The organism is Limimaricola sp. AA108-03, from assembly GCF_050847355.1.
GTDB lineage: Bacteria > Pseudomonadota > Alphaproteobacteria > Rhodobacterales > Rhodobacteraceae > Limimaricola.
This window is the reverse complement of the sequence record NZ_CP193755.1, coordinates 217,966-260,000: the sequence shown is the minus strand read 5'-3', so window position 1 is coordinate 260,000 and position 42,035 is coordinate 217,966. Positions and strand designations below refer to the sequence as shown.

General features: G+C 68.0%; 40 protein-coding genes and 1 tRNA gene (2 of these 41 only partly in view). 18 read left to right on the top strand and 23 right to left on the bottom strand.

What is annotated here, in order from left to right; all coding sequences use genetic code 11:
- The 9 genes from ACRAQ3_RS01365 to glpD all read right to left on the bottom strand — a co-directional run.
- Window positions 1-833: the 5' portion of an iron-containing alcohol dehydrogenase gene (locus ACRAQ3_RS01365; protein WP_432255394.1), read on the bottom strand. It extends 307 nt beyond the left edge of the window; the window shows 833 of its 1,140 coding nt (coding positions 1-833); the start codon lies at window positions 831-833; its stop codon lies off the left edge, out of view.
- A complete protein-coding gene (glpK, locus tag ACRAQ3_RS01360; protein ID WP_432255393.1) occupies window positions 830-2,311 on the bottom strand; it encodes a glycerol kinase GlpK in 1,482 nt (493 codons plus the stop codon). Before glpK ends, ACRAQ3_RS01365 begins: the two co-directional genes overlap by 4 nt.
- Before the next feature lie 88 nt (window positions 2,312-2,399).
- Complete coding sequence (locus ACRAQ3_RS01355) at window positions 2,400-4,121, bottom strand: ABC transporter substrate-binding protein (RefSeq protein WP_269395623.1); 1,722 nt, start codon at window positions 4,119-4,121, stop codon at window positions 2,400-2,402.
- Window positions 4,122-4,185: 64 nt separating this feature from the next.
- Window positions 4,186-4,458: a DUF2160 domain-containing protein gene (locus ACRAQ3_RS01350; RefSeq protein ID WP_269395622.1), complete on the bottom strand. Its 273-nt coding sequence runs from the start codon at window positions 4,456-4,458 to the stop codon at window positions 4,186-4,188.
- Between the two features lie 15 nt (window positions 4,459-4,473).
- Window positions 4,474-5,367, bottom strand: coding sequence for a carbohydrate ABC transporter permease (locus tag ACRAQ3_RS01345; protein WP_269395621.1), 894 nt, complete (start codon window positions 5,365-5,367; stop codon window positions 4,474-4,476).
- A complete protein-coding gene (locus ACRAQ3_RS01340; RefSeq protein ID WP_085894925.1) occupies window positions 5,367-6,239 on the bottom strand; it encodes a carbohydrate ABC transporter permease in 873 nt (290 codons plus the stop codon). Before ACRAQ3_RS01340 ends, ACRAQ3_RS01345 begins: the two co-directional genes overlap by 1 nt.
- Window positions 6,239-7,333, bottom strand: a complete 1,095-nt coding sequence (locus tag ACRAQ3_RS01335; protein ID WP_432255392.1) for an ABC transporter ATP-binding protein — start codon at window positions 7,331-7,333, stop codon at window positions 6,239-6,241. Before ACRAQ3_RS01335 ends, ACRAQ3_RS01340 begins: the two co-directional genes overlap by 1 nt.
- Before the next feature lies 1 nt (window position 7,334).
- Window positions 7,335-8,423, bottom strand: coding sequence for an ABC transporter ATP-binding protein (locus tag ACRAQ3_RS01330; protein WP_432255391.1), 1,089 nt, complete (start codon window positions 8,421-8,423; stop codon window positions 7,335-7,337).
- A gap of 29 nt (window positions 8,424-8,452) precedes the next feature.
- A complete protein-coding gene (gene glpD, locus ACRAQ3_RS01325; RefSeq protein WP_432255390.1) occupies window positions 8,453-10,045 on the bottom strand; it encodes a glycerol-3-phosphate dehydrogenase in 1,593 nt (530 codons plus the stop codon).
- A 271-nt stretch (window positions 10,046-10,316) separates the two neighbouring features.
- Between glpD and ACRAQ3_RS01320 the strand changes: the two genes are divergently transcribed.
- From ACRAQ3_RS01320 to ACRAQ3_RS01300, 5 genes are all read left to right on the top strand, one after another.
- Window positions 10,317-11,084, top strand: a complete 768-nt coding sequence (locus tag ACRAQ3_RS01320; RefSeq protein WP_432255389.1) for a DeoR/GlpR family DNA-binding transcription regulator — start codon at window positions 10,317-10,319, stop codon at window positions 11,082-11,084.
- A gap of 74 nt (window positions 11,085-11,158) precedes the next feature.
- The gene (locus tag ACRAQ3_RS01315) at window positions 11,159-11,812 is read left to right on the top strand and encodes a hypothetical protein (protein WP_432255388.1); all 654 of its coding nucleotides are present in this window, start codon (window positions 11,159-11,161) and stop codon (window positions 11,810-11,812) included.
- Between the two features lie 72 nt (window positions 11,813-11,884).
- Window positions 11,885-12,814 carry a LysR family transcriptional regulator gene (locus ACRAQ3_RS01310; protein WP_432255387.1) on the top strand — a complete coding sequence of 310 codons (930 nt, stop codon included), beginning with the start codon at window positions 11,885-11,887 and terminating at the stop codon, window positions 12,812-12,814.
- Window positions 12,815-12,921: 107 nt separating this feature from the next.
- Window positions 12,922-13,317: an antitoxin Xre/MbcA/ParS toxin-binding domain-containing protein gene (locus tag ACRAQ3_RS01305; RefSeq protein WP_432255386.1), complete on the top strand. Its 396-nt coding sequence runs from the start codon at window positions 12,922-12,924 to the stop codon at window positions 13,315-13,317.
- Between the two features lie 95 nt (window positions 13,318-13,412).
- Window positions 13,413-14,063: a trimeric intracellular cation channel family protein gene (locus ACRAQ3_RS01300; protein ID WP_432255385.1), complete on the top strand. Its 651-nt coding sequence runs from the start codon at window positions 13,413-13,415 to the stop codon at window positions 14,061-14,063.
- 61 nt (window positions 14,064-14,124) lie between these two features.
- On the opposite strand, the gene ACRAQ3_RS01295 is transcribed toward ACRAQ3_RS01300, so the two are convergent.
- From ACRAQ3_RS01295 to ACRAQ3_RS01280, 4 genes are all read right to left on the bottom strand, one after another.
- A complete protein-coding gene (locus ACRAQ3_RS01295; RefSeq protein WP_432255384.1) occupies window positions 14,125-15,561 on the bottom strand; it encodes an alanine/glycine:cation symporter family protein in 1,437 nt (478 codons plus the stop codon).
- A gap of 94 nt (window positions 15,562-15,655) precedes the next feature.
- Window positions 15,656-16,681, bottom strand: a complete 1,026-nt coding sequence (locus ACRAQ3_RS01290) for a sodium:calcium antiporter (RefSeq protein ID WP_432255383.1) — start codon at window positions 16,679-16,681, stop codon at window positions 15,656-15,658.
- Between the two features lie 20 nt (window positions 16,682-16,701).
- A complete protein-coding gene (locus ACRAQ3_RS01285; protein WP_432255382.1) occupies window positions 16,702-18,381 on the bottom strand; it encodes a hypothetical protein in 1,680 nt (559 codons plus the stop codon).
- 103 nt (window positions 18,382-18,484) lie between these two features.
- Window positions 18,485-19,276, bottom strand: coding sequence for a sulfotransferase (locus tag ACRAQ3_RS01280; RefSeq protein ID WP_432255381.1), 792 nt, complete (start codon window positions 19,274-19,276; stop codon window positions 18,485-18,487).
- A gap of 150 nt (window positions 19,277-19,426) precedes the next feature.
- Between ACRAQ3_RS01280 and ACRAQ3_RS01275 the strand changes: the two genes are divergently transcribed.
- From ACRAQ3_RS01275 to ACRAQ3_RS01265, 3 genes are read left to right on the top strand one after another with little or no spacing between them, the layout of a single operon-like run.
- Window positions 19,427-21,481: an HAD-IIB family hydrolase gene (locus ACRAQ3_RS01275; protein WP_432255380.1), complete on the top strand. Its 2,055-nt coding sequence runs from the start codon at window positions 19,427-19,429 to the stop codon at window positions 21,479-21,481.
- Window positions 21,478-22,599, top strand: a complete 1,122-nt coding sequence (locus tag ACRAQ3_RS01270; RefSeq protein WP_432255379.1) for a glycosyltransferase — start codon at window positions 21,478-21,480, stop codon at window positions 22,597-22,599. The genes ACRAQ3_RS01275 and ACRAQ3_RS01270 overlap by 4 nt, the downstream gene beginning before the upstream one ends.
- Before the next feature lie 16 nt (window positions 22,600-22,615).
- Complete coding sequence (locus tag ACRAQ3_RS01265; protein ID WP_432255378.1) at window positions 22,616-23,542, top strand: galactosyltransferase-related protein; 927 nt, start codon at window positions 22,616-22,618, stop codon at window positions 23,540-23,542.
- Between the two features lie 6 nt (window positions 23,543-23,548).
- Here the strand turns inward: ACRAQ3_RS01265 and ACRAQ3_RS01260 are convergent, their stop codons facing one another.
- Window positions 23,549-24,685, bottom strand: a complete 1,137-nt coding sequence (locus ACRAQ3_RS01260; protein ID WP_432255377.1) for a glycosyltransferase — start codon at window positions 24,683-24,685, stop codon at window positions 23,549-23,551.
- A gap of 154 nt (window positions 24,686-24,839) precedes the next feature.
- Here ACRAQ3_RS01260 and ACRAQ3_RS01255 point away from each other — a divergent pair, with 154 nt between their 5' ends.
- Window positions 24,840-25,523: a tellurite resistance TerB family protein gene (locus tag ACRAQ3_RS01255; protein ID WP_269395605.1), complete on the top strand. Its 684-nt coding sequence runs from the start codon at window positions 24,840-24,842 to the stop codon at window positions 25,521-25,523.
- A gap of 79 nt (window positions 25,524-25,602) precedes the next feature.
- Here the strand turns inward: ACRAQ3_RS01255 and ACRAQ3_RS01250 are convergent, their stop codons facing one another.
- The 5 genes from ACRAQ3_RS01250 to ACRAQ3_RS01230 form a co-directional block, all read right to left on the bottom strand.
- Window positions 25,603-26,121, bottom strand: a complete 519-nt coding sequence (locus tag ACRAQ3_RS01250; protein WP_432255376.1) for a DUF2934 domain-containing protein — start codon at window positions 26,119-26,121, stop codon at window positions 25,603-25,605.
- Between the two features lie 147 nt (window positions 26,122-26,268).
- Window positions 26,269-26,345, bottom strand: a tRNA-Arg gene (locus ACRAQ3_RS01245).
- 106 nt (window positions 26,346-26,451) lie between these two features.
- Entirely contained in the window at window positions 26,452-27,849 is a 1,398-nt protein-coding gene (locus ACRAQ3_RS01240; RefSeq protein ID WP_269395603.1) for a sensor histidine kinase, read from the bottom strand.
- 34 nt (window positions 27,850-27,883) lie between these two features.
- Entirely contained in the window at window positions 27,884-29,302 is a 1,419-nt protein-coding gene (locus ACRAQ3_RS01235) for a dihydrolipoyl dehydrogenase family protein (RefSeq protein WP_432255375.1), read from the bottom strand.
- Window positions 29,299-30,045, bottom strand: a complete 747-nt coding sequence (locus tag ACRAQ3_RS01230; RefSeq protein ID WP_432255374.1) for a TVP38/TMEM64 family protein — start codon at window positions 30,043-30,045, stop codon at window positions 29,299-29,301. Before ACRAQ3_RS01230 ends, ACRAQ3_RS01235 begins: the two co-directional genes overlap by 4 nt.
- Window positions 30,046-30,287: 242 nt before the next feature.
- Here ACRAQ3_RS01230 and rpmH point away from each other — a divergent pair, with 242 nt between their 5' ends.
- From rpmH to ACRAQ3_RS01185, 9 genes are all read left to right on the top strand, one after another.
- Complete coding sequence (rpmH, locus tag ACRAQ3_RS01225) at window positions 30,288-30,422, top strand: 50S ribosomal protein L34 (protein WP_017928060.1); 135 nt, start codon at window positions 30,288-30,290, stop codon at window positions 30,420-30,422.
- A gap of 32 nt (window positions 30,423-30,454) precedes the next feature.
- On the top strand, window positions 30,455-30,835 hold the full coding sequence (rnpA, locus tag ACRAQ3_RS01220) for a ribonuclease P protein component (protein ID WP_269395600.1): 381 nt from the start codon (window positions 30,455-30,457) through the stop codon (window positions 30,833-30,835).
- Window positions 30,832-31,053: a membrane protein insertion efficiency factor YidD gene (gene yidD / locus ACRAQ3_RS01215; protein ID WP_432255373.1), complete on the top strand. Its 222-nt coding sequence runs from the start codon at window positions 30,832-30,834 to the stop codon at window positions 31,051-31,053. Before rnpA ends, yidD begins: the two co-directional genes overlap by 4 nt.
- Window positions 31,054-31,285: 232 nt before the next feature.
- On the top strand, window positions 31,286-32,149 hold the full coding sequence (ttcA, locus tag ACRAQ3_RS01210; RefSeq protein WP_269395598.1) for a tRNA 2-thiocytidine(32) synthetase TtcA: 864 nt from the start codon (window positions 31,286-31,288) through the stop codon (window positions 32,147-32,149).
- Between the two features lie 131 nt (window positions 32,150-32,280).
- Window positions 32,281-33,819, top strand: a complete 1,539-nt coding sequence (locus ACRAQ3_RS01205) for a putative bifunctional diguanylate cyclase/phosphodiesterase (RefSeq protein WP_432255372.1) — start codon at window positions 32,281-32,283, stop codon at window positions 33,817-33,819.
- 138 nt (window positions 33,820-33,957) lie between these two features.
- Complete coding sequence (gene yidC, locus ACRAQ3_RS01200; RefSeq protein ID WP_432255371.1) at window positions 33,958-35,793, top strand: membrane protein insertase YidC; 1,836 nt, start codon at window positions 33,958-33,960, stop codon at window positions 35,791-35,793.
- Between the two features lie 5 nt (window positions 35,794-35,798).
- On the top strand, window positions 35,799-36,449 hold the full coding sequence (yihA, locus tag ACRAQ3_RS01195) for a ribosome biogenesis GTP-binding protein YihA/YsxC (RefSeq protein WP_085894951.1): 651 nt from the start codon (window positions 35,799-35,801) through the stop codon (window positions 36,447-36,449).
- A 33-nt stretch (window positions 36,450-36,482) separates the two neighbouring features.
- Entirely contained in the window at window positions 36,483-37,379 is an 897-nt protein-coding gene (gene argB / locus ACRAQ3_RS01190) for an acetylglutamate kinase (RefSeq protein WP_432255370.1), read from the top strand.
- Window positions 37,376-37,870 (top strand): SixA phosphatase family protein, encoded by a 495-nt coding sequence (locus ACRAQ3_RS01185; protein ID WP_432255369.1) that lies wholly within the window; start codon window positions 37,376-37,378, stop codon window positions 37,868-37,870. Before argB ends, ACRAQ3_RS01185 begins: the two co-directional genes overlap by 4 nt.
- A gap of 87 nt (window positions 37,871-37,957) precedes the next feature.
- On the opposite strand, the gene ACRAQ3_RS01180 is transcribed toward ACRAQ3_RS01185, so the two are convergent.
- From ACRAQ3_RS01180 to ACRAQ3_RS01165, 4 genes are all read right to left on the bottom strand, one after another.
- Window positions 37,958-38,749: an amino acid ABC transporter ATP-binding protein gene (locus ACRAQ3_RS01180; RefSeq protein ID WP_269395593.1), complete on the bottom strand. Its 792-nt coding sequence runs from the start codon at window positions 38,747-38,749 to the stop codon at window positions 37,958-37,960.
- 10 nt (window positions 38,750-38,759) lie between these two features.
- Window positions 38,760-40,076, bottom strand: coding sequence for an amino acid ABC transporter permease (locus ACRAQ3_RS01175; RefSeq protein ID WP_432255368.1), 1,317 nt, complete (start codon window positions 40,074-40,076; stop codon window positions 38,760-38,762).
- A 1-nt stretch (window position 40,077) separates the two neighbouring features.
- Entirely contained in the window at window positions 40,078-41,604 is a 1,527-nt protein-coding gene (locus tag ACRAQ3_RS01170; protein ID WP_432255367.1) for an amino acid ABC transporter permease, read from the bottom strand.
- Between the two features lie 135 nt (window positions 41,605-41,739).
- A protein-coding gene (locus ACRAQ3_RS01165) for an amino acid ABC transporter substrate-binding protein (protein ID WP_085894957.1) crosses the window boundary here: on the bottom strand, window positions 41,740-42,035 show its 3' end. The gene runs 724 nt beyond the window's last position; only the last 296 of its 1,020 coding nucleotides appear in the window; its start codon lies beyond the right edge, outside the window; the stop codon is at window positions 41,740-41,742.

Below are 42,035 nucleotides of genomic sequence, written 5' to 3'. Positions count from 1 at the left end.
CAAAGTGCACCGTGCGGCGCACCAGTCCGTCCTCCCAGCACGCCCGCAAAGCCATGCACCGCGCCCAAGCCAGCATTGGCGAGCGCCAGCCCGCCGAACAGGCTTGTAAGCGCGAGATCGTTGCGCGCGCCTTCGTCCTCGGCCTGCATGAGCCGTGTCAGCGCGGCAAGGCCGCGCGGGATCGCGTCGCGGCACAGCGCATCGGTAAAGGGGGTGGCGCGGCACGACAGGTAAGGCTCGATCACCTGCGTCACCGCGTCGAGCCCCGAGGCCAGCGTGACGGAGCGCGGCGCATCATCGGTCAGGCTCGGGTCGATGATCGCCAGATCGGCCAGCATCCGGTCGTCCCGCAGGGACACCTTGCGACCATGCGCGGGCACGCCGATCACTGCGTTCTTGGTGACCTCGGCCCCGGTGCCGGCGGTGGTCGGCAGGGCCATGAACGGCAAGGGCGCGGCATCGAGCGGCCGCCCCTCCCCCACCACTTCGAGATAGCTCATCGCGGGACGGGCGGCGGGGATCAGCGCCGCGACCGCCTTGCCCATGTCGATCGCCGATCCGCCGCCCAGCGCCACCACGGCCTCGGCCCGAAGCGCACGTCCCCGCGCCACGGCCGTGTCGAGATCGTCGATCAGGGGCTCGCCCTTCTGGCGGATCTCCTCGACCGCGACCCCCTCGGCACGCAATTCGGCGGCGAGCCGATCGGCGGCCGGGTGGGAGCCCCGCAGCAGGATCACGCGCGTGCCCCAGGCACGAATCGCCGCGCCTGCGTCCTCGGCGCGCCCCCGACCGAAGACGACGCGGCCCGCGGTCAGGATCTCGAAGCCGTTCATGCCGAACGCGTCGCGGCGACGGCGCGGCGCCAGGCGGCATAGCCCGCTTCGCGCTTTTCCTCGTCCATCCTGGGGGCAAAGCTGCGCTCCAGCTTCCAACCCTGCGCGAAGCTTGCCATGTCGGGATAGATGCCGGCGCGCATCCCCGCGAGCCAGGCCGCGCCCAGCGCCGTGGTTTCGGTGATCTCGGGCCGATCCACCGGTGCGCCGGTGATGTCGGCGAGGAACTGCATGGTCCAGTCGCTGGCGCTCATGCCGCCATCCACGCGCAGCGTCGCGCGTTCGGAGGCGTCCTGCCAGTCGGCGCGCATGGCCTCGAGCAGGTCGCGGGTCTGGTAGCCCACGCTTTCCAGCGCGGCGCGCGCCATCTCGCGCGGGCCGGTGTTGCGGGTGAGCCCAAATACCGCGCCGCGGCAGTCGGGGTCCCAATAGGGCGCGCCGAGACCGGTGAAGGCGGGGACCATGATCACCCGCTGCTGCGGGTCCGAGGCCTCGGCCATCGCCTGCGTCTCGGAGGCCTTGTCGATCAGGCCCAGCCCGTCGCGCAGCCATTGAACCACCGCGCCGGCGATGAAGATCGAGCCTTCGAGCGCGTAGGTCGGCTTGCCGTCGAGCTGATAGGCCACGGTGGTCAGCAGGCGGTGGGTCGAGCGCACCGGCGTCTCGCCGGTGTTCAGGAGCGCGAAACAACCGGTGCCATAGGTGGATTTCAGCATGCCCGGCGCGAAGCAGGCCTGACCCAGCGTCGCCGCCTGCTGGTCGCCCGCGACGCCGAGGATCGGGATTTCGCCGCCCAGGAGATCGGTCGCGCCGAAATCGGCGGCGCAGTCGCGCACCTCGGGCAGCATCTCCATCGGAATGTCGAGCATGCCGCAGATGGTGCTGCTCCAGCCGCCTTTGTGGATGTCGTAGAGCATGGTGCGGCAGGCATTGGTGGCGTCGGTGGCGTGCACACGCCCGCCGGTAAGGTTCCAGATCAGCCACGTATCCACGGTGCCGAACATCAGCTCGCCCTTGCGCGCCCGATCGCGCGCGCCGTCGACGTGATCGAGGACCCATTTGAGCTTGGTGCCCGAGAAATACGGATCGATGATCAGCCCGGTCTTGGCGGTGACGGTTTCCTCCTCGCCCCGCTCGCGCCAGTCGCGGCAGAACTGGGCGGTGCGGCGATCCTGCCAGACGATGGCGTTGTGGATGGGGCGGCCGGTCTCGCGCTCCCAGACCAGCGTCGTCTCGCGCTGGTTGGTGATGCCGATGCCGGCGATGTCGGCGGCGGCGATGCCGGTCTTGTCCAGCACGGCGCGGCAGACGCGCAGCGTGCTCTGCCACAGGTCGTCCGGGTCGTGTTCGACCCAGCCGCTGTCGGGGTAGTGCTGCGGAAATTCCTCCTGCGCCATCTCCACGATCTTCATCTGCGCGTCGAAGAGAATGGCGCGGCTCGAGGTGGTGCCCTGATCGATGGCGAGGATGTGGGTCATCGGATGCTCTTGTCTGAAAGGAACGCGCCGCGGCGGGAGGCTCCGCGGCGCGGGATGCCGGGGCCAGACGGCCCCGGCGGTTCGGCATTTACTGCCAGGACTTGATCAGCTCTTCATAGCTGATGGTTTCGGGCTCCTCGTCCTCGTTCTCCAGCTTCGGCTTCGGCGCGCCGGGCTGGTCGAGCCAGTACTGCGGATCCTGCTCCTCGTTCATGACCGGGCCGAGATCGCCCTGGATGCCCGCGCGCTCGAGCCGCTCGAGCACCTGCTCCTGCTGCTCGCAGAGGCTGTCGAGGGCCTCCTGCGCGGTCTTGGCGCCCGAGGAGGCGTCACCGATGTTCTGCCACCAGAGCTGCGCCAGCTTGGGATAGTCGGGGATGTTGGTGCCGGTGGGCGACCAGCGCACCCGATCGGGCGAGCGGTAGAACTCGACGAGACCGCCAAGCTCGGGCGCGCGCTCGGTGAAGCTTTCGTGCTGGATCGTCGATTCGCGGATGAAGGTCAGGCCCGCATGCGACTTCTCGACGTCCACGGTCTGCGAGGTGACGAACTGGGCGTAGAGCCAGGCCGCCTTGGCGCGATCGACCGGGGTCGATTCCATCAGCGTCCAGGAGCCCGCGTCCTGGTAGCCGACCTTCATGCCCTCTTCCCAGTAGACGCCGTGCGGGCTGGGGGCCATGCGCCATTTGGGGCTGCCATCCTCGTTCAGCACGGCCGCCGCGCCGTCGCCGACCATGTCGGCGGTGAAGGCGGTGTACCAGAACATCTGCTGCGCGATCTGGCCCTGCGCCGGCACCGGGCCGGATTCCGAGAAGGTCATGCCGGCAGCCGCGGGCGGGGCGTAGTTCTGCAGCCAGTCGGTGTACTTCTCGATCGCGTAGACGGCCGCGGGCGAGTTGGTCGCGCCGCCGCGCGCCACGCAGGAGCCCACGGGCTGGCTGTTCTCGTTGACGCGGACGCCCCATTCGTCGACCGGCAGGCCGTTGGGCTCGCCCTTGTCGCCCATCCCGGCCATCGACATCCACGCATCGGTGAAGCGCCAGCCGAGGCTCGGGTCCTTCTTGCCGTAATCCATGTGGCCGAAGACCTCGCCCGACACACCCATGTGACTCAGGTCGCGGCCGGTGAAGAAGGCGGCGATGTCCTCATAGGCCGACCAGTTGACCGGCACGCCGAGCGGATAGCCGTACTCGGCCTCGAAATCCGCCATGTTCTTCTCGTCGGTGAACCAGTCGTGGCGGAACCAGTAGAGGTTCGCGAATTGCTGGTCGGGCAGCTGGTAGAGCTTGCCATCCGGACCGGTGGTGAACTGCAGCCCGATGAAGTCGTCGAGGTTGAGGTTGGGGTTGGTGACGTCGGCGCCCTCGCCCGCCATCCAGTCGGTCAGGTTGCGCGCCTGCTGGTAGCGCCAATGCGTGCCGATCAGGTCGCTGTCGTTGATGTAGGCGTCGTAGATGTTCTCGCCCGACTGCATCTGGGTCTGCAGCTTCTCGACCACGTCGCCCTCGCCGATCAGGTCGTGGGTGACGTTGATGCCGGTGATCGCGGTAAAGGCCGGGGCCAGCACGTTGGCCTCGTATTCATGCGTGGTGATGGTTTCGGAGACCACGTTGATCGACATGCCCGAGAACGGCTCGGCGGCATCGACGAACCACTGCATCTCGGCTTCTTGCTCCTCGCGGGTGAGGGCGGATCGCTCGATCTCCTCGTCGAGGAAGCTGATCGCGGCCTCCATGTCGGCCATGGCGGGCCCCGCCATGAGACCGAGCGCGAGGCCCAACGCGGTGGTGGATTTCAGAAGCGGGTTCATATGGTTTCCTCCCATTTGTCGAACCATCACGCCGTCCTCCCCGAACGGCGCTTCGTGAAACTCGTCAGACCCAGCGGAACACCGCGGCGGCGTAAACGAGGCAGACCAGCATCGCCCAAGGCTGCGGCGCATCGACAAGCCCCAGCCAGGCGAGATTGATGAAGGCGGAGCCCAGAAGCGTGATGAAGAGCCGGTCGCCGCGCGTCGTCTCGATTCCCAGAACGCCGGTGCGCGGCGTTTCGGGATAACGGATCGCCAGCACCGTGAAGATGATCAGCAGCGCCGCGATCGAGCCGAAGAAGATCGCCGTGGGGACCGTCCATGCCATCCATGCCATGTCGTCTCTCCTCTCTCAGACGCGGCCCAGGGCAAAGCCCTTGGCGATGTAGTTGCGCACGAACCAGATCACGAGCGCGCCGGGCAGGATCGTCAGCACCCCCGCCGCCGCGAGCACGCCCCAGTCGAGGCCCGAGGCCGAGACGGTGCGGGTCATCGTCGCCGCGATCGGCTTGGCATCGACGCTCGTCAGGGTGCGCGACAGCAGCAGTTCCACCCAGGAGAACATGAAGCAGAAGAAGGCGGCGACGCCTATGCCGCTCGCGATCAGCGGCATGAATATCTTCACGAAGAACTTCGGAAAGGAATAGCCGTCGATATAGGCGGTCTCGTCGATCTCGCGCGGCACGCCGCGCATGAAGCCCTCGAGAATCCACACCGCCAGCGGCACGTTGAACAGCGTATGCGCCAGCGCCACCGCGATATGGGTGTCGAACAGCCCGACCGAGGAGTAGAGCTGGAAGAACGGCAGCGCGAAGACCGCGGGCGGCGCCATGCGGTTGGTCAACAGCCAGAAGAACAGGTGCTTGTCGCCCATGAAGCTGTAGCGCGAGAAGGCATAGGCCGCCGGCAGCGCCACCGAGATCGAGATGACGGTGTTCATCGTCACGTAGATGATCGAGTTGACGTAGCCCATGTACCAGGACGGATCGGTGAGGATCTTCTCGTAATTGGCCAGCGTCAGGTTGCGCGGCCAGAGCGAGAAGCCCGACAGGATCTCGGCATTGGTCTTCAGGCTCATGTTCAAGAGCCAGTAGATCGGCAGCATCAGGAACAGCAGGTAGAGCGCCATCACGATCATCGAGCCGTTCGGCCGGAAACGGCGGCGGGTGCGGGCGCGCGGTTCGGCGGCGCTGACATCGCCGGGGATCGAGGCCGCGCCGGGGGCGGAGGTCGTCGCATCGGACATCAGACACCATCCCTTTTGTCGAGGTTGGTCATCACGGTGTAGAACACCCAGGAGATCAGCAGGATGACGAGGAAGTACATCAGGCTGAAGGCCGCCGCCGGGCCGAGGTCGAACTGTCCCAGCGCCATCTTCACGAGATCGATCGACAGGAAGGTGGTGGCGTTGCCGGGACCGCCCCCGGTGACGACGAAGGGCTCGGTATAGATCATGAAACTGTCCATGAACCGCAGCAGGATCGCGATCATCAGCACGCCCGCCATCTTCGGCAGTTCGATGAAGCGGAACACCTTCCAGCGCGAGGCCTGATCGATCTTGGCGGCCTGGTAATAGGCGTCGGGGATCGATTGCAGGCCGGCATAGGCCAAGAGCGCCACCAGCGAGGTCCAGTGCCAGACATCCATGATGATGACCGTGGCCCAGGCGTCGATCACGTTCTGGGTGTAGTTGTAGTTCACGCCCAGCTTGGCCAGCACGTAGCCCAGGAGCCCGATATCGACCCGGCCAAAGATCTGCCAGATCGTGCCGACCACGTTCCACGGGATCAGCAGCGGCAGCGACATCAGCACGAGGCAGAACGAAGCCCAGAAGCCTTTCTTCGGCATGTTGAGCGCGACGAAGATGCCCAGCGGCACCTCGATCGCGAGGATGATGCTCGAGAAGACCAGTTGGCGGCCCAGCGCGTTCCACATCCGCTCGCTTTCGAGCATGTCGCGGAACCAGTCGAGACCGGCCCAGAAGAAGACGTTGTTGCCGAAGGTGTCCTGCACGGAATAGTTCACCACGGTCATCAGCGGGATCACCGCCGAAAACCCGACGAGGATCAGCACCGGCAGCACCAGGAACCAGGCTTTCTGATTGACGGTCTTGTTCATCACGCGGCCCTCCCCTGCGCGGTCCCCGGAGCGACGCGCCACTCGTCGGCATAGACGTTGATAGCCTCCGTATCGAAGCTCACCCGGTCCGCCCCTGCCGGCACCGGCGTGCCCTCGTCGAGGATCGCGTTGGCGGCGGTGCCGCCGACATCGAGCCGGACGATCTTGTGACGGCCCACATCCTCGACGCGCAGGATGCGCGCGGGCAGCCCTTCGCCGCCCGCATGCAGCCGGACGAATTCGGGCCGGACGCCGATCTGCACCTGACCCGCGACGGGGGCGTAGCTGTCGCCCAGCGGCACCGCCACGCCCTGCACGATGGCGGTCGCGCCGGATACCTGGGCGTCGAACAGGTTCATGCCGGGCGAACCGATGAAGAAGCCCACGAAGGTATGCGCGGGCCGCTCGAACAGCTCCTGCGGCGTGCCGATCTGCACCACGCGCCCATCATACATCACCACCACCTTGTCGGCGAAGGTCAGCGCCTCGGTCTGGTCATGGGTGACGTAGATCATCGTGTGGCCGAAGTCGTGGTGCAGCTGCTTGAGCTGGGTCCTGAGTTCCCACTTCATGTGGGGGTCGATCACGGTCAGCGGCTCGTCGAAGAGAAGCGCGTTCACGTCCTCGCGCACCATGCCGCGACCAAGGCTGATCTTCTGCTTGGCGTCGGCCGTCAGCCCGCGCGCCTTGCGCCTGAGCTGATCCTCCATGCCGATCATCGCCGCGATGCTGTTCACTCGCTCGGCGATGTATTTCGGATCGGCGCCGCGGTTCTTGAGAGGAAAGGCGAGGTTCTCGCCCACCGTCATGGTGTCGTAGACCACCGGGAACTGGAACACCTGCGCGATGTTGCGCTCGGCCGTCGGCGCGTCGGTCACGTCGCGCCCGTCGAACAGGATTCGCCCCCGGCTCGGCCGCAGCAGCCCCGAGATGATGTTGAGCAGCGTGGACTTGCCGCAGCCCGAGGAGCCCAGGAGCGCGTAGGCCTCGCCATCGGCCCAGTCGTGGTTCAGCTCCTTGAGCGCCCAGTCATCGTCGGATTTCGGCTGCTTGAGGTAGGAATGCGCGAGGTTGTCGAGCGTGATCTTGGCCATGTCAGGCGGCCTCCACGTAGGATGCAGGGGCGACGAGCGGGCCGTCCTCGGCGAAGACGTAGACATGCGCCGGGTCGAGATAGGCGGTGAGCGCCTGCCCGGGGCGCAGGTTGCGCACGCCATGGATCAGCCCGACCCAGCGGGTGCCGTGATGGTCGAGATGCACGAAGGTCTCGGAGCCGGTGATCTCGGTCACCGCGAGCCGCGTCTCGAAGGCGATGTCGCCCTCGTGGCGGCGCTCCAGCTCCATGTGGTTGGGGCGAAAGCCCCCCTGATAGCGACCGTCGCGCAAGCTGCCCAGCGCGCCCGCCGCCGGCACCTCGCGGCCGCCATCGAGATGCAGGACCGCCCCGCGCTTCTCGAAGGGCAGGAAATTCATTGGCGGATCGGAGAAGACCCGTGCCGTGGTCGCGTCCACCGGATGGCGGTAGACCTGTGGCGTCGGGCCGAACTGCGTCACTCGCCCCTCCCAGAGCGTCGCGACATGGCCGCCCAGCAGCAGCGCCTCCTCCGGCTCAGTGGTGGCATAGACGAAGATCGAGCCCGCCTCTTCGAAGATCTTGGGGATTTCGGCGCGCAACTCCTCGCGCAGCTTGTAGTCGAGATTGGCCAGCGGCTCGTCCAAGAGCACCAGACCCGCATCCTTGACCAGCGCCCGGGCCAGCGCGCAGCGCTGTTGCTGACCGCCCGACAGCTCCAGCGGCTTGCGATCGAGAAGCGGGGTCAGCTTCATCATCTCGGCCGATTTTCGAACGGCGGCGTCGATCTCGTCCTTCGACTTGCCCGAGATCCGCATCGGCGAGGCGATGTTGTCGTAGACCGTCATCGACGGGTAGTTGATGAACTGCTGGTAGACCATCGCCACCTTGCGGTCCTGCACCCGCACGCCGGTCACGTCCTCGCCGTTCCACAGGATGCGGCCGGTCGTCGGTGCGTCGAGCCCCGCCATCAGCCGCATCAACGAGGTCTTGCCCGACAGGGTCGGGCCCAGCAGCACGTTCATCGTGCCGTTTTGCAACGTGAGGTCGGTGCGGTGGATATGGGTCTGCCCCTCCACCCGCTTCGACACGCCCTCCAGCGTCAGCGTCATGATCGTCCTCCCCGGTCGCGCGGCCCTCCTCAGCCGTGCCGCGCGGCCCTCTCTCCCTGCATCCAGTCCTCGAGGGCGGCGGCCTGATCTCCCGTCAGGCGCAGCCCCAGCTTCGATCTCCTCCACAGCACGTCATCCGCGCTGCGAGCGTATTCCTTTTCGACGAGCCACGCGACCTCGGCCTCGGTCAGCGTCGCCCCGAAATCGCGACCGAGATCCTGCGCGCTCCGGGCCTTGCCGAGGATCGATCGCGCCTCGGTGCCATAGGCGCGCACCAGCCGCCGCGCCCAGCGCCGGTCGAGGAACGGGTAATCCGCCTCGAGCCCCGCGATCAGCGCCTCGACGCCATCGACCGGGAAATCCCCGCCCGGCAGCGCGACGCCAGCGGTCCAGCGACCCTTCGTCGTCTCGAAATAGGGCGCGATCTTCTCCATCGCGCTCTCGGCGAGACGGCGATAGGTGGTGATCTTGCCGCCGAAGACGTTGAGCACCGGCGCGCCGCCTTCGGCATCGACCTTGAGCGTGTAGTCCCGCGTCGCCGCCGTGGCGCTCGAGGCGCCGTCGTCATAGAGCGGACGCACCCCCGAATAGGTCCAGACGATGTCGTCGCGCGTCACCTCGCGTTCGAAATAGCGGCTCGCGAAGCGGCACAGATAGTCCTGCTCCTCGGGCGTGCAGACCGCCGGCTCGGAGGGATCGGGGTGGTCGGCATCGGTGGTGCCGATCAGCGTGAAATCGGTCTCGTAGGGGATCGCGAAGATGATCCGCCCGTCGGTGCCCTGGAAGAAATAGCACTTGTCGTGATCGTAGAGCCGCTCGGTGACGATGTGGCTGCCGCGCACGAGGCGCACGCCCTCGCGGGTTTCCACGTCGATCGCGCCCTTCAGCAGCTTGCCGACCCAGGGCCCGCCCGCATTGACCAGCATCCGGGCCCGGTGCGTGCGCCGCGCGCCGGTGTCGCGGTCCTCGACCTCGATGGCCCAGAGGTCGCCCTCCCGCGTCGCATGCAGCACCTTGGTCCGGGTCATGATCCGCGCGCCGCGCGCCTCGGCGTCGCGGGCGTTCAGGACCACGAGCCGCGAATCCTCGATCCAGCAGTCGGAGTATTCGTAGGCGGTCTCGAACTTGGGATCGAGCGGCCCGCCGGCCGGGTCGCGCCTGAGATCGAGCGTGCGGGTGCCGGGCAGGATCTTCCGCCCGCCCAGATGGTCGTACATGAAAAGCCCCAGCCGGATCAGCCAGGCCGGGCGCCGCCCCTTCATCCATGGCATCACCGTGCCCAGAAGCTTCGAGGTCGGGGTATCGCTCTCGAATCGCATCGACGGGTGATAGGGCAGCACGAAGCGCATCGGCCAGGAGATGTGCGGCATGGCGCGCAGCAGCGTCTCGCGCTCGATCAGCGCCTCGCGCACCAGCCGGAACTCGAAATATTCGAGGTAGCGCAACCCGCCATGGAACAGCTTGGTCGAGGAGGAGGAGGTCGCCTGCGCGAGATCGTCCATCTCGGCCAGAACCACCGACAACCCGCGCCCGGCAGCGTCGCGGGCGATGCCGCAGCCATTGATGCCGCCACCGATCACGAAGAGATCGCTGACATCTTCGGTTGTCTCGACTGCCGACAAGTGGATGCCCCCCGCCCCGTGTTCGGTTCGCCCGTGATCCTGACTCCGAGAAGCGCGCCAAGCAAGAGGAATTTTTCGTTTAGGTTCGCTTTCTCCGATCCGAACCTGTACCCTTCGCGACCGTAGAGAGGGAAGTTTTCAGCACTTTTCGGGAGCTTTCGAGGGAAAGACGGGCTATAGGTTTCCATTCACATAGGGAAGCAATCCCGCGTTTGCGTTGCATTCTGCCGGATTCCGCGCATTATGGAACATCCATAACGGGATCCGCGCGATGTCACAGAGCTTTCGGCAGCCAGAAATCCTCGAGATCGCCCGCCGCGAAGGGCGGGTCACGGTCGAGGGGCTGGCCGAACATTTCGGGGTGACCCTGCAGACGATCCGCCGCGACCTGACCGATCTGGCCGAGGCCGGACGGCTCGAGCGGGTGCATGGCGGTGCGGTGCTGCCATCGGGCACCGTCAATATCGGCTACGAACATCGCCGCAGCCTCAACCCCGGGCCCAAATCCGCGATTGCCGCGGCCTGTGCTGCCGAGATCTCGGACGATGCCTCGATCTTTCTCAACATCGGCACCTCGACCGAAGCGGTGGCGCGGGCGCTGCTGCGCCATCGCGGGCTGATGGTGGTGACCAACAACATGAACGTCGCCACCATCCTCGCCGAGAACGCCGAGGCGCAGGTGATCGTCACCGGCGGCGCGCTCAGGCGCTCGGATGGCGGGCTCGTTGGTTCGCTCACCACCCAGACGATCCAGCAGTTCAAGTTCGATCTCGCGGTGATCGGCTGCTCGGCGCTCGACGAGACCGGCGACCTGCTCGATTTCGACATCGAGGAGGTCGGGGTGAACCAGAGCCTGCTGCGCCGTTCGCGCCGCACCGTTCTGGTGGCCGACCGCTCCAAGTTCTCGCGCTCCGCGCCCGCGCGCATCGCCTCGCTGCGCGAGATCGACGTCTTCTATACCGATGCACCGCCGCCCGCCGCGCTGGCGCAGCGCTGCGCCGAATGGGGCACCCGCATCGTCATCGCCCGACCGGACTAGCCCTGCACTGGCGATTCACCCCTTCGAGGCATAAAGGGGGATGCGCCTTTCCTGCCCGCGCGCCCGGAGTGCCGATGCGTACCACCCTGCCCCGACTGGCCCTGCGCCTCGTGCTGGTCGCGATCCTGATCGCGGTCAACCTCTGGCTGGCCTTCTGGCTGCGCGACTTCGCCGCCGAGATGGCCGCGCAAGGCCGGATGGAACTGCTCGGCCTCACGGTCGCGGGTCTGCTGCTGCTCTACGCGGTGGTGCTGGCGATTCCCTTCGTGCCTGGAGCCGAGATCGGGCTGGCGCTGCTGATGGCGCATGGTGCCGCCGCCGCACCCATCGTCTGGGGCGCGACGGCGGTGGGGCTGATGCTGGCCTTCGGGGCCGGCCGGGCGCTCGCCGCGCCGCGGGTCTGTCTGGCGCTGGACCGGCTGGGCTTCAACAGGGCCGCCGCGGCATTGGCGCGGCTGCGCGAAACCGATCCAGAGGCACGGATGCGCAAGCTCGAGGACAGCGTGCCGCGCTGGGCCCGGCGCTGGGTGCTGCGACGGCGCTATCTCGTTCTGGCACTGCTGGTGAACCTGCCGGGCAACTCTCTGATCGGCGGCGGCGGCGGCATCCTGCTGGCCGCCGGGCTGAGCCGGTTGTTCCAGCCGGTTGCCGTGGCGCTGACCATGCTGCTGGCCACAGCGCCGCTGCCGCTCGCGGTGATGCTGATCGGCCCCGGTATACTGGGCTAGCTCCGGCTGCCACTGGCCGAACCCCGCGAGGCGGCGTAACCAAGCCCCAGCTGACAGCGATGGGAACGTGACTTGGCCTATCTCGACAACATCCGCACCTTCGTCAGGGTCTACGAGCTGGGCTCGATGTCGGCGGCCGGGCGCGATCTGCGGGTGTCGGCCGCCGTGGCATCGGCCCGGATCGGGCAGCTTGAGACGCATCTGGGCGTGAGGCTGTTCCAGCGCACCACCCGCAGCCTCGCCCCCACCGAGCAGGGCCGCAGCTTTTACGAGGGCGCGCGCGCGGTGCTGGAAAAGGTCGAGGAGGCCGAGGCGCTGGTCTCGCGGATCACCGAAAACCCGCGCGGCACGATCCATGTCGCGGCCCCTCTGGGCGTCGGGCGGCGCCTGATCGCGCCGGAGCTTCCGGGCTTCGCCGCCACCTATCCCCAGGTCGACCTGCGGTTGCGGCTGTCGGACCGGATGATCGATCTCGCCGCCGAGGCGATCGATCTGCGGTTCTTCCTCGGCCGCCCCGCCGACAGCGATCTGACGATCCGCCAGATCGCCAGCTGCGCAAGGCTGCTCTGCGCCGCGCCCGACTACATCGCCCGGCGCGGCACCCCGCGCGACGGCGCGGCCCTGGTGAGCGGCGCGCATGATTGCCTCAACCTGCGCTTTCCCGGCGCCACGGAGTTCCGCTGGACCCTGATGACCCCCGAAGGTCCGCGCGCCTACCCGGTGAGCGGGCGGCTCGAATGCGATGATGGCGACGTGCTCACCGATTGGGCTCTGGCTGGTGCCGGAATCGCGCTCAAGCCGGTGTTCGAGATCGCCGATCATCTGGCGGCGGGCCGGCTGGTGCCGGTCTGCACCGAAACGCCGCCCCTGCCGGTGCAGATGGCCTGCCTGTTCACGCATCGTCGGCTGCAGGACCCGAAGATGCGGCTCTTCATGGACCATATGGCCGAGCGGATCGGCGGTGCGGTTGCTGCCGCCGAGGCCGTCGCCGGGGCCTGCTAGGCCCGAAATCGGCAAATTTTCGCCCATCACACGGAGATGCTGGAACCGTTTCTGCCCGCTAGACGCGACTCGGGTATAGCGGGGGGCAGAGACAGAGGAGAGCGCCCTTGTTCGCAGCCGTCCGGTCCGTCGAGGCCCCCGAACGTCCCGTCAGCCCTGCGGAAACCGGTCCGCTCGTCCGCACTGCCGTGCTGCTCGCCCGGGTCTGGGAGCTGCGCGATGCGCAGATGGTGGCCATCCTCGGCGGCATGCAGCCCGAGAGCTGGCGCCGCTGGTGCGCCGGACAGGTCGAGATCGTCGACCGCGAGCGGCTGCGCCGCATGGCGCTCCTCCGCGACATCCACGTCGCCACCCGCAGCGCGAGCGCGACGCTCGGCGCCGCCGACTGGATCCGTGCCCGCCAGCCAGCCCTTGGCGGCCGCAGCCCGCTGCAGATGATGGGGTCGGGCCGGATCGAGGACCTGATCCGGCTGCGCGACGCCTTCGCTTCCATCGCCGCCTGATCGCGCATCCCGGGCGCGGGATGCGTCCGCGTTGACATGGGCCCGCCAGCGGCTAGGAGGGCGCTCCCGCCCCTCCTGACGCCCGGAGCCCCGCCATGGACCTGCCCCTCGCCCCGCTGCTCGCGGCGCTCGATCTCGTTTCAGCCGTCTCCTTCGCGGCGACCGGCGCGCTGGTCGCTTCGCGCAAGGAACTCGACATCCTCGGCTTCGTCTGGTTCGCGGTGATCACCGGCGTCGGCGGTGGCACGACGCGCGACCTGATCCTCGGAGAGCCGGTGTTCTGGGTCGAGGATCCGACCCCGGTAATCGCCTGTATCTTCACCGCCATCGTCACGCATTTCGCGGCGCACATGATGGAGTACCGCTACCGCTACATCCTTTGGCTCGATGCCTTCGGCATGGCGCTGGTAAGCGTGGTGGGCACGCTCAAGGCGCTCGACGCGGGGGCGGGCGTCACGGTGGCGATCGCGATGGGCGTGATCACCGCCAATGTCGGCGGCATCATCCGCGACACGCTGGGCCATGAGCCCTCGGTGATCCTGCGCCGCGAGATCTATGTCGCGGCCTCGATGCTGGGGGCCGCGGCCTGCGCCGCGCTCGTGCTTTCGGGCGCGGGGCGCGAGGCGGCGGCGCTGGCGGGCTTCGGTCTCGCCTTCACGCTCCGGATCGTGGCGCTGTGGCGCGGCTGGTCGCTGCCGGCCTACCGCTCGCGTCCCGGTCGCAAGAACCCACCCACCGGTTTCTGAAGCATCCCATGAAAAAGGGGTGCGTCACCGCCCCCCTTTCGATCTCGCAGCCTGATCGCACTCAGCCGAGCGGCCGGGTCCGGGCCGGCACGGCCCATGCGGCGCGGTCGATATCGAGATCGGCGTAATCCTCGATCTCCAGTACCGGCTCCACCGCGCCCGCGCGCAACTGCCTGCGGTAGTCGTTGAGAAGCCGCAGCCCGACCGGGAACAACATGGTCAGCGCCAGCAGGTTGACCAGCGCCAGAAGCCCCATCAGCGGGTCCGAGAAGAAGAACACCGCCGTGGCGCCGGGCGCCGCCGCCCCGAGAAACACCACCATCGGCACCGCGAGCCGCAGCAGCACCCGGGCGATGCCGTTGTCCCACAGCACGCTCAGCGCGGTCTCGCCGAGATAGTAGTTGTAGATGATCGAGCTGAAGGCGAAGAGCAGCACCGCGCCGGTCAGGAAGTACTGCGCCCAGCTGCCCAGATGGTCGACCAGGCTCTGCTGGGTCAGCGCGACGCCGTCCACATCGGTCGCGCCAGGCACGTAGACATCGCCCAGAAGGATCACCATCGCGGTGCAGGTGCAGATGATCATCGTGTCGATGAACACCGAGAGGGACTGCACGATGCCCTGGCTGATCGGATGCGGCACCGCCGCCGCCGCCGCCACGTTCGGCGCCGAACCGAGTCCCGCCTCGTTCGAGAACAGGCCACGCCGCATGCCCTGCGCCACCGCCGCGCCGACACCGCCACCGACAGCTTCCTCGAGGCCCACCGCGTTGGCCACGATGGTCCAGAGCGCCGCCGGCACCTCGGTGATGTTGAGAACGATCACCGCCAGCGCCAGAACGATGTAGCCGATCGCCATGATCGGGATGATCACGTCCGAGACGCGGGCGATCCGCTTGATGCCGCCGAACACGATGACGAGCGTCACCAGCGCGAGGCCCGCGCCGACGAGGATCGGGTCGAGCCCGAGGCTGTCCTGCGCGGCCACCGCCACGGTGTTGCCCTGGAACGCCGAGAAACCGAGCCCGAAGGAGGCCAGCAGGCAGATCGCGTAGAGGATGGCGAGCCAGTTGAAATGCGCGCCGAGCCCGTGGATGATGTATTGCGCGGGCCCGCCACGGAAGGTGCCGTCGGGCTCACCGCGCTTGTAGAGCTGCGCCAACGCGCATTCGAACAGCGAGGTGGCCATGCCGATCAGCGCCACCACCCACATCCAGAACACCGCGCCGGGTCCGCCCAGCGTGATCGCCACCGCGACACCGGCGATGTTGCCGCCGCCGACGCGGCCGCCGACCGATACCAAAAGCGCCTCGCGCGAGGAGACGCCGCCCTGGCGGTCGCCGCCTTCGGAGAGCACGCCCCACATGCGCCCGAAAAAGCGCAGCTGCACGAAGCCCGAGATCAGGGTGAAGGTGCCGCCGAGTATCACGAGGAACGGGATCAGCGCCCAGCCCCACGTGGCGTCCCCGATCCAGCCGAATAGCGTCTGCAATTGTGTCATGCGGTCCTGTCTCCCTTGTCGCGCGCAACTTCAACGGTGCGGCTCTGTGGCGCGTTTGCGCAAGGGGCACAACGCATTGTTCCGATACAAGCGGTCATAGAAGCACCAGTGCCACGGAGCCCGCATAGAGCCCCAGCACCAGAACGCTTTCGAAGCCGATCCGCACCGGGCCGGTCTTCTCGCGCCGCAGCATTCCCAGAAGTAGCACCCCGGTCATCAGCATGGCGATGAGCGCGGTGGTCCGATCGGCCGGGGTGAGTGCGCCGTAGATCGAACCTTCGTCGAAGAAATCGGCGGCCGAGAGGAACATCACCTCGAAGGCGTTACCGCCGATCACGTCGCCCACCGCGAGGCTGACCGCGCCGATCCGCACCGCGGCGATGGCGGTGACCAGTTCGGGCAGGGAATTGGCGACGCCCGCAAAGACCGTGCCCACCGCGCTTTCACCCATGCCGGTCAGCCCGACGAGCGCGAGGCTCGCCTCGCCGATCACCCAGCCCGCCACAGCCGTCACCCCCGCATAGAGCGCGAAGCGCAGCCAGAGCCCGCTATCCGACCTGCCGCCCTCGCGGTCCGGCTCGGAAACCTCCTCGCGGGTTTCATCGGTCTGAACCGGATGCCACATCGGATCGTCATGGATCCGCGACAGCAGCCGCAGGCCGAAGGCATAGCCGACCGGGATCAGCAGCGAGGCGGGGTGCACGCCCCAGATCGTGATCTGCGGCTCGGCCGAGGCGATGAGCGGAATCGAGAGCAGCACCACCAGCAGCACGCCCTGCGCGAGGCCGGTGACCGAGGCGGCGGCATGTTCGAGATTGGCACGGCGATAGAACAGATCGGCCACCGCGATGAAGGCGGTCTGCGCGGTCAGCCCGCCCAGCGCGTTGCCCACGGCAAGGCCGGAGGCCCCCTGCGCGGCGGTGGAAATGGAGGTGATGGCGCCGGGCAGCGAGGTCGCCGCTCCGACGAAGAGCGCGCCAGCGACGACCTCGCCCATGCCCGTGCGGTCGGCCAGCGCATCGGCGACATGGGCGAGCCGTACGCCTGCCAGCATGATCGCCGCCGCCGCCATCGCGAAGATGCCGGCGACGGCCCAGAGGGAGAGGCCCGACAGGTCCATTCAGCGAACCGGACCGCCGGTCATTCCGCGATCGTGAACTCCCGCCCCTCGAACAGGGCACAAGAGCCGTCGCTGTCACCGATGGCGAAGCCGCTTTCGCTCGGGGCAAGCTCGCAGCGCATCGGGAAGATCGCGGAGCCGGTGTCGCCTTGCACCTGATCGAGCGTCAGAACGCCGTTCTCCACGACATAGCGCCCGTTGACGCGGCCCATCTGCTCGCTGCCCGCCATGGTAAAGCGCCCGTCCTCCGAGAATTTCACCGCGATCGGGCCAAGCGTGTAGAGACCGGGCGACAGGTTCGCGACTTTCGAGGGTGCGGCGGCGGGCGCGTCGCTATCGGCAGGCGCGGCGGCGGGCCCTGCCGGCGGGGCGCCGGGTTCGCCGCCAATGACGGTGTCGGTCGAGGCGGTTTCGGCTTCGGCGGCCTCCGCGAGATCGGTCTCGGTCGATGCTTCCTGGTCCGGCAGATCGGTGACCTGCGGACGCGCCATGGCCTCGCCTGCTTCGGGGGTCGCGGCAGCTTCGTCAGTCGGCGCGACCTCGGTTCCGCTCTCGGCCGCGTTGGTCACGGCCTCCGTCGAGGCGGCATCGTCGGCGGGCGCATTCACGTCAGCAGCGGGCACGATCGGCTCGGCCGGCTCGGTTTCGCCCTCCTCTGCCACCGCTGCGGTTTCTTCAGGCAGATCGGTCACTTGCGGACGCTCGGCGGCAGGCGCGGCATCGGCGGTCTCGTGCGTTTCCGTAGCTTCAGGCTCCACGGGCGCTTCCGAAGCTTCGGTCTCTGCGGGTAGATCGGTCACCTGCGGACGATCGCCAGTCGCCTCGACCGGCGCCGCCACGCCAGCGATGCGCCGCTCGACCCGAGCCAGCTCCTCGGCCCGCTGCGCGAGGTTCTGCGCTAGCTGCGCCACCTCTTCCTGCAACAGCTGCCTCTGCTCCCGTGCCGCCGCGACTTCCTGGGCGAGCGAGTCCTGCTCCTCGCTCAACGCGCTGACCTCGGCCTCGAGATTGTCGCGGCGCTCGGTCAGCTCGGCAACGCGGGCCTCGGCTTCGGCCAGTTCGGCCTTGATGGTGTCGCTTTCTTCGCGCACCGAGCTCAGCTCGGTCTCGGCCTGCGAAACCTGCTCGGTCAGTTCTGCCGCCTCGCTGCTCAGCGTGGCGATCAGCTGCCGGAGCTCGGCCTCCTCGCCGCGCGCCTGCTCGAGGCGCTGCGTGACCTCGTTCAGCTCGGCGGTCGCGGCCTCGGCACGCGATTGGGCCTCGGCGCGACGCGTCTCGAAGCTATCGAGTTCGCTGCGCAGCGGCGCGAGTTCCTCTTCGAGCGTGCGCGTCTGCTCCTGCGCCGCTTCGAGATCGGCTTCCGCCGTCTCGATCTGGCCCGACAGCTCCTGCAGCCGCGCCTCGGCCGGGGCGATCTCGGCCTCAATGGTGGCACGGCGGTTCTCGAGCTCCTGCTCCTCGACCCGGAGCCCTTCGAGCTCGGCGCGCAGCGCCTCGATGCTGCCCATGGTCTCGGTCTGGATCGCCACCTGATCCTCGACCTCGACGATCCGCGCCTGCGCCTCTTCGAGATCGCCGCCGATCGAGGCGCGGGCGATGAGCAGCCACAACACCAGGATCCAGCCGATCACCGCGGCGGCCACCGCGATCCAGAATCGGGACGAGCTCGGCCGCTTCGCGGGTTCAGCTGTATCGGTCATGTCGTGCAATCTCCCCTCGTGACGCCTTGCGCGCGCCGCATTCTTCTCGCCAAGAAGCAACAGGGGCAAGCGCGAAGGGGTTCCGGGCAAAGGTGAAAAATCCTCAGCGCCTCGGAGGCCAGACCCTCTCGACCGCCTCGCGCACTGTCCTGAGCGGGTGCGCGACCGCCGCGGCGGGCATCGGCACCACCGCGCCGTCCGGCCCGTATCCCATCGCGCCCATTACCGCCTCCGCCCCCTCTGGCAACGGCATGGTTGCGCGCAGATCGTAATCGCGATTGCCGTCGCGTACCGGCTCCGGCGCCGCGCCGTCGCAAGGCCGGTCGCAGAACGCGGCCAAGGCCCGGCGCGCGGCGTCCGGGGTGGCCACGAGATCCTCGTAGCGCACGATCAGCCGCGCATGCAGCCGTCGGGCATCTTCCAGTGCGATCCGGTAGGCCTGTGTCCAATGCGCGACCAGATCGGCCTCGCTGCGGTCGCTCCACTTCGCCGTGGCCCGCGCCACCGCGAGGGGATGGCGCGTCACGATGACGAATTGCGACAGCGGGAACAGCTGCTGGTAAAGCCGCATCCGCAGCAGGTTCACCGGAGATTTCTCGACGCGCCATGCCGTGTCGGGGAACCACGGCGCCCAATCCGCCTCGATCCGCTCGCGCACCTCCAGCCGGTCGAAGCGGCAGCCCTCGACGAGATGCTGATCCGGGTCGAAGGCGAAGGCCCCCGGCTCTCCCGCCAGCGCGTCATGCGGGATCGCGCCCTGCAGATAGACCCCTTCGTTTTCGGGAACCGGCAGGTTCGAAAGCGTACCCAGCCCAGAGATGGAGCCGGCGATCCGCGCCGCCAGCGAGGTGCCTGAGCGGTGCAGCCCGCCGATAAAAAGGTAACGATGCTTCATGTTTCTCGGTCCCCGCACCTGCCTGCAGCCCGCAAGCTAGCGCGGCATGGCGTTTGATCAGCCTCGGCCTGAACCGGAACGGGGAGGGAACCCGGCGGTCGCCAATCGCATTGGGGCGCCAACAGACGAGACACACCGAAAGTCCCCCCAATGTTCGTGATGCAGATCGCGCTCGGCGGTTGCCTCAAGGCGCCGCCGATCCACTATGGCCTGACCGACGATACGGGCGGTCATATCGCCTATGTGCTCGCCGCGACCCGCGCGCTCGAGGCGCGGTCCGACATCGATCGCATCGACGTGGTGACACGCCGCTTCGACCGGCCGGATCTGGGCATCGCCCATGCCCGACCGCATGAGAGGCTGGGGCCGAAATCGCGAATCCTGCGGCTGGACGATGGCTGCGCCGACTACCTCTCCAAGGAGGCGCTGGAGGCGCGGATTCCCGCGATCACCGAGGCGTTCCTCGACCATCTCGCCGGGCTCGCCCGCAAGCCCGACGCGATCCACGCGCATTTCGCCGATGCGGCAGAACTGGCCCTCGCGGCACGCGAACGCTTCGGTATCCCGGTGATCTACACGCCGCATTCGCTGGGCCTGGACAAGGCCCGCGCGATGCAGGGCCAGGGGGATGCGATGTCGCGGCGCATCGCCGCCGAAACCCGTGCCATCGCCGGCGCCTGTGCCACGGTCGTCTCCTCGCGCGACGAGGCCGAGCGGCAGGTGGCGGCCTATGACGGGGCCGATCCGGCCCGGATCCACTGCATCGCGCCGGGCGCCACACTGCCCGGCCCCGCCGACATGCAGGCCGCACAGGCGTTGATTTCGCCCGAACTGGCCCATCCCTATCGCCCCTTTATCCTCGCCGTGGCGCGCCCGGTCGAAAAGAAGAACCTCGCCGGTCTGGTGGCCGCCTATGCGTCGGCGCCAGGTCTGCGCGATCGTGCGAACCTCGTGATCCTCGCCGGGCTGCGCGGCCCGGGCCGCCAGGGCAGCGATGAGCAGCGGCGCGTGATCGCGGGAATCCGTCAGGCGATCCGCACCCACGGGCTCGAAGGACGGGTGGCCCTGCCGCCCGAGCATGACGCGGCAAGCCTCGGCGGCCTCTACCGTCTTGCCGCCGAGCGGCAGGGTGTGTTTGCCAACCCGGCGCTGACGGAACCGTTCGGCCTGACCATCCTCGAGGCCGCGGCCGCGGGACTGCCCGTGGTCGCGACCTGCCATGGCGGCCCTTCCGACATCGTCGCGCGGATCGGCCATGGGCTGACCGCGGAGCCGAGCGATGCGCAGGCCTTTGGCGCGGCGCTGTCGCGGCTGATCGGCGATGCCGAGATGCATGCGCGTTGCCGCGAGGCCGCCGCGTCGCACGAGACCGCCTATTCGTGGGATCACTGGGCCGCCCGGGTCGCCGCGCTCATCGCGCGTATCGCCGCGCCGCGTCCCCTGCCCGTCCCGACCCGGATCCTCGCCAGCGACATCGACAACACGCTGACCGGTGATCGCGACGCGCTGCGCGGCTTCGCGCAATGGCGCATGGGGGACCATGCGCTCTTCGCCGTGGCGACGGGACGCACCATCACCGAGGCGCGGCGCATCCTCGCGGAATGGGAGATCGACGAGCCCGACGCCTTCATTACCTCGGTCGGCACCGAAATCTACCGCCGGGACGCGACCGGCCGGCTGGTCTTCGACGAAAGCTGGGCCCGCGAGATCGAGTGCGACTGGCGCCGCGATGCGATCCGCGACGCGCTCGACAGCCCCTCGATCCGGATGCAGCCCGAGATCGAGCAGCGGCGCTGGAAGCTGGGCTATCTCGGCGATGCACGACAGGCGATGCGGATCCGTAACCGGCTCGACATGGCAGGGCTCGCGGCGCGGGTCATCGCGTCGCATGGGCGCCTGATCGACGTCGTTCCCGTCCGCGCGGGCAAGGGGGCGGCGCTGGGCCATCTGGCGCGCAGCCACGGGCTGAGCCTCGATCACTGCGTGGCGGCAGGCGATTCCGGCAATGACGAATGCATGCTGCGCGCTGCCGGGCGCGCCATCATCGTCGGCAACGCCGATGGCGATCTTGCCCGCCTGCCCCGCCGCCCCGGCCTTTACCGAAGCCCGCTGGCGCATGCGGCGGGGCTGATGGACGGGCTGAGCTGGGCCGGGCTGGCGCCGCAGGAGGTGGATGAGCCGGTCATGCGGGTGGCAGCGGAATGAGGCCGCTGGGATACTTCGTCCATCACCAGGGGCGCGGCCATGCCGAGCGTTGCGCCGCGCTGGCCTGGGCGCTGCCGCCGGAGCGGCCTATCACCATCTTCTGCGCCCGTGACGACATCTTTCCGCCCCTGCCGCCGCAGGCCAGCATCATAACCACCCCCTCTCTGTTCGAGGCCACGGGCGCCGAGGCGCCGGGGCTTGCCGATCTCGACACGCCTGACACGCTGCATTGCGCACCGGTGGGCTGGCCCGGCATCCGCGAGGCGATGGGCCTCATCGCAGGCTGGTTCCGCGAGGCCGATCCGGCGCTGTTGGTCTGCGACGTCTCAGCCGAGATCGCGCAACTCGCGCGGATCTGCTCGGTTCCGCATGTGAAGGTGCTGCAGCATGGCGACCGAAGCGATCCCGGCCATGTCGCCGCCTATCGCGGGGCGTTGGGACTGCTCGCGCCCTGTCACGAGGATCTGGCGCAGCCCGACTGGCCGGACTGGATGCGGGACAAGACGCATTTCGCGGGCGGCCTCGGGATCGCGCCGATGCCCGGGCGCGCCGAGGCCCGCGCTAGGCTGGGCATCGGCACCGATGACAGGATCGCTCTGGTCGTCTCCGGCGGCGGCGGCTCGGGCTTTGCTCAGGCGCCGATCGGTGTCGGCGCCCGCGCCTTTCCCGACTGGCAATGGCACAGCATCGGCCATGTCGCGCGCGACTGGCACGCCACCGAGCCCGGAAACCTGACCCATCACGGCTGGGTCGATGACGCGCCCGACCGGATCGCGGCCGCCGATCTGGTCATCGCCTCGACCGGCAACACCACCTGCCATCAGGTTATGGCGGCAGGCGTGCCGTGGATCGCGGTGCCGGAATGGCGCTACTTCGACGAGCAGCACGCCAAGGCCCGCGCCCTCGATGCAGCCGGTGTCGCCCATGTCGAGCCGCACCTCCCCTCTTCGGTCCATGCATGGCGCGCGGCGGTCGATGCGGTCTTGATGCGCCACGACGCGGCGCGCATGCGCGCGCTCGTCTCCCCCGACGCCGCCCAAGGTGCCGCCGCATGGCTCGAAACGCTGATCCGGCGGAGCTGGGGCCATAGCGCCCCGCTCGCCCTTGTTGCCGAATGAACCCCAGGAGTTACTCATGACCGCTTCCGTCCTGACCATCGCCCGCGGGCGCGATGCGCATCTTGCCAATCTGGTGCGCGGGCTGTCGCGCCAGACCGAGCTGCCGACAGAGCTGGTGATCGTGCGCATGCAGGAAGCGGCGTACGCCCTGCCCGACGCTCCCTTCCCGGTGCGGCAGGTGGCGCTGATCCGCGACAGCCTGCCGCTCGCCGAAGCGCGCAACCTTGCCACCCGCGAAGCACAAGGTGACGAGTTGCTGTTCCTCGACGTCGACTGCATCCCCGATCCCGATTTCGTGGCCGATTACCGCCGCCATCTCGCCGGTTTCGACGGGCTGGTGATGGGCGAGGTCATGTATCTGCCCGATGGGGTGAACCGCGACGGCTGGGACTATGCCGATTTCGAGGCCGTGGCCGAGCGCCATTCCGACCGGCAGGGCCCGCCGCCGCAGGGCATCCGCGGTTGCAACGATTACCGCTGCTTCTGGTCGTTGAACTTCGCGATCCGCCGCGCTGATTTCGATCGTGTCGGTGGCTTTGACACGCGGTTCCACGGCTATGGCGGCGAGGATACCGATTTCGGCCGGTCGCTCGAGGAAGCGGGGATGAAGATCGGCTGGGCCAAGGGCGCGCGCGCCTATCACCAGTATCATCCGCACCACATGCCGCCCGTGCATCATCTCGAAAGCGTCGTGCGCAACGCCGAGCTGTTCCGCGAGAAATGGGGCCATCGCACCATGGGGCACTGGCTCCATGCCTTCGAACTGATGGGGCTGATCGCGCAGGACGAAACCGCGATCCGTATCCTGCGCGCGCCCTCCGAGGGGGATCTGGCGCTGACCCGGCACCAGAGCCACCGGCCTTATTGCAACTCGGCCGAGGTGATCCGCGAGATCGAGCGGCGCCGCGCCGTGCCCAGCGCCGCCCCGGTCGCGGCGGAATAGAGGGCCTCAGGCCCCGGCGGTCACGGCCTCCGGGGCGACCTCCAGCTCGTGCGGCGCATAGGTGATCCCCGGCCAGTCCGCCGCGCGCGCCGCGACCGCCTCGGCGTAGAGCGCCTCATAGCCATCCACCATCGCGCGGATCGAGAACCTCTGCTCGACCCGGACCCGCGCCGCCTCGCGCGGCAAGCTCATCGCCCTGACAAGCGCCCGGGCCAAGCCTTCGGGGTCATTTGGCGGGGCATAGGTGCCGCAGGGGCCGATCACCTCCCGCACCGCGCCCATCTCCACCGCTGCCACCGGCAGGCCGCATGCCATCGCCTCGATCGCCGCAAGGCCGAAAGGCTCGTCCCAGAGCGGGGTGAAGAGCAGAGCCGAGGCCCGTCCGAAGGCCGAGGCCAGATCCGCCCCCGCAAGATGGCCGCCATAGCGGATATCGCCTCCCAGAAGCGGCGCGATTTCGTCCTCGAAGTAATCGCGGTGCTCGATCACCCCGTAAATCGTCAGCGGCACGCCCGCGATCCGCGCCGCCTGGGCTGCCAGATGCGTGCCCTTGGTCGGCGTGATCCGCCCGGCCCAGACCGCCGATCCGTCGCCCGAGGCCGAAAACGGCCAGTCCGCTAGGGCGATGCCGTTGCCCACCACCCGAGCCGAATCCGGCGGAGCCTCCCACCAGCGCCCGAGCTGCAACCGTGAGCAGGTGGTGACGAGGTGCCACGGCGCCACGCTGTCGCCCATCGCCCGGCGCAGCGCCGCGAAGGGCGGCACATGCATCGACGACACCATCGGCAGCCGCCGCGCCCGCGACAGCCGCGGCGGAAAGCGGTGCAACGTATTGTTGTGCACCACGTCGAACGCCCCTGCCGCCACATCGCGGCAAGCCGTCGCGAACGTGGCATCGAGCAGGTCGTTGAGCGTGTCGGTGCCGTGAAAATCATGCCACGGGTAGCGGCGGTCGTAATGTTCCTCCAGCACCGCATGTAGCCGCACCCCCGGCGGCGGGGCGCTGTCGCCGCTGGCGAACAGGGTGACCTCGTGACCCCGCCCCGCCAGTTCGCGCGCGAGGTGCCAGCCATGCGCCTCCATGCCCCCCATGAAGGGGGCCCGCAGCGGGTGGCGGATATGGGTCATCAGGGCGATCTTCACGCATGCGCTCCCTTGCGGTTCGTCAGGACTGACAACTGCGCCCCGCGACGGAGGGGTCAAGGCCGGGTGCGGGGCCGCACCGGCGCGAAGCCCACGGAACGAAGCGCCCGACCGCGTCGTTCCATCTGCGAACCCAGGCGGAAAGGATGATCCCATGAGCCTCAAACGGATTCTCGGCGTCATGCTGGCCTCGCGGATGGCCGGGCGCGGTCGGCGCCGTGGCAGCCTCGGCAGCGCGGCGCTGCTCGGCGGACTTGGTGGCCGCGGGCTGCGCGGCAAGGCCGGCGTCGCGGCGCTGGGCTACATGGCCTACCAGGCCTATCGCGATCACCAGTCGCGCCAGCGTGTCAGCGGCTCCACCGCCCACGCGGCATCCAGCGGCTCCGGATCGGGGCTGAGTGGCATCTTCGACCAGATCGCCGGAGCGCTGGGCGGCGAGGCACAATCGACCGAGACGCCCGATCCGCGCCACCAGCAGGCCGCCGAGGCGATGAGCGACGACCGCGCCCTGCTGTTGATCCGGGGCATGATCGCGGCCGCCCATGCGGACGGCAATCTTTCGATGGATGAACGGCACCGCATCGCAGGCCAGCTCGACGAGGCCGAGGCCAGCGCCGACGAACGGCGGCTGATCGCCACGGAAATCGAGAACCCCAAGCCGATCGACACACTGCTCGCGCGGATCGACGATCATGACACGGCGATCGAGTTCTACCTTGCCTCCCGCGCTGCGGTGGATTCCGAAACCGAGGCGAACCGCGCCTATCTGACGCTGCTCAGAAATCGGCTCGGCATCACTGAGGAAGAGGCGCGCGAGGCCGAGGAACTCGCCCCCTGATCCCGCCTGTCGCGTCTCGAAACACGAAAGGGCCGCTTCCACCCGGAAGCGGCCCTTTCATGACCTTCGGCATCCGGCCTCAGCGGGTTTCGCTCGGCCCCTTGGCATAGGCGTCGGCAGTCTTCTCCGGGCCAGATCGTACGGCCCGGCGCGAGACCTTCTTTTCGCCCGGTTTCACGGTGTTGCCGCCCTCGGCCGCCCCCGCCTTGTCGCGATCGACCTTGGCGTTCTTGCGCGGACGACCACGCTTGGGCGCGGCGCCGGGCTCGGTCTTCTTGGCAGCGCTCTTGCGGCGCCCGCCGGTGGCGGGGGTCGTGTCGGCGATCTGTTCGCCGGGCGCCTCCGGCATGCCTTCGCGGGCCTGCTGCACGTCCATCTCGTCGAGCCCGTCCGCGTTCAAGGGCAGGTCGTCGCTGCGACCGGCAAGCCCCGCCGCGGCCGCCGTCTCGGGCGCCACGTCGGTATCGGTCGCGTCTTCGGCGTCGATCTGCGCCACCGCTTCGTGCCAATGATCCTGGTGACGCCCTTCGGGCGCACCTTCGCGTTGCCACAGATCATAGGCGCGCCGCCGGATCCGTTCTTCCCTGTCCTCGGCCATCGGGGTCCTCCCGGTTGAATCCACGTTCTTTTCCGGAGGTATCGCGGGTTCGCCGGATTTCGAGTCCCCGGTCTGAAAAGATAGCATTCGAAACGACGAAAGCCCCCGGAGGGGCTTCATCGATCTCTGGTTCCGAATGGGAGGAAGTGGCGGACTGGGGAGGATTCGAACCCCCGACCCCTTGATTCGTAGTCAAGTACTCTATCCAACTGAGCTACCAGTCCGCTGTAGAGTGAGGCCGATCTACCGTCCGGTGCCGGGACATGCAAGGGCCGTTTTCGAGAAATCTTCACGTTTCTGCCCGACCTCCCTCCTGCCGTAGCGGCAGGCCTAGCCGACTGCCAGCTGAGGGGCGCTGCGCGGCAGGCAGATCGCGAACTGGGTGCCGGTCTCGTCGCTGCGCGTCAGTTCGAGCCGGCCGCCATGACCGCGCACCAGCTCGGCGGCGATGGCAAGGCCCAGCCCGGTGCCACCCTTGGCCACGCCGCCGCGAAACGCCCGGAACAGATGCTCCCGCGCCTTGGGCGGCAGGCCCGGCCCGGTATCGGTGACGAAGATCCACCAGGCGTCCTCGTCTTCGCGCGCCGAAACGGTGACGCGCCCGCCCCCGCCCTTCGCCATGATCGCCTGCCGCGCGTTGCGCACGAGGTTCGACAGCACGCGGAACAGCTGCTCGGCATCGGCGCGCAGCACCAGCCCCGGCGGCACCTCGTCGTGGAACTCGACCTCGCCGCCCTCGCCCGCGGCGAGCCGCTCCGCCTCCAGCACTTCCGTGACCAGGGCCGCCAGCGGCAGCCGGGCGAGTTGTGGCGGCGGCTCCTCGGCACGTCCGAAGGCCAGCGACGATTCGCACAGGTTCACAGCGCGGGTGATCGAGCCGACCAGCTTGGGCGCCATGCGCTTGACCAGCGGATCCTCGGAGCTGTCGAGCCGGTCGGCGAAGAGCTGCGCCGAGGTAAGGATGTTGCGCAGGTCATGGCTGACCTTGGCCACGCCGGAGCCGAGCTGGGCCAGCCGGTCCTTCTGGCGCAGCGCCGAGGTGAGCTGCGTTTCCATCGCCTGCAGCGCCGTCTCGGCCTCGCGCAGTTCGCGCAGCCCGGCGCGCGGCGCGATGATCCGGCGCGCATCCTCGGGCGCGTCGGCATAGCTCTGGATCTGCGCCACCACCCGCTTGATCGGGGTCACCAGAAAGGCCTGCACCGCGGCGAAGAGGAGCGCCGCCGTCACCACCGAGATCACCGCCGAGAGAATCAGGATGCGCAGACCGTATTCCAGCATTTCGGCGCGCAACGGCGCCTCGTCCATCGTCACCTCGATCAGAAGCCCGCCCTGCTGCACCGGGTCGCCGATCACCCGGATGATCCGCTCATCGGCGTCGAGAAGGGTGCGCAGCGCGTCGCGGATCAGCTGCAGCGCGGAATCATTGCGCAGATCGTAGGTGGCGTGGATCGGCTCTGGTATCGGCGAGGACAGCGCGAGCTGGCGCACCTCGTCGCGCCGGAGCACGACGTTGTAGACGCCGGCATTCTCCAGAAGCTCCGCCTCGAGATCGGCGTCGAGCGTCTCCGAGGCCAACAGCGCCAGCGAGGCGATCTGCGCCCGCTCGAGCCGCAGTTGCAGGTAGTCCTGCCGGAATCGCGCCACCGAAGGGACGAAGATCAGCACCTCGGCCAGCATCACGAAGACCGTGGTCAGAGCGAGGAATCGTCCGGAGAGGGTATTGAACATCTGGTCCCTTTTGCGCCGCCGGGCGGCCGGACCCTCAAGGAACCCAGCGCTGGACCGCCCGGACGGCTGTCTTCACCCATTCGTTATCAAACAGGCTGGCGCTGAAATAGTTGCCCGCTGCACGTTTGTTGATTTCACCGCGGCTCGGATAGGGCAGCACGGCGCCGGCGATCTTCGACAGCTTGGTGCCGCTGGCGATGGCGATGGCCCAGACGCCGATCAGGTCGCCCGCCTCCGGCCCGAGGATCGTCGCGCCCACGGGGCGGCCCTTGACCGCCATCAGCTTCAGCATCCCCTCGGTGCGGCCCTCGGCGATGGCGCGGTCGTTCTCGTCGAAGCGCGCGCGGATCACCTTGAGCGCATCGCCATGCCTCTCGCGCGCCTCCGCTTCGGTCAATCCCACCTGCGCGAGGCCCGGATCGGTATAGGTGGCCCACGGGATATGCGCGGTCTTGGCCTTTGATGGCAGGCCGAACAGCATCGAGCGGATGATCACACCGGCATGGTAGCCCGCCACATGTGTGAACATCAGCCCGCCGGCGGCGTCGCCGACGGCATAGACGCGACGATTCGTCTCCGAGCGCAGATCGGCACCCACGGCGATGCCCCTGGGGCCATGTTTCACGTGTGCCACGTCGAGCCCGAGCCCGTCGGTCACCACCTCGCGGCCCACGGCAAGCAGCAGATGCGTCCCTTTGAAGGCGCCCTTCTCGGTCTCGACCCGGATCGCGCCGGCCTCGCCGGAAACGCGCGTGACCTTGGCCTGCTCCTCGATGCGGATGCCCTCCTCGCGCAGCATCGACAAGAGCTGGCCCGCCAGTTCGGGATCGTCCTTGCCCAGCGCCCGGGCGCCCTCGATCACAGTCACCTCGCAACCGAGCCTGCGATGCGCCTGCGCCATTTCGAGGCCGATCGGCCCGCCGCCGATGATCAGCAGATGGTTCGGCTTCTCGCGCAGATCGAAGATCGTCTCGTTGGTAAGGAAAGGCGTCTCTTCGATGCCGTCGATCGGCGGCACCAGCGGACGCGAACCGGTGGCGAGCACGAAGCGGCGCGCCTTGACGGTGGTATCGCCCGCCCGGAGTTCGTCGGGAGAGGTGAAACAGGCATGTTCGCGGATCACCGTGACGCCGAAACCCTCGTAACGCTCCTGCGAATCGACCGGCGCGATGGTGGCGATGCTGCGCGCGACATGGTCCTTCACCGCGGCGAAATCGATCTCCGGCACAGTCGGCGTGATCCCCATCTCGACGCCCTTGGTCATTGCATGCGCCTGCTTGGCCGCGGCCAGCATCGCCTTGGAGGGCACGCAGCCGCGATTGAGGCAGTCGCCGCCCATCTCGCCCTTCTCGATCAGCACCACGCGCGCGCCCATCTGCGCCGCGCCGGCCGCGACCGAAAGCCCCCCCGATCCGGCGCCGATGATGCAGATGTCGCAGTCGATATGGCTCATGCGAGGCCTTTCCGGCCCTTCACGGCCTTGATGAGAAGCGGCAGCGCCGAAAGCGCGGCCAGTCCGAGCAGCGGCAAGAGCACCTGCGGCTCGAAGATGATGCCGAGATCGGGGGTCTCTCCGGCGGCGAAGACCGCGCCCAGACCCGCACCGACGGATGTGAAGACCAGCGCGCCCGGCGTGATGCCCAGAAGCGTGGTGATCGCGAAGGGCACCAGCCCCACGCCGACCAGCGCCGGCAGCAGGTTGGCCACGAAGAAGGGCACGACCGGCAACAGCCGCAGCAGGAACAGCATCGACCACTGGTTTTCCTGGATGCCCTCCTTGATCCGCTTCAGCCGGCCTTCGGATGTATCCATGCCCTTCGACAGCCGCCGCCCCAACCCGGCGCGCGCCGCGAGAAAGATCAGCACCGCGCCCAGCGTCGCGCCGACGACGTTGAACAACACGCCCGGAAAGGTCCCGAACAGGAAACCGCCGGTGAGCGTCGCCACGGTGGCCCCGGGCAACGAGAAGGCCACGATCGCCACATAGGCGGCGACGAAGCCCGCCACGGCCAGCGCGTAATTGGCGTCGCGCCAGGCGATCAGTGCCTCGCGGTTGTCGCGCAGCGTCTCGAAGCTCAGCACGTCCCGCAGGAAGAAGGCCCCGATCAGCGCCACCGCGCCGATCACGAGAATCGGCAGGTAACGAGGCCGGCCGGTACGCGCGGGCCCCGGCTCATCCGTGTTTTCGCTGCTCATAAGTGCCTCGCGGGACATGTCATATCTTCAGACATGCACCGGCGCCGGGGCCGCGCCCAGCCCCCTCGCGCCCTGTTGATCCGAGGCACGCGACTGTAACATTGCGCATCGGGCAGGATTCCGGCCCGCCCCGCGTTGACAGGGTGCCGATGCCTCTTTATGGCACGGGCTTCGAATGATGGCAGGCCCCGAATCCGGCATGGACGGCGGACGGCGCGGCCCCTTGAGACGGAGAAAGCGCAATGAAACGCACGTTCCAACCCTCGAACCGTGTGCGCAAGTCGCGTCACGGCTTCCGCGCCCGCATGGCCACCAAGGCCGGCCGGAAGATCATCAACGCCCGCCGCGCGCAGGGCCGCAAGGTGCTGAGCGCCTGATCACCCAAGTGGTGACGGACCAGAAGACCCCCGTGGCCGGCAGAGATGCCGCCGCGAAGGGGTCTTTCGGCGTTGGTATCGACAAGATCCGCAAACGCCCCGACTTCCTGCGCGCCGCCCGGGCGCTGCGGCAGGGCACGACCGGATTCCACCTGCAGGCCAACCCGCGCGGCGATGGCTCCGATGCCGTGCGCATCGGCTTCACCTGCTCCAAGAAGGTCGGGAACGCGGTCGCGCGCAACCGGGCCAAGCGCCGCCTGCGCGAGGTGGCCCGCAAGGTGCTGCCCGAGCAGGGCCGCGCCGGCTGGGACTACGTGCTGATTGGCCGGGCCGAGGTCACCGCCACGCATGATCTCGAGCAGATGGCCCGCGATCTCGAATGGGCGCTGTCCCGCGTCCACGCCCAGGCATGAGCCCGCTCGCGCAGGTCTTGGCCCTGCCGGTGCGGCTCTACCGCCTCACCTTCTCGCCGATAGTGGGCCATGGCTGCCGATTTCACCCGACCTGCTCGGCCTATGCGCTCGAGGCGCTGGAACGGCATGGCGGCCTCAAGGGCGGTTGGCTGGTGCTGCGCCGCCTCGCTCGCTGCCACCCTTGGGGCGGCAGCGGCATCGACAACGTGCCCGACTGACACCTGCCGGGCCGGTCACTGCCGGAGCCTGATGACGCCTCGGGCGATCCGGTCGCCGGCCCTGTCCTAGCTAGGTGTCCGGATTCATGTGGATGATGATCACCACGCCGTCCTCGTCGAACGGGCTTCATCGGCACCCTCTTCCAAACCGCCTGCGGCCACCCCTGCTCCCGGGCCTTTCCTCGCGGGCGCGCGCGTGGCATATCCCCGCCGATCGAAAGGAGCCCCGATCATGCTCGACGACGCTCAGGACGACCTTCAGGACGACATCCACCCACTCTTTGCCGGCGCGCCCAAGACCACGGAGTTCCGCAAGCTGCGCAAGCGGATCATCCGCGACACCCGCGAGGCGATCGAGAAATACGGCATGGTCGAGCGTGGCGCGCGCTGGCTCGTCTGCCTGTCGGGCGGCAAGGACAGCTACACCCTGCTCGCCGCGCTGACCGAGCTGCAATGGCGCGGGCTGCTCCCTGTCGAGATCCTGGCCTGCAACCTCGATCAGGGCCAGCCGGGCTTTCCGGCGACCGTGCTGCCGGAGTTCCTCGAACGCATGGGCGTGCCGCACCGCATCGAGTATCAGGACACCTACTCCATCGTCATGGACAAGGTCCCGCAGGGGCGCACCATGTGCGCGCTCTGTTCGCGCCTGCGCCGCGCCAATCTCTACCGTGTCGCCCGGGAGGAGGGCTGCTCGGCCGTGGTGCTGGGCCATCACCGTGACGACATGCTCGAGACCTTCTTCCTCAACCTGTTCCACGGCGGCAAGATCGCGACGATGCCGCCCAAGCTGGTCAATGACGAGGGCGACCTGTTCCTCTACCGCCCGCTCGCTCATGTGGCCGAGGCCGATTGCGAGAAGTTCGCGACCGCGATGAACTATCCGATCATCCCCTGCGATCTCTGCGGCAGTCAGGACGGGCTGCAGCGTCAGCAGATCAAGCAGATGATCGACCAGTGGGAGAAGAACGCCCCCGGCCGACGCCAGAAGATGTTCGCCGCGCTGAGCCAGGTCCGACCGAGCCACATGCTCGATCCGGCGCTGTTCGACTTCGCGGGGCTCGGTTTGACCGGCAGCGCCGACAAGGCGGGCGATTGAGGCAATTCTAACAACTCCCCCTCCCGGCCGTTAACGCGCCGCTCAGATCGCTATCCTAATCTGCAATCCGTTCAGGCTGGGCGCCGCCGCGCCCTGCCGCCCATCGCGGAATGGATGCATGGATGCGCAGCATGGCTCGAACCCACCTGCTTCAGGGATGCGCCCCGATCCTCGGGCGAATCGGCTGGCCGGCGCGGCTGCTGGGTCAGGTCCTTGCACCGTTGCTGCTGCTGGGCGCGCTCCTTCTGGGCGGGGCGCCGGGCGCCGCAATGGTGGCGGCGGCGCTACCGCTCACCATCGCCGCCGCTCTGGGCCGACCGATCCTGTCGACCTGCACCTCTCTGGATTCGCTGACCGGGCTGGGCGACCGCCGGTCCCTGACCGCCGCACTCGACCGGATGCTGCTGCGCGGACACCGCGGGGCGCAGGGGGCGGCAGCGATGGTGATCGAGATCGACGGCTTCAAACGGATCGAGCAGCGCCACGACCGCATGGCGGTCGAACGAGTGCTGCGGGTGGTGGGCGAGCGGCTGCAGGACGGGCTGCGCGCCGATGACAGCCTGTCGCGCCTCGACGGGCCCTGCTACGGCGTGGCGCTCGCCCCCGACCGCCGGCTCGACCTCGAATCCGCGATCCAGCTGGGGCAGCGGTTGCAACAGGCATTGGCCGAACCGATCGAGGTGGGGGACACGCAGGCGCATGTCACCGCCTCGGTTGGCTTTGCGCTGGCGGGGAAGAGCCCCTCCTCCGACGGGACCGCGCTGCTGCAGGCGGCGACCCTGGCTCTGATCGAGGCGCAGCGCGGAGGCGCGGCCTCGATCCGCAGCTATTCCAGCGCGATGCAGCACCGCGTCAGCATCCGCAACAGCCTCTCGGACGAGATTGCCGCCGCGCTCGATCGTGGCGACATCACCGCGCATTTCCAGCCGCAGATCTCGATCCCTGACGGTCGGGTCAGCGGTGTCGAGGCGCTGGCGCGCTGGCACCACGCGGATCGGGGCTTGATTCCCCCCGCCGAATTTCTGCCCGTCGCGGAGCAGGCCGGGCTGATGGGGCGGCTGGGTGAGGTGATGGTTCAGGACGGGCTCAACGCCTTGCGGCTTTGGGACGCGGCGGGGCTGGCGGTGCCCCGGGTCGCGGTCAATTTCTCACAAAGCGAGCTGGCCGACCCCCGTCTGATCGATCGGCTCGCCTGGGAGCTGGATCGCTTCGACCTGTCGCCGGACCGGCTCGTGATCGAAGTGCTGGAGACCGTCGTGGCGCAGCGCATCGAGGACATGGTGGTGCGCAACCTCTCCGGGCTGGCCCGGCTGGGCTGCCGGCTCGACCTCGATGATTTCGGCACCGGCCATGCCGCGATCACCGCGATCCGCCGCTTTTCGATCCAGCGCATCAAGATCGACCGGTCCTTCGTCAGCCGGATCGACAGCGACGCCGAGCAGCAAAAGATGGTCTCGGCGATTCTGACCATGGCCGAGCGGCTTGGGCTCGAGACCCTTGCCGAAGGAGTCGAGACCCAAGGCGAGCGCGAGATGCTGGCCAAGCTGGGATGCGGCCATGCCCAGGGTTTTGGCATTGCCCGCCCGTTGCCGCGCCCCGAAGCCGAGGCTTGGATCCGGGCCCGCCTCGCCGATGCGACCGCCCCCGATCGCGCCCGCCGCGCCATCTGAACGCCACGCGCGGGGCCCTGCCGGAATGGGCGAACGGCGCCGCGGCAGGGGCGCGCCGCGGGCGAAAGAGCTTGACCTTCGGACCCTCGCCCTGTTGAACCGCCACTGACCTTTTCCGGCGATCCGAGGCAGCTTTTCATGGACGATCAGAACAAGAACCTGATCCTGGCGACAGTGCTCAGCCTGGTGGTGATCCTGGGCTGGTTCCTGATCTTTCCTCCCGAGGAGCAGGCGCCCTCGCCGGAGATCGACGAGATCTCGACCGCGCCCACCGAGGATCTGGGCCCCGGCACCGCCTCTGACGCGGTACCCGGCAGCGCGCTGGAGCAAGCTGCCCCGGTGGCGCAGGAAGCGCCCCGCGTCACCGTCGAAACGCCGAGCCTGACCGGTTCGCTGTCGCTGCGCGGCGGCCGGATCGACGACCTGTCCCTTGCCGACTACCACGAGACGCTCGACCCCGAGAGCCCGCTGGTGCGGCTGCTGTCGCCTGTCGGCTCCGACACGCCCTATTACGCGGTCTGGGGCTGGGCCCCGGTCGGCGGCGAGGCCGGCCCCCTGCCCGGCCCGGACACGCTGTGGACGCTGGAAAGCGGCGAGACGCTGACCCCCGACAGCCCCGTGACGCTGTCTTGGGACAACGGCGAAGGCCTCGTTTTCCGCCGCACCGTTTCGGTCGATGACAAGTTTATGTTCGACGTCGAGCAGACCGTCGAGAACACCACCGAAGCGCCCGTCACCCTCGCCCCCTACGGCTTCGTGGCGCGGCATGGGGAGCCGGACACCCAAGGCTTCTTCATCCTGCATGAAGGCGTGGTGCGGATGACCGACGGCACGCTCGAGGAGATCGACTACGGCGACATGCCCGATCTCGAACCCGATGCCCGCGGCGCGGGCCGGGTCGACGTGGCCGAGGTCGCCGGCAACGGCTGGACCGGCTTCACCGACAAGTACTGGATGACCACGCTGATCCCCGAGCCGGGCACGCCGTTCCGCTCCGTAGTGCGTTATTCCGACCGTTCCGAGGTGTACCAGACCGATGCCGTGCTGCCAGCTGTCGAGGTCGCGCCCGGCGCCACCGCCTCTTCCGAAACCCGCCTCTTCGCGGGTGCCAAGGAATGGGAGGCGATCCGCGGCTACCAGAACGAAGGCGGCATCGAAGGCTTCGTCGACAGCATCGACTGGGGTTGGTTCTTCTTCCTGACCAAGCCGATCTTCATGCTGCTGCACTTCCTCAACGGGCTGATCGGCAACATGGGCTGGGCGATCGTCGCGCTGACCGTGATCCTCAAGGCGATCGTGTTCCCGCTGGCCTACCGCTCCTACGTCTCGATGGCGCGGATGAAGGAACTCCAGCCCGAGATGGAGAAGCTCAAGGAGCAGGCCGGCGACGACCGCCAGAAGCTCCAGCAGGGCATGATGAAGCTCTACAAGGAGAACAAGGTGAACCCGGCCTCGGGCTGCCTGCCGATCCTGCTGCAGATCCCGATCTTCTTCTCGCTCTACAAGGTGATCTTCGTCACCATCGAACTGCGCCATGCCGAGTGGTTCGGCTGGATCCGCGACCTCTCGGCGCCGGACCCGTCCTCGATCCTCAACCTGTTCGGCCTGCTGCCCTTCGACGCGCCCGATCCGACCAGCTTTCTCGCGATCATCTCGCTGGGCGTCCTGCCGATCTTTCTGGGCATCTCGATGTGGCTGCAGCAGAAGCTGAACCCGGCCCCCACCGATCCGACCCAGAAGATGGTCTTCGCCTGGATGCCTTGGGTGTTCATGTTCATGCTCGGCAACTTCGCCGCCGGCTTGGTGCTCTACTGGATCACCAACAACGTGATCACCTTCGTCCAGCAATACGCGATCATGCGCAGCCATGGTGCCAAGCCGGACGTGTTCGGCAACATCCGCTCGGGCTTCAAGCGCAAGCCCAAGCCCGCCGAGGCCAAGGCCGCCAACGCGCCCGGGAAGCCGAAGAAGTGAGCGGCATGCAGATGAGCTTTCCCGAGGCCGCCCCGCCCGAGCCCGACGCGGCCGAGGCGGGGCGGCTTCTGTTTGCCGGCGAGGTCGAGTTCCTCAAGGGCGTGGTCGCGATGTCGGGCCTGCCGCCCGCCGACCGGCTGGAGGTCTGCTTCGCGGGGCGCTCCAACGTCGGCAAGTCGTCCCTGATCAACGCGCTCACGGGGCGCAAGGCGCTGGCGCGCGCCTCCAACACGCCGGGGCGCACCCAGGAGATCAACTTCTTCACCGCCGCCGACAGCCACTACATCGTCGACCTGCCGGGCTACGGCTTTGCCAACGCGCCGGTCGCGGTGGTCGAGAAGTGGCAGCGGCTGTTGAAGCAATACCTTTCGGGCCGCCCCACCCTGCGCCGGGCCTTCGTGTTGATCGACGCGCGCCACGGTGCCAAGAAGGTCGACGAAGAGATCATGACGCTGCTCGACCGCTCGGCGGTGCCGTTCCAGGTCGTGATGACCAAGATCGACAAGGTGAAGAAGAGCGAGCTGGAGCAGAGCCTCGGCCTGACCCGCGCCGCGCTGGCCAAACACCCGGCCGCCTATCCCGAGCTGGTACTGACCAGCTCCGAGAAGGGCGACGGCATCGAGACGCTCCGCGCGATCATCGCGGGGCTTTCCTGACGCCTTTCCTGACGCATTGAACAGGGGCCTCTGATGAGGACGCAGAAGATGGATCGAGACTGGATCGCCACCGCCAAGACGCTCTCGGAAGCCCTGCCCTACCTGCAGCGCTATTCCGGCGCGATCGTCGTGGTGAAGTTCGGCGGCAACGCCATGGGCGACGCCGATGCGATGGCCGAGTTTGCCCGCGACATCGTGCTGATGCGCCAGGTCGGCGTGAACCCGGTGGTCGTGCATGGCGGCGGGCCGATGATCAACGAAATGCTCGGCAAGCTCGGCATCAAGTCCGATTTCGTGCGCGGCAAGCGCGTCACCGACCAGGCCACCGTCGAGGTGGTCGAAATGGTGCTGACCGGTCTCGTCAACAAGCGCATCGTTCAGGCCATCATGGATGAGGGCGGCCGCGCCGTCGGTCTCTCGGGCAAGGATGACGACCTGATTGTCGCGGTGGCCGACGATCCCGAGCTGGGCTTCGTGGGCCGCCCGGTCGAGATGAACGTGCAGGTGCTGCGCGACATGTTCGGCGCCGGCATCATCCCGGTGGTCGCGCCGGTGGCGACCGGCATGGACCCGAACGAGACCTTCAACGTCAACGGAGACACCGCCGCCGGTGCCATCGCCGGCGCGCTCAAGGCGGATCGGCTGCTGCTGCTGACCGACGTGTCGGGCGTCAAGGATGCGAGCGGCGAGGTCGTCACCCAGCTATCCCCCGAGCAGGTCCGTCAGATGACCGCCGACGGCACCATCGCCGGCGGCATGATCCCCAAGACCGAGACGGCGCTGATGGCGCTGGAGCAGGGCGTGCGCGCCGTGGTGATCCTCGACGGCCGCCTGCCCAATGCCTCGCTGCTGGAACTGTTCACCGAGCATGGCGCCGGTTCGATCATTCGCTCGAGCGAGAGCCGGATGAAGCCGCGCAACGAGACATGAGCCTCGAACTCGTCCTGATCCGCCACGCCAAGTCCGATTGGGGCGATTCCGGGCTGCGCGACCGTGCTCGGCCGCTGGCGGCGCGCGGCCGCCGCGACGCGCCGCGCATGGGTGCTTGGCTCGCGGCGGGTGGGCACGTGCCCCAACTGGTGCTCTGCTCGGACGCCGTGCGCACGCGCGAGACGCTGGCGCTGATGCAGCCCGAATGGGCCGAGGCGCCCGAGATCCGCCACGAGGCCACGCTCTACGCCGCCCCGCCGCGCCAGCTTCTGGCGGCGCTGAAGGACGTGCGGGCCCAGCGGGTTGCACTCGTCGCCCACAACCCCGGCATCGGCCGCCTCGCCGCCGATCTGGCGTCCGAGGCCCCGGCGCATCCGCGTTTTCGCGACTACCCGACCTGCGCGGTCACGGTGCTGCAATTCGATGCGCGGGACTGGGCCGCGATCGGCAAGGGCCGCGTCGCCGCCTTCGGCATTCCCGCCGACCTCTGAACGGCGAAAGGGGGCCGCTTTCGCGCCCCCCTTCCCTGCTTCATTGGCTGAACGCCCGTCTTCGCGGCCTTTCGCGCCGCGTCGCGGTCAATGGCCGAGGATCTGGCTCAGGAACAGCTTCGTCCGGTCGGATTTCGGGTTCTTGAAGAAGGCCTCCGGCTCGTTCTGCTCGACGATCTGGCCCTGATCCATGAAGATCACCCGGTTGGCGACCTGCCGCGCGAAGCCCATCTCGTGGGTCACGCAGAGCATGGTCATGCCCTCCTCGGCCAGCTCGATCATGGTGTCGAGCACCTCCTTGATCATCTCCGGATCGAGCGCCGAGGTCGGCTCGTCGAACAGCATGATCCGCGGCTTCATGCACAGGCTCCGCGCGATGGCGACGCGCTGCTGCTGACCGCCCGAGAGCTGGCCGGGATACTTGTGTGCCTGCTCGGGGATCTTCACCTTCTCGAGGAAATGCATCGCGATTTCCTCGGCTTCGCGCTTGGGGGTCTTGCGGACCCAGATCGGCGCGAGGGTGCAGTTCTCGAGGATCGTCAGATGCGGGAAGAGGTTGAAGTGCTGGAAGCACATCCCGACCTCGGAGCGGATCTTGTCGATGTTCTTCAGATCCGAGGTGAGTTCGATCCCGTCGACCACGATCTTGCCGGCCTGATGCTCCTCGAGCCGGTTGATGCAGCGGATCAGCGTCGACTTGCCCGAGCCCGAAGGCCCACAGATCACGATCCGCTCGCCGCGATAGACGGTGAGGTCGATGTCGCGCAGCACGTGGAACGAGCCGTACCACTTGTTCATGTTCGAAATTTCGATCGCGACCTCGTCGGAGACCTGCATCTGGCTGCGATCGATGGTGCGGGCGGTGGTGGTGTCGGTCATCACACCCTCCTTACTTGTGGCCGCGCTGGAGCTTTTTCTCCAGATACAGCGAATAGCGGGACATGCTGAAGCAGCAGATGAAGAACAGCAGGCCGATGAAGACGAAGAGTTCCCAGTAGATGCCATTCCACGCGGTCGAGGCGCGGATCGCGTTGCTGAGGCCGATCGGGTCCAGCAGGCCGATGAACACCACCAGCGTCGTGTCCTTGAACAGGCCGATGAAGGTGTTGACGATGCCGGGGATCGAGATCTTCAGCGCCTGCGGCAGGATGATCAGCCGCATCGATTGCCAATAGGAGAGGCCGAGGCTGTCGGCGCCCTCGTACTGGCCCTTAGGCAGCGCGGCGAGGCCGCCGCGCACGACCTCGGCGATATAGGCCGCGGCGAAGAGCGTCACCATGATGATGACCCGCAGCATCAGGTCGAAATTGGTCCCCGGCGGCAGGAAGTAGTTCAGCAGCAGGGACGCGGTGAACAGCCAGACGATCAGCGGCACGCCACGGATGATCTCGATGAAGCCCACCGAGATCTTGTTGATGATGAACAGGTCCGACTGCCGCCCCAGCGCCAGGAGGATGCCCAGCGGCAGCGACAGGATGATGCCGGCGATGCCGATGATGAAGGAGAGCATGAACCCGCCGAAATCCTGGCTCGGCACGTATTCGATGCTCAGCGACACCGCCTGCTCCAGTTCCCGCGCGAGCGGGCCCGCCGTGTAGAGCCAGTAGATGATCGGCAGCGCCGCCGCGACGATGGAGGCGATGAGCGTGCCCGCCAAGGGCGCCAGCGCCCGCCACGCGGCCCAGCCCAGCACGAAGCCGAGCGCGACCGAAACCGGGAACCAGACCGAGCCGCCCCAGAGCAACCAGAACATCACGAAGGGCGAGACCGCGGTAAGCGCCAGCGCCTTGCGGGGCGTATGCGGAAACAGCACCGGCGCGATGGCGGCGAGGAAGATGATCAGCGACAGCACCGGGCGCCAGTAGAGTTCGCGCGGGTAGAAGCCGAACATCAGCTGCTGCCAACGGTCGGTCAGCACCGCCCAGCAGGCGGCCGAGGTACCCTCGGGCAGCGTGGCGTCCCGGATCTCTCGGCATTCGCTGAGCGACGAGGCGTCCCAGATGCCCCTGAGCGCCCATGGCATGGTGTGCGACAGCGCCCACCAGATCACGTAGAGCGAGATCAGCGTCGTGATGATGTTGAACCAGCCGGAGAACAGGTTCTCGCGCATCCAGAGGACGGCGCCGCGGTTGCCCGCCGGCGGCTCGGATTGCGGGATCATGCTCTCGCGGACGAAGGAGACGGTTTGCGCATGCGTGTCGGACATCTCAGCGCTCCTTCAGCTTCACGCTGGCGTTGTAGAGGTTCATCGCGCTCGAGATCACGAGGCTGGTGACGAGGTAGAACAGCCCCAGCAGCAGCATCCCCTCCAGCTCCTTGCCGGTCTGGTTGATGGTGATACCGCCCAATGTCGAACGCACATCCATGTAACCCACCGCGATCGCCAGAGACGAGTTCTTGGTGAGGTTGAGATATTGCGAGATCATCGGCGGGATGATGACGCGCAGCGCCTGCGGCAGGATCACCAGCCGCATGGTGCGCGAGGGCTTGATGCCCAGCGCGTAGGCTGCCTCGGTCTGGCCCTTGGACACCGACAGGATGCCACCGCGCACGTTCTCGGCGATGAAGGCGCCGGTATAGAGCGACAGCGCCAGCCACAGCGCGATCAGCGAGTTGCGAAGCTGCAGCCCGCCCTCGAAGTTGAAGCCGCCCAGCACCGGGCGCTCGAACTCCACCGGCATGCCGCGGCGGATCGTGTCGGACAGCGCCACGGCGCCCGCAGGCACGGTGGCGAGATCGACCGAGGCCGGCAGCGACAGCACGTTGCAGTTGCCCGCCTGGAGCGCGGCGAGTGCGCCCGCGGCGTCCTCGACGGCGACGTAGTTGAAGCGGATCTCCTGGCTGCGCATCAGCCGGCGCAGGTTCAGCGATTCGGTGGAGAACGGCACCGCGCAGGCGTTGATCGTCTGCTGGCTGGCGGCGTAATCGGTCAGCGTCATGCCCTCGGTGGCACCGGTGGCCAGCACCGGCTGCGTCACCCGGCCCGAGGTCATGCCCAGCGCCAGGAAGGCGACGGCGGTCGGAACGATCAGCAGCCCCAGCGTGCCCCAGCCGATCGGCAGGATGCGCCCGGTCTGCTCCTGCGTACGATGCGCGTAGCGCCGCCAGAAGAAGATCGCGACCAGCGACACGAGGAACACGGCGAGCAGGATGCCCGCGCCCGCGCCCCAGAACGGCGCCGGGATGAACACGCCGCGATTGGTGATGGCGATGGTGTCGCCGAGGATCATCGAGGCGTCGCCGCCCTCACGGAAATCGCGGGGCTGCGGCGTGGCCTCGGTCATCAGGGCGAAGACGAGAAGGATCCACAGCAGCACGGGGATGTTGCGGAAGCCCTCGACATAGACGGCCATCAGCTTGGCCACGAGCCAGTTCTTGGATAGGCGCAGCACCCCTGCCAGAACGCCGACGACGGTGGCCAGCGCGCAGCCCAGCACCGCGATCAGCAGCGTGTTGAGAATCCCTACCAGCGCGGCTCGGCCATGGGACGAGGCGCTGTCATATTCGATCAGGCGCTGGTTGATGTCGTAGCCCGCGCGCTGGCCGAGAAAGCCGAAGTCGAAATCCTTGCCCAGTGCCGAGAGGTTGGCGATGGTGTTCGATACCAGCCAGCTCAACCCCAGCATCAGCGCGATGAAGGCGATCACCTGGATCGTGAGGGAGCGGTAGCGGGTATCGTAGATGAGTTGGCTCGGCCGGAAACCGGCCTTCGGAGCATCCGAGGTCGTGGTCATGCAATGGTCCCCGTTGGTCCCCTCGCCGGTTGCGCGCCGGTTGCTCCGGCTGCGCCCTGCACTCGGGGGGCGGCGGCGCTTCGCGCCTTGTCCGTGATTGGTGGGGAGGGGCGCGGAACGCCCCTCCCGGGATGCTTAGCGGAACGGCGGCGCGTAGATCAGACCGCCATTGGTCCACTGCGCGTTCAGACCACGCGCCAGACCGATCGGGGTGTTCTCGCCGATGTTCTTCTCGAAGATCTCGCCATAGTTGCCGCCGGCGGCGATCGCGTTCTTGGCCCACTCGTTCTCGAGGCCGATCATCGCGCCCAGCTCGCCCTCGGTGCCCAGCAGGCGGTTCACCTCGGGGTTGGTGCCCGGCGCGGCCGCCAGCTCGTTGACATTGGCCGAGGTCACGCCGAATTCTTCGGCCGCGATCAGCGCGTTGAGGG

Coding starts and splice junctions, on each gene's coding strand:
- ACRAQ3_RS01265 (WP_432255378.1), top strand. CDS start 22,616: ATGACCGCTTCCGTCCTGACCATCGCCCGCGGGCGCGATGCGCATCTT.
- glpK (WP_432255393.1), bottom strand. CDS start 2,311: ATGACCCACATCCTCGCCATCGATCAGGGCACCACCTCGAGCCGCGCC.
- ttcA (WP_269395598.1), top strand. CDS start 31,286: ATGCTCGACGACGCTCAGGACGACCTTCAGGACGACATCCACCCACTC.
- ACRAQ3_RS01230 (WP_432255374.1), bottom strand. CDS start 30,045: ATGAGCAGCGAAAACACGGATGAGCCGGGGCCCGCGCGTACCGGCCGG.
- ACRAQ3_RS01285 (WP_432255382.1), bottom strand. CDS start 18,381: ATGACCGATACAGCTGAACCCGCGAAGCGGCCGAGCTCGTCCCGATTC.
- ACRAQ3_RS01205 (WP_432255372.1), top strand. CDS start 32,281: ATGGCTCGAACCCACCTGCTTCAGGGATGCGCCCCGATCCTCGGGCGA.
- yihA (WP_085894951.1), top strand. CDS start 35,799: ATGCAGATGAGCTTTCCCGAGGCCGCCCCGCCCGAGCCCGACGCGGCC.
- yidD (WP_432255373.1), top strand. CDS start 30,832: ATGAGCCCGCTCGCGCAGGTCTTGGCCCTGCCGGTGCGGCTCTACCGC.
- ACRAQ3_RS01295 (WP_432255384.1), bottom strand. CDS start 15,561: ATGACACAATTGCAGACGCTATTCGGCTGGATCGGGGACGCCACGTGG.
- ACRAQ3_RS01185 (WP_432255369.1), top strand. CDS start 37,376: ATGAGCCTCGAACTCGTCCTGATCCGCCACGCCAAGTCCGATTGGGGC.
- rpmH (WP_017928060.1), top strand. CDS start 30,288: ATGAAACGCACGTTCCAACCCTCGAACCGTGTGCGCAAGTCGCGTCAC.
- ACRAQ3_RS01175 (WP_432255368.1), bottom strand. CDS start 40,076: ATGTCCGACACGCATGCGCAAACCGTCTCCTTCGTCCGCGAGAGCATG.
- ACRAQ3_RS01345 (WP_269395621.1), bottom strand. CDS start 5,367: ATGTCCGATGCGACGACCTCCGCCCCCGGCGCGGCCTCGATCCCCGGC.
- ACRAQ3_RS01170 (WP_432255367.1), bottom strand. CDS start 41,604: ATGACCACGACCTCGGATGCTCCGAAGGCCGGTTTCCGGCCGAGCCAA.
- ACRAQ3_RS01240 (WP_269395603.1), bottom strand. CDS start 27,849: ATGTTCAATACCCTCTCCGGACGATTCCTCGCTCTGACCACGGTCTTC.
- ACRAQ3_RS01255 (WP_269395605.1), top strand. CDS start 24,840: ATGAGCCTCAAACGGATTCTCGGCGTCATGCTGGCCTCGCGGATGGCC.
- ACRAQ3_RS01315 (WP_432255388.1), top strand. CDS start 11,159: ATGCGTACCACCCTGCCCCGACTGGCCCTGCGCCTCGTGCTGGTCGCG.
- argB (WP_432255370.1), top strand. CDS start 36,483: ATGAGGACGCAGAAGATGGATCGAGACTGGATCGCCACCGCCAAGACG.
- ACRAQ3_RS01350 (WP_269395622.1), bottom strand. CDS start 4,458: ATGGCATGGATGGCATGGACGGTCCCCACGGCGATCTTCTTCGGCTCG.
- ACRAQ3_RS01235 (WP_432255375.1), bottom strand. CDS start 29,302: ATGAGCCATATCGACTGCGACATCTGCATCATCGGCGCCGGATCGGGG.
- ACRAQ3_RS01330 (WP_432255391.1), bottom strand. CDS start 8,423: ATGACGCTGACGCTGGAGGGCGTGTCGAAGCGGGTGGAGGGGCAGACC.
- ACRAQ3_RS01335 (WP_432255392.1), bottom strand. CDS start 7,333: ATGGCCAAGATCACGCTCGACAACCTCGCGCATTCCTACCTCAAGCAG.
- ACRAQ3_RS01180 (WP_269395593.1), bottom strand. CDS start 38,749: ATGACCGACACCACCACCGCCCGCACCATCGATCGCAGCCAGATGCAG.
- ACRAQ3_RS01340 (WP_085894925.1), bottom strand. CDS start 6,239: ATGAACAAGACCGTCAATCAGAAAGCCTGGTTCCTGGTGCTGCCGGTG.
- ACRAQ3_RS01275 (WP_432255380.1), top strand. CDS start 19,427: ATGTTCGTGATGCAGATCGCGCTCGGCGGTTGCCTCAAGGCGCCGCCG.
- ACRAQ3_RS01320 (WP_432255389.1), top strand. CDS start 10,317: ATGTCACAGAGCTTTCGGCAGCCAGAAATCCTCGAGATCGCCCGCCGC.
- ACRAQ3_RS01300 (WP_432255385.1), top strand. CDS start 13,413: ATGGACCTGCCCCTCGCCCCGCTGCTCGCGGCGCTCGATCTCGTTTCA.
- ACRAQ3_RS01280 (WP_432255381.1), bottom strand. CDS start 19,276: ATGAAGCATCGTTACCTTTTTATCGGCGGGCTGCACCGCTCAGGCACC.
- ACRAQ3_RS01270 (WP_432255379.1), top strand. CDS start 21,478: ATGAGGCCGCTGGGATACTTCGTCCATCACCAGGGGCGCGGCCATGCC.
- ACRAQ3_RS01355 (WP_269395623.1), bottom strand. CDS start 4,121: ATGAACCCGCTTCTGAAATCCACCACCGCGTTGGGCCTCGCGCTCGGT.
- ACRAQ3_RS01250 (WP_432255376.1), bottom strand. CDS start 26,121: ATGGCCGAGGACAGGGAAGAACGGATCCGGCGGCGCGCCTATGATCTG.
- ACRAQ3_RS01290 (WP_432255383.1), bottom strand. CDS start 16,681: ATGGACCTGTCGGGCCTCTCCCTCTGGGCCGTCGCCGGCATCTTCGCG.
- yidC (WP_432255371.1), top strand. CDS start 33,958: ATGGACGATCAGAACAAGAACCTGATCCTGGCGACAGTGCTCAGCCTG.